This window comes from Corynebacterium sp. ACRPZ, assembly GCF_022346205.1.
GTDB classification, from domain to species: domain Bacteria; phylum Actinomycetota; class Actinomycetes; order Mycobacteriales; family Mycobacteriaceae; genus Corynebacterium; species Corynebacterium lehmanniae.
The window spans coordinates 1-55052 of record NZ_JAKRMR010000001.1; the positions used below are offsets into that span (position 1 = coordinate 1).

The 55052-nt window shown below is 66.2% G+C and carries 54 protein-coding genes and 1 tRNA gene (1 of these 55 running past the window's edge); 27 read left to right on the forward strand and 28 right to left on the reverse strand.

Features of this window, described 5'->3' with window-relative positions; genetic code table 11:
* Positions 1 to 375: 375 nt before the first annotated feature.
* Entirely contained in the window at positions 376 to 1029 is a 654-nt protein-coding gene (locus MHX64_RS00005; RefSeq protein WP_370642050.1) for a DUF3239 domain-containing protein, read from the reverse strand.
* A gap of 11 nt (positions 1030 to 1040) precedes the next feature.
* Positions 1041 to 2681, reverse strand: a complete 1641-nt coding sequence (locus MHX64_RS00010) for a DNA repair helicase XPB (RefSeq protein WP_239355707.1) — start codon at positions 2679 to 2681, stop codon at positions 1041 to 1043.
* Positions 2682 to 2726: 45 nt separating this feature from the next.
* Between MHX64_RS00010 and MHX64_RS00015 the strand changes: the two genes are divergently transcribed.
* Complete coding sequence (locus MHX64_RS00015; protein WP_181890024.1) at positions 2727 to 2981, forward strand: type II toxin-antitoxin system ParD family antitoxin; 255 nt, start codon at positions 2727 to 2729, stop codon at positions 2979 to 2981.
* Positions 2965 to 3258, forward strand: a complete 294-nt coding sequence (locus tag MHX64_RS00020) for a type II toxin-antitoxin system RelE/ParE family toxin (protein ID WP_181890025.1) — start codon at positions 2965 to 2967, stop codon at positions 3256 to 3258. Before MHX64_RS00015 ends, MHX64_RS00020 begins: the two co-directional genes overlap by 17 nt.
* On the opposite strand, the gene MHX64_RS00025 is transcribed toward MHX64_RS00020, so the two are convergent.
* Genes MHX64_RS00025 through MHX64_RS00040 form a run of 4 tightly spaced genes read right to left on the reverse strand, consistent with a single transcriptional unit; the run spans position 3255 to position 6083 of the window.
* Entirely contained in the window at positions 3255 to 4457 is a 1203-nt protein-coding gene (locus tag MHX64_RS00025) for an ABC transporter permease (RefSeq protein ID WP_181890026.1), read from the reverse strand. The two genes, MHX64_RS00020 and MHX64_RS00025, sit on opposite strands and share 4 nt — an antisense overlap.
* Positions 4457 to 5335 carry an ATP-binding cassette domain-containing protein gene (locus MHX64_RS00030; RefSeq protein WP_239355706.1) on the reverse strand — a complete coding sequence of 293 codons (879 nt, stop codon included), beginning with the start codon at positions 5333 to 5335 and terminating at the stop codon, positions 4457 to 4459. Before MHX64_RS00030 ends, MHX64_RS00025 begins: the two co-directional genes overlap by 1 nt.
* A complete protein-coding gene (locus MHX64_RS00035) occupies positions 5332 to 5829 on the reverse strand; it encodes a hypothetical protein (protein WP_239355705.1) in 498 nt (165 codons plus the stop codon). The genes MHX64_RS00030 and MHX64_RS00035 overlap by 4 nt, the downstream gene beginning before the upstream one ends.
* Complete coding sequence (locus tag MHX64_RS00040) at positions 5826 to 6083, reverse strand: helix-turn-helix transcriptional regulator (RefSeq protein ID WP_239355704.1); 258 nt, start codon at positions 6081 to 6083, stop codon at positions 5826 to 5828. Before MHX64_RS00040 ends, MHX64_RS00035 begins: the two co-directional genes overlap by 4 nt.
* Before the next feature lie 84 nt (positions 6084 to 6167).
* Here MHX64_RS00040 and MHX64_RS00045 point away from each other — a divergent pair, with 84 nt between their 5' ends.
* Complete coding sequence (locus tag MHX64_RS00045; RefSeq protein WP_239355703.1) at positions 6168 to 8984, forward strand: FAD-binding and (Fe-S)-binding domain-containing protein; 2817 nt, start codon at positions 6168 to 6170, stop codon at positions 8982 to 8984.
* Here the strand turns inward: MHX64_RS00045 and MHX64_RS00050 are convergent.
* Positions 8981 to 11029, reverse strand: a complete 2049-nt coding sequence (locus tag MHX64_RS00050) for a helicase-associated domain-containing protein (RefSeq protein WP_239355702.1) — start codon at positions 11027 to 11029, stop codon at positions 8981 to 8983. The genes MHX64_RS00045 and MHX64_RS00050 overlap by 4 nt on opposite strands.
* A gap of 53 nt (positions 11030 to 11082) precedes the next feature.
* Here MHX64_RS00050 and MHX64_RS00055 point away from each other — a divergent pair, with 53 nt between their 5' ends.
* Positions 11083 to 11277 (forward strand): hypothetical protein, encoded by a 195-nt coding sequence (locus tag MHX64_RS00055; protein WP_034999421.1) that lies wholly within the window; start codon positions 11083 to 11085, stop codon positions 11275 to 11277.
* A gap of 275 nt (positions 11278 to 11552) precedes the next feature.
* Here MHX64_RS00055 and MHX64_RS00060 read toward each other — a convergent pair whose 3' ends face one another.
* Complete coding sequence (locus MHX64_RS00060) at positions 11553 to 12266, reverse strand: resuscitation-promoting factor Rpf1 domain-containing protein (RefSeq protein ID WP_239355701.1); 714 nt, start codon at positions 12264 to 12266, stop codon at positions 11553 to 11555.
* Between the two features lie 252 nt (positions 12267 to 12518).
* Here MHX64_RS00060 and MHX64_RS00065 point away from each other — a divergent pair, with 252 nt between their 5' ends.
* Positions 12519 to 12902 (forward strand): cold-shock protein, encoded by a 384-nt coding sequence (locus MHX64_RS00065; protein WP_181890031.1) that lies wholly within the window; start codon positions 12519 to 12521, stop codon positions 12900 to 12902.
* Here MHX64_RS00065 and MHX64_RS00070 read toward each other — a convergent pair.
* Entirely contained in the window at positions 12899 to 13402 is a 504-nt protein-coding gene (locus tag MHX64_RS00070; protein ID WP_239355700.1) for a DUF2771 family protein, read from the reverse strand. The two genes, MHX64_RS00065 and MHX64_RS00070, sit on opposite strands and share 4 nt — an antisense overlap.
* A gap of 11 nt (positions 13403 to 13413) precedes the next feature.
* Complete coding sequence (locus MHX64_RS00075) at positions 13414 to 14208, reverse strand: glutaminyl-peptide cyclotransferase (RefSeq protein ID WP_239355699.1); 795 nt, start codon at positions 14206 to 14208, stop codon at positions 13414 to 13416.
* A 39-nt stretch (positions 14209 to 14247) separates the two neighbouring features.
* Here MHX64_RS00075 and MHX64_RS00080 point away from each other — a divergent pair, with 39 nt between their 5' ends.
* The 3 genes from MHX64_RS00080 to MHX64_RS00090 are packed head-to-tail and all read left to right on the forward strand — an operon-like array spanning position 14248 to position 17257.
* Positions 14248 to 14928 (forward strand): DUF3027 domain-containing protein, encoded by a 681-nt coding sequence (locus MHX64_RS00080; RefSeq protein ID WP_239355698.1) that lies wholly within the window; start codon positions 14248 to 14250, stop codon positions 14926 to 14928.
* Between the two features lie 58 nt (positions 14929 to 14986).
* Positions 14987 to 16456 carry an NCS2 family permease gene (locus tag MHX64_RS00085; RefSeq protein WP_239355697.1) on the forward strand — a complete coding sequence of 490 codons (1470 nt, stop codon included), beginning with the start codon at positions 14987 to 14989 and terminating at the stop codon, positions 16454 to 16456.
* On the forward strand, positions 16457 to 17257 hold the full coding sequence (locus tag MHX64_RS00090) for an RNA methyltransferase (RefSeq protein ID WP_239355696.1): 801 nt from the start codon (positions 16457 to 16459) through the stop codon (positions 17255 to 17257).
* Here MHX64_RS00090 and MHX64_RS00095 read toward each other — a convergent pair.
* Both MHX64_RS00095 and sepH read right to left on the reverse strand, forming a co-directional pair.
* The gene (locus MHX64_RS00095; protein WP_239355695.1) at positions 17254 to 18099 is read right to left on the reverse strand and encodes a hypothetical protein; all 846 of its coding nucleotides are present in this window, start codon (positions 18097 to 18099) and stop codon (positions 17254 to 17256) included. The two genes, MHX64_RS00090 and MHX64_RS00095, sit on opposite strands and share 4 nt — an antisense overlap.
* Positions 18100 to 18117: 18 nt before the next feature.
* On the reverse strand, positions 18118 to 19128 hold the full coding sequence (gene sepH, locus MHX64_RS00100) for a septation protein SepH (RefSeq protein ID WP_239406307.1): 1011 nt from the start codon (positions 19126 to 19128) through the stop codon (positions 18118 to 18120).
* Between the two features lie 208 nt (positions 19129 to 19336).
* On the opposite strand from sepH, the gene MHX64_RS00105 reads away from it, so the two are divergent.
* The 5 genes from MHX64_RS00105 (at position 19337) to MHX64_RS00125 (ending at position 24214) form a co-directional block, all read left to right on the forward strand.
* Positions 19337 to 20632, forward strand: coding sequence for a citrate synthase (locus MHX64_RS00105; protein ID WP_239355693.1), 1296 nt, complete (start codon positions 19337 to 19339; stop codon positions 20630 to 20632).
* 185 nt (positions 20633 to 20817) lie between these two features.
* Positions 20818 to 21177: an FKBP-type peptidyl-prolyl cis-trans isomerase FkpA gene (gene fkpA / locus MHX64_RS00110; RefSeq protein WP_181890170.1), complete on the forward strand. Its 360-nt coding sequence runs from the start codon at positions 20818 to 20820 to the stop codon at positions 21175 to 21177.
* Between the two features lie 9 nt (positions 21178 to 21186).
* Complete coding sequence (locus MHX64_RS00115) at positions 21187 to 22014, forward strand: aldo/keto reductase (RefSeq protein WP_239355692.1); 828 nt, start codon at positions 21187 to 21189, stop codon at positions 22012 to 22014.
* A gap of 208 nt (positions 22015 to 22222) precedes the next feature.
* Positions 22223 to 22561 (forward strand): DUF485 domain-containing protein, encoded by a 339-nt coding sequence (locus MHX64_RS00120; protein ID WP_181890168.1) that lies wholly within the window; start codon positions 22223 to 22225, stop codon positions 22559 to 22561.
* A 3-nt stretch (positions 22562 to 22564) separates the two neighbouring features.
* Complete coding sequence (locus MHX64_RS00125; RefSeq protein ID WP_239355691.1) at positions 22565 to 24214, forward strand: cation acetate symporter; 1650 nt, start codon at positions 22565 to 22567, stop codon at positions 24212 to 24214.
* 60 nt (positions 24215 to 24274) lie between these two features.
* Here MHX64_RS00125 and MHX64_RS00130 read toward each other — a convergent pair whose 3' ends face one another.
* Both MHX64_RS00130 and MHX64_RS00135 read right to left on the reverse strand, forming a co-directional pair.
* The gene (locus tag MHX64_RS00130; protein ID WP_239355690.1) at positions 24275 to 25108 is read right to left on the reverse strand and encodes a DUF1906 domain-containing protein; all 834 of its coding nucleotides are present in this window, start codon (positions 25106 to 25108) and stop codon (positions 24275 to 24277) included.
* A gap of 16 nt (positions 25109 to 25124) precedes the next feature.
* The gene (locus MHX64_RS00135; RefSeq protein WP_239355689.1) at positions 25125 to 25823 is read right to left on the reverse strand and encodes a hemolysin III family protein; all 699 of its coding nucleotides are present in this window, start codon (positions 25821 to 25823) and stop codon (positions 25125 to 25127) included.
* Positions 25824 to 25941: 118 nt separating this feature from the next.
* On the opposite strand from MHX64_RS00135, the gene MHX64_RS00140 reads away from it, so the two are divergent.
* Positions 25942 to 26014: transfer RNA gene (locus MHX64_RS00140), tRNA-Arg, on the forward strand.
* Between the two features lie 377 nt (positions 26015 to 26391).
* Positions 26392 to 26871 carry a class I SAM-dependent methyltransferase gene (locus tag MHX64_RS12020; RefSeq protein ID WP_370643372.1) on the forward strand — a complete coding sequence of 160 codons (480 nt, stop codon included), beginning with the start codon at positions 26392 to 26394 and terminating at the stop codon, positions 26869 to 26871.
* A 295-nt stretch (positions 26872 to 27166) separates the two neighbouring features.
* On the opposite strand, the gene MHX64_RS00145 is transcribed toward MHX64_RS12020, so the two are convergent.
* Positions 27167 to 28237 carry a GNAT family N-acetyltransferase gene (locus MHX64_RS00145; RefSeq protein WP_239355688.1) on the reverse strand — a complete coding sequence of 357 codons (1071 nt, stop codon included), beginning with the start codon at positions 28235 to 28237 and terminating at the stop codon, positions 27167 to 27169.
* A 59-nt stretch (positions 28238 to 28296) separates the two neighbouring features.
* On the opposite strand from MHX64_RS00145, the gene MHX64_RS00150 reads away from it, so the two are divergent.
* Positions 28297 to 28893 carry a TetR family transcriptional regulator gene (locus MHX64_RS00150; RefSeq protein WP_239355687.1) on the forward strand — a complete coding sequence of 199 codons (597 nt, stop codon included), beginning with the start codon at positions 28297 to 28299 and terminating at the stop codon, positions 28891 to 28893.
* Between the two features lie 316 nt (positions 28894 to 29209).
* On the opposite strand, the gene MHX64_RS00155 is transcribed toward MHX64_RS00150, so the two are convergent.
* Entirely contained in the window at positions 29210 to 30244 is a 1035-nt protein-coding gene (locus MHX64_RS00155) for a hypothetical protein (RefSeq protein WP_239355686.1), read from the reverse strand.
* Here MHX64_RS00155 and MHX64_RS00160 point away from each other — a divergent pair.
* A complete protein-coding gene (locus MHX64_RS00160) occupies positions 30243 to 31661 on the forward strand; it encodes an NAD(P)/FAD-dependent oxidoreductase (protein ID WP_239355685.1) in 1419 nt (472 codons plus the stop codon). The genes MHX64_RS00155 and MHX64_RS00160 overlap by 2 nt on opposite strands.
* On the opposite strand, the gene MHX64_RS00165 is transcribed toward MHX64_RS00160, so the two are convergent.
* Genes MHX64_RS00165 through MHX64_RS00180 form a run of 4 tightly spaced genes read right to left on the reverse strand, consistent with a single transcriptional unit; the run spans position 31662 to position 33991 of the window.
* Entirely contained in the window at positions 31662 to 31946 is a 285-nt protein-coding gene (locus tag MHX64_RS00165; protein WP_126858355.1) for a mycoredoxin, read from the reverse strand.
* A gap of 1 nt (position 31947) precedes the next feature.
* Positions 31948 to 32427 carry a dihydrofolate reductase gene (locus MHX64_RS00170; RefSeq protein WP_239355684.1) on the reverse strand — a complete coding sequence of 160 codons (480 nt, stop codon included), beginning with the start codon at positions 32425 to 32427 and terminating at the stop codon, positions 31948 to 31950.
* Positions 32424 to 33221 (reverse strand): thymidylate synthase, encoded by a 798-nt coding sequence (locus MHX64_RS00175; RefSeq protein ID WP_239355683.1) that lies wholly within the window; start codon positions 33219 to 33221, stop codon positions 32424 to 32426. The genes MHX64_RS00170 and MHX64_RS00175 overlap by 4 nt, the downstream gene beginning before the upstream one ends.
* Positions 33218 to 33991 carry a 3'(2'),5'-bisphosphate nucleotidase CysQ gene (locus MHX64_RS00180; RefSeq protein WP_239355682.1) on the reverse strand — a complete coding sequence of 258 codons (774 nt, stop codon included), beginning with the start codon at positions 33989 to 33991 and terminating at the stop codon, positions 33218 to 33220. The genes MHX64_RS00175 and MHX64_RS00180 overlap by 4 nt, the downstream gene beginning before the upstream one ends.
* Before the next feature lie 30 nt (positions 33992 to 34021).
* Here MHX64_RS00180 and MHX64_RS00185 point away from each other — a divergent pair, with 30 nt between their 5' ends.
* The gene (locus MHX64_RS00185) at positions 34022 to 38698 is read left to right on the forward strand and encodes an ATP-dependent helicase (protein ID WP_239355681.1); all 4677 of its coding nucleotides are present in this window, start codon (positions 34022 to 34024) and stop codon (positions 38696 to 38698) included.
* A 22-nt stretch (positions 38699 to 38720) separates the two neighbouring features.
* Here the strand turns inward: MHX64_RS00185 and MHX64_RS00190 are convergent, their stop codons facing one another.
* Both MHX64_RS00190 and MHX64_RS00195 read right to left on the reverse strand, forming a co-directional pair.
* Positions 38721 to 40289 carry an HNH endonuclease signature motif containing protein gene (locus tag MHX64_RS00190; RefSeq protein ID WP_239355680.1) on the reverse strand — a complete coding sequence of 523 codons (1569 nt, stop codon included), beginning with the start codon at positions 40287 to 40289 and terminating at the stop codon, positions 38721 to 38723.
* Positions 40290 to 40378: 89 nt separating this feature from the next.
* Complete coding sequence (locus tag MHX64_RS00195) at positions 40379 to 40618, reverse strand: hypothetical protein (protein ID WP_181890154.1); 240 nt, start codon at positions 40616 to 40618, stop codon at positions 40379 to 40381.
* Positions 40619 to 40628: 10 nt separating this feature from the next.
* On the opposite strand from MHX64_RS00195, the gene MHX64_RS00200 reads away from it, so the two are divergent.
* Genes MHX64_RS00200 through MHX64_RS00210 form a run of 3 tightly spaced genes read left to right on the forward strand, consistent with a single transcriptional unit; the run spans position 40629 to position 42621 of the window.
* Positions 40629 to 41465: a DNA-formamidopyrimidine glycosylase family protein gene (locus tag MHX64_RS00200; protein WP_239355679.1), complete on the forward strand. Its 837-nt coding sequence runs from the start codon at positions 40629 to 40631 to the stop codon at positions 41463 to 41465.
* Positions 41465 to 42367: a hypothetical protein gene (locus MHX64_RS00205; protein WP_239355678.1), complete on the forward strand. Its 903-nt coding sequence runs from the start codon at positions 41465 to 41467 to the stop codon at positions 42365 to 42367. The genes MHX64_RS00200 and MHX64_RS00205 overlap by 1 nt, the downstream gene beginning before the upstream one ends.
* A 5-nt stretch (positions 42368 to 42372) precedes the next feature.
* Positions 42373 to 42621 (forward strand): hypothetical protein, encoded by a 249-nt coding sequence (locus tag MHX64_RS00210; RefSeq protein WP_181890151.1) that lies wholly within the window; start codon positions 42373 to 42375, stop codon positions 42619 to 42621.
* Between the two features lie 53 nt (positions 42622 to 42674).
* Here the strand turns inward: MHX64_RS00210 and MHX64_RS00215 are convergent, their stop codons facing one another.
* From MHX64_RS00215 to pgi, 3 genes are read right to left on the reverse strand one after another with little or no spacing between them, the layout of a single operon-like run.
* Entirely contained in the window at positions 42675 to 43304 is a 630-nt protein-coding gene (locus tag MHX64_RS00215; protein ID WP_239355677.1) for a DedA family protein, read from the reverse strand.
* A 15-nt stretch (positions 43305 to 43319) separates the two neighbouring features.
* The gene (locus tag MHX64_RS00220) at positions 43320 to 44807 is read right to left on the reverse strand and encodes a glutamate-cysteine ligase family protein (protein ID WP_239355676.1); all 1488 of its coding nucleotides are present in this window, start codon (positions 44805 to 44807) and stop codon (positions 43320 to 43322) included.
* A complete protein-coding gene (gene pgi / locus MHX64_RS00225) occupies positions 44807 to 46444 on the reverse strand; it encodes a glucose-6-phosphate isomerase (RefSeq protein WP_239355675.1) in 1638 nt (545 codons plus the stop codon). Before pgi ends, MHX64_RS00220 begins: the two co-directional genes overlap by 1 nt.
* A gap of 110 nt (positions 46445 to 46554) precedes the next feature.
* Here pgi and MHX64_RS00230 point away from each other — a divergent pair, with 110 nt between their 5' ends.
* Complete coding sequence (locus MHX64_RS00230; protein ID WP_181890147.1) at positions 46555 to 46884, forward strand: antibiotic biosynthesis monooxygenase; 330 nt, start codon at positions 46555 to 46557, stop codon at positions 46882 to 46884.
* 10 nt (positions 46885 to 46894) lie between these two features.
* Here the strand turns inward: MHX64_RS00230 and MHX64_RS00235 are convergent, their stop codons facing one another.
* Positions 46895 to 47188: a chorismate mutase gene (locus tag MHX64_RS00235; protein WP_181890146.1), complete on the reverse strand. Its 294-nt coding sequence runs from the start codon at positions 47186 to 47188 to the stop codon at positions 46895 to 46897.
* Between MHX64_RS00235 and pcrA the strand changes: the two genes are divergently transcribed.
* Positions 47127 to 49568: a DNA helicase PcrA gene (gene pcrA / locus MHX64_RS00240; protein ID WP_370642052.1), complete on the forward strand. Its 2442-nt coding sequence runs from the start codon at positions 47127 to 47129 to the stop codon at positions 49566 to 49568. The genes MHX64_RS00235 and pcrA overlap by 62 nt on opposite strands.
* A 4-nt stretch (positions 49569 to 49572) precedes the next feature.
* On the opposite strand, the gene MHX64_RS00245 is transcribed toward pcrA, so the two are convergent.
* Both MHX64_RS00245 and MHX64_RS00250 read right to left on the reverse strand, forming a co-directional pair.
* Positions 49573 to 50271, reverse strand: a complete 699-nt coding sequence (locus tag MHX64_RS00245; protein WP_181890144.1) for a M23 family metallopeptidase — start codon at positions 50269 to 50271, stop codon at positions 49573 to 49575.
* Positions 50272 to 50580: 309 nt separating this feature from the next.
* Complete coding sequence (locus MHX64_RS00250; RefSeq protein ID WP_181890143.1) at positions 50581 to 51321, reverse strand: M23 family metallopeptidase; 741 nt, start codon at positions 51319 to 51321, stop codon at positions 50581 to 50583.
* A 298-nt stretch (positions 51322 to 51619) separates the two neighbouring features.
* On the opposite strand from MHX64_RS00250, the gene MHX64_RS00255 reads away from it, so the two are divergent.
* The 4 genes in view from MHX64_RS00255 to MHX64_RS00270 are tightly spaced (at most 14 nt apart) and all read left to right on the forward strand, a layout consistent with a single transcriptional unit that may run on beyond the window.
* A complete protein-coding gene (locus MHX64_RS00255) occupies positions 51620 to 52855 on the forward strand; it encodes a DUF6350 family protein (protein WP_181890142.1) in 1236 nt (411 codons plus the stop codon).
* Positions 52856 to 52865: 10 nt separating this feature from the next.
* Entirely contained in the window at positions 52866 to 53450 is a 585-nt protein-coding gene (gene purN / locus MHX64_RS00260; protein ID WP_239307342.1) for a phosphoribosylglycinamide formyltransferase, read from the forward strand.
* Positions 53443 to 54978, forward strand: coding sequence for a bifunctional phosphoribosylaminoimidazolecarboxamide formyltransferase/IMP cyclohydrolase (gene purH / locus MHX64_RS00265; RefSeq protein WP_239355673.1), 1536 nt, complete (start codon positions 53443 to 53445; stop codon positions 54976 to 54978). Before purN ends, purH begins: the two co-directional genes overlap by 8 nt.
* Before the next feature lie 14 nt (positions 54979 to 54992).
* A protein-coding gene (locus tag MHX64_RS00270) for a hypothetical protein (protein ID WP_239355672.1) crosses the window boundary here: on the forward strand, positions 54993 to 55052 show its start. Its footprint extends 810 nt past the window's final position; only the first 60 of its 870 coding nucleotides appear in the window; the start codon lies at positions 54993 to 54995; its stop codon lies beyond the right edge, outside the window.

A 55052-nucleotide genomic window follows, 5' to 3' on the forward strand; every position in this document is an offset into this window, starting at 1 on the left:
ACCGACCGGACTACCCAAAGAGGTCACCATCATCCGCACAACCACCAAAACCCGCCCACAATCACCCACACTTACCGTCGCCTGAACCAGAAACTGTTCACAACCACTTGACACAAAGCGACCACCACCTGCGCCATGCGCCGAACAGCACAAACACAGCCGGGCTGGACGACTCTTACAAAGCGCACCCGCGCGTTCGGGAGAAACGACGAGATTGGGACACACACCAACTCCGCATTGCGGACGACAGCATCGACACCGACAATTGGTGCCGGCCAACGAAGTCCCGCAGGCGGGGTTTTGCGAAAGAAGCCCGCGACTGATCCGATGCGGGAGCTGTCGCCGGTGGTAGGGCGAGTGCTTCGCTCGAGAACGTTAGAGCTCCACCAGCGAGTTCTTGGACCGATCGACGAACTCGGACTTCTTGCGGGCGCGCTCGAGCGTGGACCACTGGTCCTGGGGGATCGACTTCCTAGCGGAGGCGACCACTGCCTCGTCGGGCGTACCCCAGGCGATGGGCATTGGGGTGATGGTCTGCCAGTGCTGTTGGTCGCGAGCCGAGCGTTGCGCGCCCACGGCTGCGACCGGCACCTTTGTGCCGACCTTGTCGGAGGTGTTGGGGAGCGGCTGCATCACTCGGGAGGTGATGGCCCAACGCGGCGGCAGGGCAGGATCCACGTTGAGGTTCACCAGCGCGGTTAGGGTCACCGTCGTGCCGGCGCGCTCGGTGATGATGGCGGGGGCGAGGGGGTTGGAGTCGTAGATCTCCTGGGTCTTGCCCACGCTGCGGGGGATCAGGAGCGCCACCACCAGCATCAAAATGCCGAACAGCACCGCGCCGAAGCTGCCGAGCCAGTGCCAGGGCGAGGACGGGTCCACCAGGAACCACACGGCAACGCCGACGATCAGGGAGATGACAAAGATCGCGATGCCGGATGCGACGAGGCTGCGGGTGTCGCGCACCATTTCGTTGTGCTGCTTCGCAAACTCCTCGTCGACGTCGAACTTGAATACCTTCATGCCACTCATGGCATACAAGTCTAAAGGTCGGCGGCGTCGACCAACCGGTACGCGTAGCCCTGCTCGGCGAGGAAGCGTTGGCGGTGCATGGCGTACTCGGAGTCTAGGGTGTCGCGGGCGACGACGGTGTAGAACACCGCTTCGGCGCCGTCGGCCTTCGGGCGCAGCAACCGCCCCAGGCGCTGCGCTTCTTCTTGCCGGGAGCCGAAGGTGCCGGAGACCTGGATAGCCACGGCGGCTTCGGGCAGGTCGATGGAGAAGTTGGCCACCTTGGACACCACCAGGGTGGAGATTTCCCCGTCGCGGAAGGCTTGGAAGGCCTCTTCGCGCTTTTTGGTGGTGGTTTTGCCGTCGACCAGGGGAGCGTCGATACGCGATGCGATCTCCTCTAACTGCTCCACGTACGCGCCGATGATCAAAGTTTGCTGCCCCTTGTGCGTTGCAAGAAGCTTATCGACGACCTCCAGCTTGCCCGCCGAACAGGCCGCCAGACGGTAGCGCTCGCGGGTTTCGGCGGTGGCGTAGGTGAGGCGCTCCTCGTCGGTGAGTGTGGTGCGGACCTCGACGCATTCGGCGGTGGCGATGTGGCCGGCCATCTCGAGTTCTTTCCATGGGGCGTCGTAACGCTTTGGCCCGATGAGGGAGAAGACGTCGTCTTCGCGGCCGTCCTCGCGTACGAGGGTCGCCGTGAGCCCCAGGCGGCGGCGGGACTGGAGGTCGGCGGCCATGCGGAAGACGGGGGCGGGGAGGAGGTGGACCTCGTCGTAGATGATCAGGCCCCAGTCGCGGGAGTCGAAAAGTTCGAGCGCGCGGTATTCGCTCTTGGTCTTGCGGGTGACCACCTGGTAGGTGGCGATGGTGACGGGGCGGATTTCCTTCTTCTCGCCGGAGTACTCGCCGATCTCCTCGGGCGTGAGGGTGGTGCGGCGCAGCAGCTCGTCGCGCCACTGACGGCCAGCGACGGTGTTGGTGACCAGGATCAACGTGGTGGTCTGCGCCTGCGCCATCGATGCGGCGCCGACGATGGTTTTGCCGGCGCCGCAGGGCAGCACCACCACGCCGGAGCCGCCCTCCCAGAAGGATTCGGCGGCGTACTGCTGGTAGTCGCGCAGCTCCCAGCCGTCGTGGTTCAACGCGATCGGGTGGGACTCGCCGTCGACGTAGCCGGCCAGGTCCTCCACCGGCCAGCCGAGCTTGGTCAGCTCCTGCTTGATCTGGCCCCGGGCGGAGGGGTGGACGGGGGCGGTGGTGTCGTCGATAGGCTTCGCTATGAGCGGCTGGATTTTCTTGCTGCGGGTGACCTCGGTGAGGATCGCGGGGTCGTCCGCCTCTAGGATCAGCCCGTGGGCGGGGTGTTTGACCAGCTTGAGGCGGCCGTAGCGGGCCATGGTTTCGGCGATGTCGACGAGCAGCGCCTGCGGCACCGGGAAGCGGGAGTAGCGCTCGAGCACGTCCACGGCCTGCTCGGCGTCGAAGCCGGCGGCGCGGGCGTTCCACAGCGCCAGGGGTGTGATGCGGTAGGTGTGGATGTGCTCGGGCGCGCGCTCGAGCTCCGCGAACGGGGCGAGCGCGGCGCGGGCCTTGGGCGCGTCCGGGTGCGCGACTTCGAGCAGGACGGTCTTGTCCGATTGGACGATCAGGGGGCCGTCGCCGAGAGCCATGCGATCTACTCCTTCGTGTTAGTAGGACTTGGTAGTCTACGGTGCATGGCTGCGAAAAACACATCCGTTGTACTCGGCGAACGCTACGACAAATTCATTGCAGAGCTGCTTCACGACGGCCGCTACGCCTCCGCCAGCGAAGTCCTGCGCGAGGGCCTGCGGCTGGTGGAGGAGCGAGAGAGGAAATTCGCTCTTCTTAACGCCGCGCTTGAAAAGGGGGAAAACAGCGAAGTCGTCCAGGACTTTGACCCGGGAGCGTTTATAGAGCGAATGAAGAACGAGCATGAAATATCGGCTTAGGCGCCAGGCAGAGGTCGATCTCGAAGAAATTTGGTCCTACACGGCCACACGATGGGGGCTGGATCAAGCTGAACGATATGTTGGCGGGATTCTCCAGATGCTGGACTTCATCAGCGAAAATCCACGGCTCGGGCGATGGGCGGACGAAGTGCGCCCTGGCTACCGGAAGAAAGCGATAGGAAGCCACATCATCTTCTACCGTGAACAGGACGCTGCGATCGATGTGGTCCGTGTGCTTCACCAAAGTATGGATCTAGTGATGCACATCGACCCCTAGCCCCTGCGCAGCAGCTGCGACCACTTGGTCACGCTGCCGTTGTTCAGGATCGTGCGCTTGTAGATGCGGGCGGCGGCCCACACGGCCAGCGCCGTCGCCAAGGCCGCGAGGACAAACGAGCCGGCCAGCTGCAGCGCGGTGAAGTCTCCGGCCGCGTACGACAGCGGCGCGGCGAAGATGGAAAACGGCGGGATCCAGCTCATCACCTGCATCCACGTGGCGTCGGTGTTCATCCAGCCGAAGCCGGGGATATAGGCGGAAGCCATGATGAGCAGCAGGATCGGCATCTGGGTGGACTGCAGGTCCTCGGTGCGCTGCACCATCGCGCCGGCCGCGGCGTAGAGGGCGCCGAAGAACAGCATGGCCAGAAGCCACGCGATCAGCAGGACGGGGAGGACGGACCAGTCGAACGCGATGTCGTCCACGAGCCCGGAAACCTTCAGCCCAACGCCGCCGACGATCAGCAGCACGGCGGTGGCGAGGAAGCCCAGCACGAGCGTGCCCAGCAGCTTGCCCGCCAGGAAATCCAGCGGGCGCACGGAGGCCAGCACGAGCTCAACCACGCGGGAGGACTTCTCCTCGGTCACGCGGCTTCCCACCTGGGCGGCGAAGGTGATCACGGTGAAGATCACCACCATCAGCGCCACGAACGTGGTGAGCAGGCGGAGCAGTTGCTGCTCGAAGTCTTCGCCGCTGGCCTCGTCCACGTCCACCGGCACGATGTCGATGCTGCGGGACGCCGCCTCGTAATCCGCGGGCGAAATGCCCAGCGTGTTCAACGTTTCGGCGCGGGTGTAGCTGTCGGCGAGCGCCTCCATCCCCTCCATGAGGCCCGCCGACGGGGTGCCGTCCGAGATCACTTCCCACTGGTCGCCCTCGGCCACTAGCGCGGCCTTGACGTCGCCGTCGCGCACCAACTGCACTGCGTCGTCGCGGCTCGCAGTTTCGCGGGCGTCGTACCCGGCGCCGTCGAGCAGTTGCTTATCGACGCCTACGGTCGCCACCGCAGTCTTTGCATCGCCGCCGTCAGCGTCGTCCTTGCTCTTCTGCCAAGAGGCGAAGCCGATGAAGCCGACCATGGCGAGCAGCAGGATGACGAAGGTGATGACCACGCCCTTTTTCAGCAGCAGAATCTGAATCTCGCGCGCCGCGGTAGTGGTGATCGTGTGCATGGGGGAGTAGGCGTTTTGGGTAGCCATTACTGCACAACCTCCTTGAACAGGTCGGCCAGGTCGGGCACGACCCGGGTGAACTCGTGGACGGGGCCTGCGGCCATGGCGGCCTGCAGGATGCGCTGGTCGTCCTGGACGCTCGGGGCTTCGAGGATGACGTGGGTGGCGGAGTCGTCGATAAGCGAAATGCCCTCCGGGATCCAGCCGCGGGCCTGCGTGCCCACCTTGAAGCGGATGGGGCCGTGGGCGCGCAGCTCGTCGACGGTGCCCTCGGCGACCATGCGGCCGCGGGTGACGATGCCGATGCGGTCGCACAGGCGCTGCACCAGATCCAGCTGGTGGGAGGAGAAGATGACGGGCACGCCTGCACGGGCGCGGTCGGTGAGCATCGTGCTCATGACGTCCACGGCGACGGGGTCGAGGCCGGAAAACGGCTCGTCCAGGATGAGGATGTCGGGGTCGTGGATGAGGCTCGCGGCGAGCTGGACGCGCTGCTGGTTGCCCAGGGAGAGGTCGTCGAGCTTGTCGCCCACGCGCTCGCCCAGGCCGAGTTCCTCGAGCAGCTCGGTGCCGCGCTTTTTGGCGGTGTTGCCGTCGACACCGTGCAGCTTGGCCAAAAAGACCAGCTGCTCCAGGATCTTCTCCTTGCCGTACAGGCCGCGCTCCTCGGGCATGTAGCCGATGCGGCGGCGGGTGTCGTCGTCAAGCGGGCGCCCGTCCAGGAGCACCTCGCCCGAGTCGGCGGCGAGCACGCCGAGGGCGATGCGCATCGTGGTGGACTTGCCGGCGCCGTTGGAGCCGACGAAGCCGTACATCTCGCCGTCGTGGACGGTAAAACTCATGCCGTCGAGGGCTTGGACGTCGCCAAAGCGCTTGTTCAGGTCGCAAATTTCGATTGTGGTCACTTGTCCTCCTCCTTGCGGTTAAAGGTAATGGCGTAGCCGACCATGGGCAGTGAAGTGGCGATGAGCAGCGTTGCAAGCATGAAGTAGCCAGCGGCGATGAGGCCGAGCTTGAACTCGTCGCCAAGGAACAGGCCCGCAGCAAGGAACCCGAAACCGCCGACACCGACCAGCGTGGAAAACAACGTGAGGGAGCGCTTGCGCCATGTCGCAAGTACAACCCGTTCGTACTCGTCCAGGTGTTCTTCGGGCGCGGTGTCTTTCATCTCGTTGGCAGAACGAATCAACGTCCACGCGCACATGCTCACTGCAATGCTCACGAGACACAACCCATTCGGCCACCAGTTGAATCCGAATGCGATCTGATACGCCATGCAAGAAAAGGAAATCACCAGGCCGGCGAAGAACAGGACGATCAGCCTGCGGGTGTCGCGGGGGTTGCGGAACCGTGCGGCTTTGAGCGGGTCTTGCTTGCGAATGGTGTCGATGCGGCTCATTTGGTGTACAGCTCCTTCGACATTGGGGCGAACTCGGTACGGGAAAACACGGCCTCCACGGGCAGCCCGAAGACCTCGCAGATGCGGAAGGCTAGATCCAGGCTGGGGGAGTGGTCTCCGCGCTCGAGTGCACCGACGGTTTGCGGGTTGACGTTGATCAGTTCTGCGAGCTGGATCCGTGTCATGTCGCGCTCGGTGCGGAGTACACGAACCCGGTTATATATCGGGTCCTTCGGTAGCTTCTTCGGCGACATGCAATGAAGTGTTGTATAAACCCAACGATTTGTCAACGGTTGTGAAATGCATTCTGCGAATTCACAGGGGGCTAGCATGGATTCATGACCACAACCATTTCCTCCCCCGCAGAGCATCTGTCCCGCGAACTCGGTTCCGACCAGGCGCTTTCCACCCGCCCGATCGACCGGATCAAGTACGCCCACGACGCGTCGCACTTCCTCTACACCCCGGACGTGGTGGTGGAGACCCGCTCCGCCCACGACGTGGCGGCCGCTTTCCGCGCCTCGGCGGCATCCGGTGCCCCGGTGGTGCTGCGCGGCGGCGGCACCTCACTGTCCGGCCAGGCCGGCGGCGCGGGCATGATGGTGGACGTGCGCAAGCACTTCCGTGGCGTGGAGGTCCTCGACGGCGGCAAGCGCGTGCGCGTCCAGCCTGGCTCCACGGTGCGCCAGGTCAACGCCCACCTCGCCCCGTACGGCCGCAAGATCGGCCCGGACCCGGCGTCCGAGGGCGCGGCGACCATGGGTGGCGTGATCGCCAACAACTCCTCCGGCATGGCCTGCGGCACGCAGTACAACACCTACAACACCATCGAATCGATGACGTTCGTGCTGCCGTCCGGCACCGTCATCAACACCGCACACGCGGATGCGGAGGCGCAGTTTGCGCGGGAGGAGGCGGAGCTCGTCGCAAAGCTTGAGCGCTTGAAGCGGCGCGTGCGCGAGAACAAGGAATCCGTGGCCACCATCGAGCGCCACTTCGCGCTGAAGAACACGATGGGCTACAGCCTCAACGCGTTCCTGGATTATGACTCGCCCTTGGACATCTTCATGCACCTGCTGGTCGCGTCCGAGGGCACGCTCGCGTTCATCGCGGAGGCCGTGCTGCGCACCATCGAGGTGCCGAAGTTGAAGACCACCACCATCGCGGTGTACCCGACACTGGACGCGGCGACGCGCTCCCTGCCGGCGCTGTTCGACTCGAAGGCCGCCACGCTGGAGCTGATGGACTCGCGCTCCATCAAGGTCGGCCGCACCTTCGACTCCGTGCCGGAGCAGATCACCGGCTTCGAGCTGTCCGGCCAGGCTGCGCTGCTCATCGAGTACCACGCCAACGAGGCCGACGAGCTGCGCGAGTACGAGACCGCCGGTGCGAAGCTGCTGGAGGGCTTCGACCTGCAGACTCCGGCCGCCTTCACCACCGACGCCGCCGAGGCCGCCAAGGCCTGGGCCTTCCGCAAGGGCCTGTACGCGCAGGTCGCCGAGGCGCGCCCGTCCGGCACGACCGCGCTGCTCGAGGACATCGCCGTGCCGGTCGGCGACTTGGCCGACACCTGCGGCGGGCTGCAGCAGCTTTTCGACGCCTACCGCTACGACGACGCCGTCATCTTCGGCCACGCCAAGGACGGCAACATCCACTTCCTGATCACCGACCGCTTCGAAGGCGACGAGAACCTGGGCCGCTACGACGGCTTCAACGAAGAGATGGTCGATCTCGTGCTCGGCGCCGGCGGCAACCTGAAGGCGGAGCACGGCACCGGCCGCGTGATGGCGCCGTACGTGCGCCGCCAATACGGCGACGAACTCTACGAGGTCATGGTGGAGCTCAAGCGCGCCGCCGACCCGCGCGGGGTGATGAACCCGGGCGTGATCATCACCGACGACGAGCGCGAACACATGAAGAACTTCAAACTAAACCCGCAGGTGGAAGACGAGATCGACTCCTGCGTGGAGTGCGGCTACTGCGAGCCGGTGTGCCCCTCGCGCGACATCACCATGACCCCGCGCCAGCGCATCGTGGTGCGCCGCGCCCGTGCGAAGGCGATCCAGGAAGGCGATACCGAGCTGGTCAAGCACATCGACGAGGCGTACCAGTACGACGGCATCGACACCTGTGCGGTGGACTCCATGTGCGTCACCGCCTGCCCGGTGAAGATCGACACCGGCAAATTCATCAAATCCCTGCGCCGCGGCCAGGCGGGCGCCGCGGAGTCCGCCGGCTGGGCGGCCGCGGCGAAGGCGTGGGGCCCGGGCAACACGCTGGCCTCAGCGGCGTTGACCGGCGCCTACTACATGCCGACCAAACTGGTGCAGAAGGTCACCGACGTCGCCCGCGCCCTGGTGGGCGAGGACACGGTGCCGCAGTACCGCCCCGAGCTGTCCAAGGGCGGGGTGAAGCGCTCCAAGGCGTTCGGCACCCGCATCGGCGCGCCGGGCGCGGAGCCGGCGGGCGTGTTCGTTCCCGCCTGCGTGAACTCCATGTTCGGGCCGCAGGGCGAGGGCGTGGGCGCCTCTGAGGCGTTCGCCACCCTGGTGGAGCGCGCCGGGCTCGCGCTGACCGTCCCGGAGGGCATTGACGGGATGTGCTGCGGGACCCCGTGGGCGTCGAAAGGCATGAGCACGGGCCACGACATCATGCAGCGCCGGGTCAACGACCAGCTCATCGCCGCCACCGACGGCGGGCGCCTGCCGGTGGTCGTGGACGCGTCCAGCTGCACGCACGGCTTCCGCGACATGGCCGAGGGCATCGGCATCACCGTCATCGACGCCATCGAGTTCGTCGAGGACCAGGTGCTCGAGCGCCTCGAGGTGAAGCAGAAGGTGGACTCTGTGACGTTGCACCCGACGTGTTCGGCGACGCACCTTGGGATCGTCGATACGCTGGAGCGCGTCGCCGGTGCCGCGGCCGAAGATGTGCGCGTGCCCGCCGAGTGGAACTGCTGCGGTTACGCGGGCGACCGCGGCATGCTGCACCCGGAGCTGACCCACGCGGCGACGAAGCGCGAAGCGGCGCAGGCGGCCGAGCTGGGGTCGGCGACGCATGCGTCGTCCAACCGCACCTGCGAGCTGGGGCTGACGGCCGCGACCGGCAAGGATTACGAGCACATTCTGGAGATCCTGGAGCGCGTCAGCCGCTAGGCCAGCACCACTTTGGTGATGCGCGGCAGCGCGATGCGCACCACGCGATCGGCGGCCTCGTCGAGTGCGTCGACCTGCCCCGCGGACACGCTGAGCGGCAGGACGGTGAGGGTGCGGCCGCGCCCTTGCTTATCGACGAAACCGACGGCCACATGCCGCCTCGCCCTTGCCGCCGCCCGCAGCGTCTCAAAGATGTTGCCGGCCCCGGTGTCCGTGTCGGAGCCGGCGTCGGCGCGCAGCTTGGCCACGATCGCTTCGACCTGCTCCTCGGCCGCCTTCGAGGCGCGCGGCAGGGTGGACGGGGTGGCTGCGACCAGCGCCGGTTCGGGCGCCATGTTCAGCGTCGCGCCGGTACCGTCCTCCGCGGTGGGCTGCATCCCGGCAGCGCGCAGCTGCGACATGAGTTTGGTCAACGGCTGGTCCGACACCGCGACGGTGGGCGCGAGGACGCGTAAGTCGCAGCGCTCGGCGGCGGTGGCGATCAGCGCCGGGTCCGCGGAACGGATGTAGCTCAGCGCGCTGCCTGCGCGGATGGCGCCGTGGGTGCGGGCGGTGTCGTCGATAAGAAATGCGATCGCCTGCGGCACCTCGCCCATGACGTGCCGGCCCAGCCAGGCGTGGACCTCCTCGGCGGTAAGGCCGCCGTCGAGGCCGCGGCGCACCGACGCCTCCGTGACCCGCCACACGCTGGCCAGCCCCGGCGACTCGAGCTCGGCGATGCGCTCCAAAAACGACGCCATGTCCGGCTCGAGCGGACCCGGGGCCAGCATGGTCATGTCGCCCTGAGCAATCAGCGTGTCCACGGACGCGGGCACGAGCGCCTTGGCCGCGGCGGCGACGTCTTCGCCGTCCAGCAACGCCAGCAGGGGAGAGGACTGCGCCGGCTGCGAGGTGCCTGCGAGGGCGCCGACGAACTGGGCCTCGTCCACCACAGCCTGGATGAGCTGCGGGGAGAACCCGCTCGCCTCCAGCGGGGCGTGGAACAGCAGCTGGTCGACGTTGCCCGCGTGGCGCAGGATGGTTGTGCGGGCGTGGCGCACCGCGGGCGCGTGCATGTCCGTGGACAAAAGCTTTGCGACGGTGTCAGAGCGCCACGGGGAAGCGGCCCAGCCGACCATGAGGATCGCCCACTGGTCCGACAGCGTGGCGTCGATCCAGGTCAGCGCGTCGCGGGTAGCGGCGAGCACGTCCTCGTCGTCGACGTTGCCGCGCCCGATAAGGCCCGCCGCCTCGCCGATGGTGATCAATAGCCTCGGGTCGAAGCCGAGTTCCTTTTCCAGGTTCGCCGCGGCGCGCACGCCGACAGTGCCGTCCTTGTTCAGCGTGACCGGGCGGTCCATGAGCGCCATGACCAGCTGGCGCATTTGGCGCACGGCGTCCAAGCCCGCCGAGGTCGCGGCCTCGTCCACCGCGGACTGGTCCACCTCGTCCACTGCGGGCGGTGCCAGGGGGAACTCCCGCGGAGTGATCCCGCGCATCGCGTCGCGCACCGGCCGTGGCAGCCGAACAGTGTTCGCGTCCACCCGCACCAGCAGGCCCGCCGCAAGCAGCTTCGCCACCGGCGCTGAAGGGTCCGCGTCCGGCCCCGCCGCCGAGGTCGTGCCCACCCCACCCGAGGAGGCCAGGGTTTCCAGCACCTTGCGCTCGCGGGCGGGCAGCGCGTCCAACGCCTCGGCCGCGCCCTCCGGCAGGGTGTCGGTCACGCGCCAGCCAGGGGGCAGGGCGGTGAGCGTGCCGGGGGAGATTCGCAGCGCCTCTACCGGCCCGAAGACGAGGGCGAGCTCGCGCAGGTGCGCCACGTCGCCGAGCTCGCCCGCGTCCACCGGGTCGAGCTCCGCGCCGGCGTCGGCGAGCCGCTCCAGCACCGCCAAGTCGGCGGCAGTGAGCTGGCGCAACGCCCGCGACGCGGAGCCGGGCAGGCCTAGGCGCGTGGCCAACGACCCAGCCGAGGGAGGGGTGGGGAAGAAGGCATCCGGCCGGGTGCGGATGAGCAGGCGGAGCTGATCGTCGCTAAGCGACTGCAAGATTTCGGGGAAGGTAGACATTGCGGGGGTGAGTTTACGTGCGTTTTCTTGCCCGGCGTGAAAGAATGAGGGGCATGGCTAAAGATGTAGAGAAGATCGGTCGCGCGAACCCGGCGTGGCCCACGCACACCCCTGGTAACGGCCACCCGGTCACCGAGATTTCCTCCAAGCTCACCGGCGCCGCGAGCCCGTTCGGCGACGAGCTGATCCTGCCGCTCAAGGCGGAGGAGACCGGCTACGTCCACCCGACCACGCGCATCAACCGCTAGCTTTCGCTTAGCGACGTACCAAAGGTGGCCCCCGTGGCGGGGCCACCTTTTTCGTGTGTTTGGGGTCTGGTGTCTCCGTGCTGATCGTCTAGCAGCAGCGACGGACTGCTAGACGATCCGGCCCTAATTGGCAATGAAGTGCAATACGACCTGGGGAAACGTACCGCGCGGATCGTGATCGTATAGCAGGTTTGCCCTCCGTGCTAGACGGTCTGGCTGGGGCAAAAAGAAAACCCGCCCGGAGGCGGGGTTTCAATGTGTCAGTGCTTTAGCGCTTAGCGCGGCAGGTAGGCCTGCTGCAGGGAAGCCAGGGTGTCGTTGACCTGGTTGCTGAAGTTGGCGCCGACGAGCTGGGCGACCTTGGCGTAGTCGCCGGCCAGGGCGGCGTCCACCAGCGGCTGGTTGGCTGCGTAGAACGCGTTGTAGTCGTTGCGGTTCGCGGCGTAGTTGTCCTGGACGGAAGCCGGGACCTGGAAGCCGAGGCCGTTGATGGCGTCGCGCAGCTTCGCGTACAGCTCATCGGTCTCGGTGCGGTTGGAGGGGGTCTGCGCGGCCGGTGCCGGAGCAGCCGGTGCGGGGGCCGGTGCCGGCTTCGGGGCCGGAGCAGCCTGCGCGTCGCGGTTGGTCGGCGCGGAGTTCAGGCCGTAGCGCGCGGAGCAGGCCGGCCATGCGCCCCAACCCTGCTGTGCCAGGGTGCGCTCAGCGACGATGATCTGCTGCTCGCGGGTGGCCTGGTCTGCGGTCGGTGCGAACTCGCCGCCGCCGTACGCCTGCCAGGTGCCGTAGGAGAACTGCAGGCCACCGTAGTAGCCGTTGCCGGTGTTGATTGCCCAGTTGCCGCCGGACTCGCACTGTGCGAGCTTGTCCCAGTCGGAATCCGGTGCTGCGGTTGCCTGCGGGGCGACGATGCCTGCCAGTGCTGCAACTGCTGCGGTACCTGCCAGAGCCTTCTTGCCCGTGGAGGTGGTCTTCTTGGAGTGGCGTCCCATGATTCGTTTCCTCTCGTCGTTGACCGCCAATTCTCGGGACAGCCTAACCATTTGTAACGATTGTGTCACGCAACCGGCACGAAATGGTGCGTATGTGACTGTGGCGCTCCACGTTTGTGCAGGTCGTGCGCTGCGGATCGAATTTTGGTGTTCTGGGCCACAGTCGCGGTTTTCGGGGCGGAGGTGTAGGGTAAAGCCTTTATTTTGGCCTGCAATGGGCGGGCCATGTACCGGAACCTGAAGGAGGATGCCATGCCTATTGGAAAGGTGAAGTGGTACGACACCGAGAAGGGCTTCGGCTTCGCGTCCAACCCGGGCGACGACGACGTCTTCATCGGCAAGTCCGTGCTTCCCGATGGCGTGGACGAACTGGTCGCAGGCCAGCGCATCGAGTTTGATTTCGCCGCCGGCCGCCGCGGCCCGCAGGCGCTGCGCGTGAAGGTGCTCGATGAGCCGAAACGCCGCCCTGTGCACCGTCGCAAGCCGGAGGAGCTGGGCAGCATGCTGGCCGATGTGATGACCCTGATTGAAACGCAGGTCCAGCCCGCGCTGACCAACGGTCGCTACCCGGACCGCAAGGAGGGCCGCCAGGTGGCGGAGATCCTGCGGGCGGTGGCCAGGGAGCTGGACGCTTAGTCGAAGCCGACAGACCACGTGGCGATGACGGGAGTTTCTTCCCCGTCATCGCCTTTTTCAATGTCCAGGGTGGTGATCTCGGCGACGACGAGCTTCGCACCGGACTCGGTGACCGCCGGGGCGGTTTCCTCGCCGGACTCGCCGGAGGTGAACACGCGCTCGGTGTTGGCGGCCGGGTCGTCGTAGATGAGCAGCAGGCGCCAGCTGTTGCGCTCGATCTCGCCGGGCACGGTGATGGTCACGTCCCCCTGGTCCGGCAGACGCACGCTCGGCGGCTCGCCGCCTGGGCACTCCACGTCCAGCTCGCACACTGTATATACGGGCACCTGCTCGGTCTGCCCACCGGCGGCCACGGCGACCTCGAGGTCGCCCACCGGGGTGCCCGGCTTGTTCTGCTGGTAGCTCATAAAGGCGTAGACCGCCCCCACCAGCACCACCACGCCAACTAGGGCGATGGCCAGGACTTTCCACTGCTGAGTTGCTGCGCGTTTGCGTGACATGGCGCAAGATCCTACTTGGCGGCGCTCTCGGGCTTAAACGTCACGCGGTACATGTCCGGCCAGCGCTTGCCGGTGAGGTAGAACTCGTCGGTGCCGGGGATGCGGGCGATGCCGTTGAGCACGTGGTTCGGGTCCGGATCGGCGTTGTTTTCCAACCCGGAGGCGTCGATGATGGCGGTGACCTTCCCCGAGTCAGCGTCGATGCGCAGGATGTTGGTGGTGGTGAAGACGTTGGCGTAGACCTCGTCGCCCACGCACTCGAGCTCGTTGAGGCCCTCCACCGGTTGGCCGTCCATGGTGACGGTGAAGCGCTCGCGCTCCTCGAAGGTTTCCGGGTCCATGCGGCGTAGCTCGGCTGTGCCGTCGGAGAAGATCAGCTCGTCCTCGTCGGCGCGGGAGCACAGGCCCCACCCCTCGCCGGCGTAATTCGCCCGCCCGGTCTCTTCCAACGTCGTGGCATCCCGCTTGATCGCGGTGCCGTGAAGCCAGGTCAGTTGCCACACCGTGCCGTCGTGAAGCGTGATGCCCTCGCCGAAGAACTCCGGGTCCAAATCGGTCGACTGCAACTTGTCGCCCCCGGGGGTGCGCGTGTACAGGCGGGATTCGCCCTCCTGGCCGGTGCCGACGTAGATGGTGCCGTCCTCGGCGACCTCCAGGCCCTGGGTGAAGCTGGTGTCGTCGAACGGCAGGCGCTCCTCGACGTGCGCGGTGAGGCGCTGCGTGTCCGGCCCCGCGGTCTCTGGGGAGGAACAGCCCGACAAGACAGCGAGCGCGGAGCAGACGGCGGCAAGCGTGAATCGACCCATGGCAACCATCCTGCACCACGTGGGCAATAATGGGGAACCGTGTCACGATCCAACAACCGATCCCGCAACCCCCGAAAGCGCAGCCCCCTGCTGTCTACCGACGCAGTCGCCACTGCGCGGGAGGCGCTGGCCGAAATCGCCGACGGGGAAATCGGCGAGCACATCGGCGTGACCGGGCTGGGCCGCAACGTGGCCACCCACCGCTTCGCCGCCGACGTGCCCGGCTACGCAGGCTGGGAGTGGAACGCCGTGGTGGCCTGCGCCGACGGCGCAAACTGGGTCACCGTCAACGAGGTCGCGCTCGTGCCGTCGCAAGGCGCGCTGGAGGCGCCGGACTGGGTGCCGTACTCCGAGCGGCTGCGCCCCGGCGACCTCGGCCCCGGCGACATCATGGAGCTTTCGCCTGACGACGACCGCGTCACCGACGACTCCTTTTCCCGCGACGCCGTCACGTTCACCGGCCGTGACACCAAGCGCTACCTCACCACAACCGGCCTGGAGGACGCGAAGAAGCGCTGGCGCACCGGCGAGTTCGGCCCCAACAGCGAGTTCGCCGAAAAGGCCGCGCTGTCGTGCCGCTCCTGCGCCTTCTACATCCCGCTGGACCAGCCGGTGGGCGAGAACTTCGGCATCTGCGCCAACGAGTACTCCGCGGACGGGCACGTGGTGGCCTCCTCCTACGGTTGCGGGGCGCACTCGGACACCACCGTGGGGGAATAATCGTTGGTGAGCCCCAACGATTGGTCTTTTCGCAGGCAGGGTGCGACACTAATGCAACGTGAGTACCACCACCCGAGCAAAACTGCATAAGGACCAGCCGCAGCCGCGCGGCGCGCTGGATGCCTTCTTCCATATCAGCGAGCGCGGATCCACGGTCGGCACCGAGGTGCGCGCCGGGGTAGTGACCTTTTTCGCGATGGCCTACATCGTGCTGCTCAACCCTCTGATCATCGGTACCAGTCCGGACCGCGAAGGCGTGGTCCTAGGCATCCCGCAGGTCGCCGCCGCCACGGCGCTCGCCGCCGGCGTGATGAGCATCCTGTTCGGCGTGATTGCCAAGTACCCGTTCGGCATCGCCACCGGCCTGGGCATCAACACCCTGGTCGCGGTGACCATGGTGGGGCAGCAGGGCCTGACCTGGCCCGAGGCCATGGGGTTGGTGGTCATCGACGGCATCATCATCGTGCTGCTGGCCGTCTCCGGCTTCCGCACCGCCGTGTTCAACGCCATCCCGGACTCCATGAAGGTGGCCATGAGCGTGGGCATCGGCATGTTCATCGCCACCATCGGGCTTGTGGACGCCGGCTTTGTCCGCCGCATCCCCGACGCCGCCATGACCACCGTGCCGGTGCAGCTGGGCACCGGCGGCTCGATTGCGTCCTGGCCCACGTTCGTGTTCATCATCGGCCTGTTCGTCTGCGGATTCATGGTCGCGCGCAACATCCGCGGCGGGTTGTTCATCGGCATCTTGCTCACCACCGTCATCGCCATGGTGGTCGAGGCGCTGACTGGCACCGGCTCCTCTGCGGACAACCCGGAGGGGTGGGGCATGGCGGTGCCAGGCCTGCCGGACAGCTTCGGCGGCATCCCGGACCTGTCCATCGTGGGCAACGTGGACCTGTTCGGCGCCTTTGTGAACCTCGGCGTGATCTCCGCGTCGCTGCTCGTGTTCACCCTCGTGCTGGCCAACTTCTTCGACGCCATGGGCACCATGACCGCACTCGGCCGCCAGACCGGGCTTACCGACGAACACGCCATGCTGCCGGACATGAAGCGCGCCCTGGTCGTCGAAGGCTTCGGCGCGGTGGTCGGCGGCGCGACCTCGGCATCGTCGAATACCGTGTTCGTCGATTCCTCCGCCGGTATCGCGGACGGCGCGCGCACCGGCCTGGCCAACGTGGTCACCGGCGTTCTGTTCCTCGCCGCGATGTTTTTCACCCCGCTCTACGAGATCGTGCCCATCGAGGCCGCAGCCCCCGTGCTCGTGGTCGTCGGTGCGCTGATGATGATGCAGGTCGGGCAGATTGAGTGGTCCGAGTTCACTATCGCCCTGCCGGCGTTTCTGACCATCGTGACCATGCCGCTGACCTACTCCATCGCCAACGGCATCGGCGTCGGCTTCATCTCCTTTACCCTGATGAGCCTGTTCGCCGGGAAGGCGAAGGAGATCCACTGGATCATGTGGCTCATCTCCGCCCTGTTCGTGGTGTACTTCGCCCAGGGCCCGATCATGGCGGCGCTGAGCTAAATGCTTGTGCCTATCGACGACCCGTCGGACCCCCGCCTCGACGACATCCGCGACCTGAAGCATTCGGACAAGGAAAAAGGGCTCGTCTTCGCCGAGGGGCCGCTCGTGGCCGGCCGCTTGGTGGAATCCCGCTTCCCGGTGCGTGCCGTGTTCGGCTTCGGCGGGCGGCTGGAATCCTTCATGGCCGATTACGGCGACGAGCTCGAGCGCCGCGGCGTGCCGGTCTACCAGATCACCCGCGCCATCATGGGTGAGGTCGCCGGCTACGACATGCACCGCGGGCTGCTGGTCTCCGCCAACAAACCGGAGCCTCTGCGCGTGGCGGAGGTCATCGACGGCGCACGCACCCTGGTGATCCTCGAGGGCGTGGGCGACCACGAAAACATCGGGTCGATCTTCCGCAACGCCGCCGGCATGGGCGTCGACGGCGTGCTCTTCGGCGCCGCCACCGCCGACCCGCTGTACCGGCGGGCCGTGCGCGTGTCCATGGGGCACGTGCTGCGCACCCCGTTCGCGCACCTCGACGGCACGCCGACGACGTGGCAGCGCTCGTTGGATGAGCTGCGCGAGGCCGGCTGGTGGCTCGTCTCGCTCACCCCGGCCGACGACGCCGTCGAGCTCAAAGACGCGATCCAGGGCCACGACAAGGTGGCGTTCCTGGTCGGCGGGGAGGGGCCGGGCCTGACCCCGCACGCGATGCGCGCCACCGACGTGCGCGCCAAGATCCCCATGGCGCCGGGCACGGACTCGCTCAACGTGGCGACGTCCGCCGCGATCGCGTTTTACGAGCGCAACCGCTAGCGGTCGAAGTGGCGGATGCGCTCCGCGAGCGCCCTCCACAGCTCGGCCGCCCGCGCGCGCAGGCCCCGGCCGACGCGTTTGGCGGCGGCCACGGAGGCGTCGGCAAGCTCGGCGAACTCGTCGCCGCGCTGGTCGTCGGGTGCGTCCTCGTAGTCGTCGTACGCCTTCGACTTCTCCGCGAACTTCGCGGCCACCGCGTCCACTGACTTCACAGCGGGCGCCTTCTTTTCCTTGATCTTCGGCTCGGGGCGGCCGTCCACCGCGTAGCCGACGACGTTGATGTCGGGGCCGTCCTCGCCGATGTCCACGCCCAGCCAGTGGCGCTCAGCCGACAGGGCCAGGTCGCGCGGCTCAAACGGCAGCGAGATGCCGCCGGCCGCCTCGGCGCGCTCGCCGGCCCAGTAGGGCGCCTCGAACGGCTCGGGCAGGCCCAGGTCCTCGATGACCTGGGTGCGGGTGGCGCTGAAGCTGCGCACCACGGTCTCGCCGGTGAAATGCGCGAACCCGCCGTAGTCGCTGTCCGTGCCGGTGGCGATGACAAAAACGTCAGAGGCGGGAAGGGCCGAAAGCCACGGGGTGGTGGAGGACAGGGCCGAGCAATCGTCGACAAGCATCCGCACCACAGAAACCCCGGGAAAGCCCGCGATGTAGAACTCGTCGCGGCCCGGCACCGAGGAGCGGTTCAGCGGGAACGAGCCGATCGGGGTGATCGGCCACGCCGGGTTGACCTGGGAAAGCAGCTTACGGCCGAACCCGCGGTCGGCCTTCGGCTCGCGCTCGAGCACGCCGGCCGGATCGGCGGTGTTGACAAACCAAAGCGTAAGAACCGCTGGGAAACTCATGCACACATCCTAATGCGCTCAGCGCTTCGGGCGCTTGGTGTTCGTGCGGACCCCCAGCAGCACGTCCTCCCAGTGCGGGGTGACAGCCTTGCGGCGGCGCTTCTTCGGCTGCTCGTCCTCGTCCGGGTGGCGCAGGAAGTCGCCCTCGAGCACATCGTCTCGCGTATCGACGACCTCCGGGTTGCCCTCCACCGGCAACTCCGTGACATCTGCCTCGGGCTCGGCGGTGGGGCTGGTCGGGTCGTACACGTCGAAGTCGGCGGCCTCATCCGCGCGCACCGCGGACAGCGAGCGCACCGGCTGCGCGAAATCCGGGTCCGTCAGGTCCGCGGCCATGGCGTTGCGCGCCTCCGCCTGGGCGGCGGAGCCCATGGAACGCTTGAAGGTCCACAGCGCCTCGTTCTCCGTCAGCCCTGCCTTCCAGGTGACGTGGACGACCCAGCTGTCACCCTGCTCGCGGGTGGCGTCCCACTCCGCGTCGCTGATCGAGTGTCCGCGGGCCGCAAACGCGGTGGCCAGGATCTCGAACAGGGTTTGCTTCGCCGGGCCGTCCTCGCGCACCGGGTGGGACTGCTTCGCAGCCTCCGCGACCTGGGCGCGCTCAAGCAGCACCGGGTGGGCGTACACATCCAGGCGGCTTTCGGCCACGCCCATCTCCTCGGCCAGCTCGGTGGCGGTGGCGCCGGCGCGCAGGCGCGCCTGGATCTCGTTCGGGCGCATGGACAGGGGAGTGGCGTAGAGCGGGTCCGGCTCCGGCAGGGAGCGCTCCACCGGTGCCGGCTCGGGCGCGGCGGGTTCCTCTACGTCGGCGGCCTCGGTCCCGGGTGCATCGGCGGTGTCCTCCAGTGGGGCCGGCCCGTTGTCGTCGGGGGGGGTGGCGGGGGCAGTGACGGAATCGGTGACGGGGGCGCCGTCGAGAAGCGAGGGCTCAAGCTCGGTGCGCGCCAACTGGTAGCGCATCCCGTTATCGTCGCGGAGGACGAAAAACGTCTCCGTCGACTCTTCTTCCAAGAAGTGCAGCTCGCGCATACGTCACCTTTCCGCCGGGCAGATACGCGACCAGCTTAACGGACAGGTTCGCGCCACCGGGCGTACCCGCCGGTTGTCTGTGGTGTGTCCAGGCAGTTGCCATTGTTGTCAGACGCGTCACAAACTTTGATACAGTGCCTTACGTAAAAACAGGTTGCCGGGAGGTATCCCAAAGACAGCCGAGAAAACTACCTGGAAGGGGAAATCAGTGGCTACTGAGAACAAGGACAAGGCCGTACTCCACTACCCGGGCGGCGAGTATGAGATGGACATCATGCGCGCCACCGAAGGCAACGACGGCGTCGTGCTGGGCAAGCTTCTCGGCGAGACTGGCCTGGTCACCTTCGACCCCGGCTACGTCTCCACCGGCTCCACCGAGTCCAAGATCACCTACATCGACGGCGACGAAGGCATCCTGCGCTACCGCGGCTACGACATCGCCGACCTCGCGGAAAACGCCACCTTCAACGAGGTGTCCTACCTGCTGATCAACGGCGAGCTGCCCACCACCGACGAGCTGGAGAACTTCAACTCCGAGCTGCGCCACCACACCCTGCTGGACGAGGACTTCAAGGCCGCGTTCAACATCTTCCCGCGCAACGCCCACCCGATGGCCGTGCTCGCCTCCTCGGTGAACATTCTCTCCGCCTACTACCAGGACCAGCTCGACCCGCTGGACGAGGAGCAGCTGGACAAGGCGACCGTGCGCCTGATGGCCAAGGTGCCGATGCTGGCCGCCTACGCCTACCGCGCATCCCGTGGCAAGCCGTACATGTACCCGGACAACTCCCTGAACCCGCGCGAAAACTTCATGCGCATGATGTTCGGCTACCCGACCGAGGACTACCACGTCGACCCGGTGCTGACCAAGGCCCTGGACAAGCTGCTCATCCTGCACGCGGACCACGAGCAGAACTGCTCCACCTCCACCGTGCGCATGATCGCCTCCGCCCAGGCCAACATGTTCGTCTCCATCGCCGGCGGCATCAACGCCCTGGCCGGCCCGCTGCACGGCGGCGCAAACCAGGCCGTGCTGGAGATGCTCGAGGACATCAAGAACAACCACGACGGCGACGCCACCGACTTCATGAACCGCGTGAAGAACAAGGAAAAGGGCGTGCGCCTGATGGGCTTCGGCCACCGTGTGTACAAGAACTACGACCCGCGCGCCGCGATCGTCAAGGACACCGCGCACGAGGTGCTCGAGCACCTCGGCGGCGACGAGCTGCTGGACCTGGCCATGAAGCTCGAGGAGATCGCGCTCAATGACGAGTACTTCATCCAGCGCAAGCTCTACCCGAACGTGGACTTCTACACCGGCTTGATCTACCGCGCCATGGGCTTCCCGACGGACTTCTTCACCGTCCTGTTCGCCATCGGCCGCCTGCCGGGCTGGATCGCCCAGTACCGCGAGCAGCTCGAGATGAACACGAAGATCAACCGCCCGCGCCAGATCTACACCGGCTACCAGCAGCGCGACTTCGTGCCGCGCGACCAGCGCTAGTTTCAGGCGCTAGTTTCGGGCACTAGGCCAACCTCTAGGCCAACCGGAGGGCGTCGATAAGCTGCATGCTTCGGCGCTTCACCGCCGAGAACTGCTCTTCCCTTATACTTTCGGGAGGAAGTTCTCGGCGGTTTTGTATTGGGCCGCACAACTTGCCCACGTAATTTGCAAGGAGTTTCAACGTTATGGAGAAGCCGTTCATCGACAAGCCGGAGGGCCCGGCGCCTGCAGACCTCGTCATTGAGGACATCACTGTCGGCGAGGGCGCAGAGGCCGTGGCCGGCGGTTTTGTCAAGGTCCACTACCTTGGCGTGGACTTTGAAACGGGCGAGGAGTTCGACTCCTCCTGGGACCGCGGCGAGGCCGCAGATTTCCCGCTCACCGGCCTGATCCAGGGCTGGCAGGAAGGCATCCCCGGCATGAAGGTCGGCGGCCGCCGCCAGCTGACCATCCCGCCGGAAAAGGCGTACGGCCCCGCGGGCGGCGGGCACCCGCTGTCCGGCCGCACCCTCGTGTTCATCATTGACCTGCTCGACGCCAGCTAGGAGGCTGCCATGCGCATCCCGGTCACCACACTTAACGACGGCTACGATTTCCCCCTCCTCGGCTTGGGCACGTACAAGCTGACCGGCGACGAGGTGGAGCCCATCGTGCGCACCGCCATCGAGCTCGGCTACCGCCACATCGACACCGCGGCGCTCTACGACAACGAGGTCGAGGTGGGCAAGGCCATCAACGCCGCGATCAAAGCCGGCGACGTCACGCGCGAAGAACTGTTCGTGACCACGAAGCTGTGGAACGACGACCAGGAGCGCGTGGCCGAGGCCTACCACGAGTCGCTCAAGCGCCTCGACCTGGAGTTCATCGACCTCTACCTCGTGCACTGGCCGTGGCCGCAGCACGGCACCTACGTCAAGGCCTTCGAACAGATCGCGGAACTGCAGGGCATGGGCCGGCTGCAGTCCGCTGGCGTGGCCAACTTCTACCCGGAGGTGCTCGACGAGATCATCGCGGCCACCGGCATCACCCCGGTGCTCAACCAGGTGGAGCTGCACGCCGGGTTCACCCAGCCCGAGCTGCGCGCCTACCACGACGAGCACGACATCGTGACCGAGGCGTGGGCGCCGCTCGCGCGCGGCGGCAACTTCGACGACCCGGCCATTCAGGCAGTGGCCGACAAGCACGGAGCCACCCCGGCGCAGGTCTCGCTGGCCTACCTGATGCAGCTCGGCTGCTCGGTGGTGCCGAAGACCGCCAACCCAAAGCGCCTGGAGGAAAACCTCGGCGCGGTGGGCATCACGCTGGATAGCGAGGATGTCGCCGCCCTTGATGGGGTCGCAGGCGAGCGCCTCTCGGGCGACCCGCTGACTTTCCCGGGGTAGGGGATTTATGAAGAACCGCCCGGCCGCGTTTATTGCGACCGGGCGGTTTTGCATTGCTGCGATTTTTCCTGGGAGAAAAATTAAAGCGATTTACGGAACAACCAACATGTGACTGTGTGGTAGGTTACATTCACATTGTTGAGTCGGAGATCACATACTGCCGGCGCGGCAAAGACCTAATTCCCGTGCACTAGAAAGGATCGAGGCCATGGCCGGTTCCACCGCTGTCCCGCAACGCCGCGAGCCAACTCCTGACGAGTTCGTGGCCATGCAGCAAAGCCCCGAATTCCAGGACCTGCGAGGCACGTTCCGCGGATTCACCTTCCCGGTGATGATCGCGGCGTTCCTCTGGTACGTCTTCTACGTCGTCTTCGCCACCTTCGCCCCCGACGTGATGGCCAAGGATTTCCTGGGTCTCAACGTCGGGCTCTGGCTCGGCTTGGCGCAATTCTTCACCACGTTTTTGATCACTTGGATCTACGTGAAGTGGGCGAACAAGAACATTGAGCCGCGCGCGGCTCACATCCGCGAAGAGATGGAGGGCTAAACCATGCAGACCCACCTGCTCGCAGCCGAAACCGGGCAAGAAACCGGGAACCCGCTGCTCAACATCGCCATCTTCGGCGCCTTCATCGTGGTCACGCTCTACATCGTGACCCGCGCCAGCAAGACCACAAGCGAATCCGCGGACTTCTACACCGGCGGTGCGTCGTTTAGTGGCACGCAAAATGGCCTCGCCATCGCCGGCGACTACCTGTCCGCCGCATCCTTCCTCGGCATCGTCGGTTCAATCGCGCTCAACGGCTACGACGGCTTTTTGTACTCCATCGGCTTCTTCGTGGCGTGGCTGGTAGCGCTGCTGCTCGTGGCCGAGCCACTGCGTAACGTCGGCCGCTTCACCATGGCGGACGTGCTGTCGTTCCGCCTGCGCCAGAAGCCGGTGCGCGTCGCCGCGGCGTTCGGCACCCTGTTTGTGTCGCTGTTCTACCTGATCGCCCAGATGGCCGGCGCCGGTTCGCTGGTGTCGGTGCTGCTGAACCTGCACTCCTTTACCGCGCAGGCGATCTGCGTGGGCATCGTCGGCGTGATCATGATCATCTACGTCCTCGTTGGCGGCATGAAGGGCACCACCTACGTGCAGATGATCAAGGCCGTGCTGCTCATCGCCGGCGTGCTGATCATGTCGGTTCTGGCGTTCATTATGGCTAAGGGCGGCCTGACCGCCGTGTTCGATCAGGCCATCGACACCCACTCTGCCTCCAGCTACATCGCGGAGAAGGGCTACCAGGCCGAGGATATTATGAAGCCGGGCCTGAAATACGGCAAGACCACCACCACCAAGCTGGACTTCGTCTCCCTTGGCCTGTCGCTGGTGCTCGGCACCGCGGGTCTGCCGCACGTGCTGATGCGCTTCTACACCGTGCCCACCGCCAAGGAGGCGCGTAAGTCCGTGACCTGGGCGATCGTGCTCATCGGTTCCTTCTACCTGCTCACTCTGATCCTGGGTTACGCTGCAGCCGCCTTCGTCGGTCCGGACCGCATCCTCGCCGCCCCCGGCGGCGCGAACTCGGCGGCCCCGCTGCTCGCATTCGAGCTCGGCGGCTCCATCTTCATGGCGCTGATCTCCGCGGTCGCCTTCGCGACGGTCCTTGCGGTGGTCGCCGGCCTGGCCATCACCGCCTCCGCCTCCATCGCCCACGACGTCTACGACGCAGTGCTTCGCGACGGCCAGGCCACCGAAGAAGAGCAGGTCCGCGTCTCCCGCATCACCGTGGTGATCCTGGGTATCGTCGCCATCGTCCTGGGCATCCTGGCGATGCAGCAGAACGTGGCCTTCCTGGTCTCCCTGGCGTTCGCCATCGCGGCGTCCGCGAACCTGCCGACCATCCTGTACTCCCTGTACTGGAAGCGCTTCAACACCACCGGCGCGGTGGCGTCGATCTACACCGGCCTGATCTCCGCGCTGGTGCTGATCGCCCTGTCGCCGGCGGTCTCCGGGAGCCCGACCGCGATGTTCCCCAACGCCGACTGGTCCATCTTCCCGCTGACCAGCCCGGGCCTGGTGTCCATCCCGCTCGGCTTCCTCGCCGGCATCGTCGGCACCTACCTGGGCAAGCCGGACAACTTCGACGAGCTGCAGGCGGAGATGGAGGTCCGCTCCCTGACCGGCGTCGGCGTCGAAGCTCCCGTCGACCACTAGAGCGCCGCTTGAGTTGGCAATAGAAAATGGCCCGGTTTGTCCGGGCCATTTTTTGTTGCGCTACCTTCTGAACAGCGACGACGAGAGCTGGCTGCTGCCTTGGAGCAGGTTGGACCAGTCGTCCGGCGTCATGTTTGTCAGCGTGGAGGCCTGCCCCGGGGTCCACTGGCCCCAGTCGGAGGTGTAGACGTTGTTGATGTCCACCTGAATCCCCTGGATAGTTGCTTGCTGCCCGCGCGCCTGGTGCAGGTTCGCGCGCGGGTGGATCTTGCCCTGGGAACCCCAGTCGTGCTGCCAGAAGTAGGAGCCGATGCCGTCTTCCAGGCACCAGGCGATGGTGTAGTAGTTGCCGTACACGCCGAGCTGGTAGCCGGCCGCGTTGAACGCGGTGCCCATGGCCTTCAGGTACGGGTTGATCTGGTTGTTGAACTGGTCGAGGGTGGGGTTGTCGTCGATGGCCACGTAGATCGGGCGGCCTTGCGGGCCGCCGGCGGCGGTGTGCAGCGCCATCGCCTTCGGCGCGTGGGCGGCGGCACCGAGCGCGCCGCGCTTCCAGTCGGCGGTCTCGGCGCGGCCGAACTGGTACACCGAGGCGACGGCGAGGCCGTTGGCCTTGTAGTCGCGGGTCTCGCCGATGGTCACCGGCTTGCCGCGCATCCACTCGGCGCCGGGGCGGCGGTCGGAGACGTAGCGCACCGCGCCCATGTGGCCCGCGGCTTTCACAGCGCTTGCCGACGGCACGCCAGCCGAATAGTCCACCACCGTGCCAAGCACCCGGCGCTGCTGCGCCTGGGCGGCGGGGGAGAGGGCAGCTGAGGCGCTGCCGGCGAGCGCGGCGGTGGCGGCTGCTGCACCGGCGGACTTGAGGAATGTGCGGCGATTGAAGGTAGTCACATGCGCCACTCTAGTCTCAGTGGCCCACAACCACCATCCAAATGGCGACGAGGTGGCACACGGCGGCGACGACGGTCGCGGTGTGGAAGTGCTCGTGGTAGCCGTAGTAGCGCGCAGAGCGCCCCGGCCACTTGAAGCCGTACACCAGTGCGCCGAGCGTGTAGACCACGCCGCCGGCGAACAGTAGCCACACCACCGCGGGGCCGGCCGAGCTCCACAGTGTTGGCAAAAGCGGCACGATGATCCAGCCCAGCCCCACGTAGACCACCACGTCGAGCCACCGCGGGTGGTTGATCCACACCAGGTTGAGCACAGCCCCGCCGATGCCTCCCGCCCACGCCACCGCCAGCATGATCGCGGCGGTGTGCGGCTCGAAGACGATCAGGCACAGCGGGGTGTAGGTGGCGGCGATGAACACGGAGATGGTGGCGTGGTCGGCTCGGCGCCACCACATCACCGCCCCGGGCGAGCGCCGCGGCCACCGGTGGTACATCGCGGAGACGGCGAACAGCAGCACCACGCCGGCGCCGTAGATGGTCACGCCGAGGGCCTGTGGCCACGGCAGGGTCATCCAGCCGAACGTGATCAGCACGGCCGAGGAGATGGCCGACAGGGCGGCGGCGACGAGGTGGAACCAGCCGCGCACGGCTGGCCGGTCGCCGCGGTCCGCGACCACATACGTGCGCTGGACTTGGCCGGTTTTCAGGGCAGTCATGGGCGCCTCGCAGGGTAGGGGGCTTTTCGCTCAAACCCTACCGGACCGTAGGTTGCGGCGGAAGTGCTTGCGAGCCTGTTTTCGGCGCGGGCAACCGCTGCGGTACTCTTACGCCATTGCCCTAGTAGCTCAGTGGATAGAGCACGGCTCTCCTAAAGCCGGTGTCGGAGGTTCGATTCCTCTCTGGGGCGCAAATTTTTTGCGGGGGTTTCGGTTAACTTTTGATTCATTTCAGGAAACTCCCCGAGGACGACATTGCCTCTCTTGAAGGGGCTCCCTATCTGCCCGTCCTAAAGTGAGAGCTCCGTGTCTGCACGGATGTCGCCGTCAGAGGGTAGCTTGCTTTCATTCATCTCTTGATTCTCGATTGCGTTTACCCAGAAACGCACTGTTGGGATTGGGTTAGACTTTCCAATTGTCACGCGATTGGCATGGAGTTGACGGAGGCACGTTGTACGACGTCGTAAGGGATGCGTATGCAAAGCGCGCTCCCGAATACGTTGAGGCCTTGGGGTCCATTCAGAATATGAGTCCGCAAGACGTAGCACTCATTTCTGAATGGGGGAGAATGGTCAATGGTCCGGTGCTGGATGCGGGGTCGGGTCCCGGACACTGGACGGACCTACTGCGAACTTTGAAATGTGAAGTAGTCGGGCTAGATATGGTCCCAGAGTTCATTGAGATTGCGAAGAATAGATTTCCTTCCACCAACTTCGTTTTGGGTGACTTGTCGAATCTGCCCCTTAAGGCCTCCAGTCTCGGAGGGATTCTTGCCTGGTACTCATTGATTCATTTGCGGCCAGATGACTGGGGCTTGGTTCTGGGCGAATTTGCTAGGACTCTTAGGCCAGGTGGATCTCTTCTTCTCGGAGCGTTTTTGGGGGAACAAGGGGCTCCGTTCGAGCATGCAATTACTGAGGCTTACTACTGGTCAGAGCTAGAGCTGCTAAAACAGTTGAAGTCGGCTGGCTTTCAAGCAATCTCTGTTCACTCTCGATGCGTGGCCGGCATTAGGCCGCATGTGGATGTTCTCGCACAGCGTTGTTAGATCGGGTCACCTGGAAAATCGTGTTCCAGGTGGTGCGATCTGTGAAGCGGCAAGCGTCAAAACACTTGGGCTCTATGTGCACAGGGCATCGGTAGGGGAACGCGGTGAGCTTGTGGTTGTCCGCTGAAAGACCAACGGGCCTGCGCTTTTGGTTTTGTGGGGCTTCGTTATCCGTTGAACCGTGAGATGAGGACTCAAAAACAGTGAGAGGGGGACTAGTCAGGATGGACGCGAACTAGCTGGGTTGGGGATTGTTCGAATGGCCTCCATTGCCGGGTAGAGGCGTTCATTGGTTTTAGCTCTCTGAGGCAAGCCGCGCGTAGACGAGGGTGTCGGTCCATTCGCCCTTGCTGTACCAGTCCTGGACGTGATGCGCTTCGAGCCTGAGCCCGACGCGGCGGGCGAGTGCTGCTGAGGCGTTATTGCGCGCATCCATCTGTGCCGTGATGCGGTGGAGGCGATAGTGGTCAAACCCGAGGGCAAGGACCGCTCGGACGGCTTCGCTGGCGAAACCTTGTCCTCCAAACTTCGGGTTCAGAACCCATCCGATTTCACCCTGGCGGTGCTCCTTATCGGTGAGCCACAGTGCGACGTCTCCGATGGGGGCGCCGTCATGCTCGATGACCAGTGCGAGCGCGCCGGCCTCGTCGTCGAGACCGGTCTTGGCTAGGCGCTCGCCGAGCTTTTCTCGCGCGACTTCCGCGGTCCACGGCTCGTCCAGCAGGTAGCGGGCAACGTCAGGTTGTGCATAAAGGTTGTGGAGCCAACTGGCGTCGCCTCGTTCGTGGAGTCGGAGCTGGAGCCGTTCCGTCGCCAACGGCCACTGGTGGGCAGGCGCGAGGTCGCGCTGATAATGGAGCAACTCCTCCTGCAGCCCCGCGGGCGTGGTTCCTACGCTTCTCCCGGTCTCGCGGAATCCTGCACTGGTCAAACACCGCTGGGAAGGCTCGTTCTCTGGAAGCGTGCGTGCCGTCAAAGTCCGAAGCCCACTGTCGCGGGCGAAACGCGATGCCAATTCGAGCGCCCGGCGGGCGTGTCCATTTCCTCGCGCATTGGGATGGATCCAGAACCCGACCTCGGCGGCCTCGGGGCTGACGTCGAAAAGTACTAGGGAGCCCACGAACTGGTTCGTCGCGGCGTTGGCAAGTGCGAGGACCGCCAGCGTGCCAGACGAGAGGCCCGCCGCGATCTCTCCGCGGATCAACCGTCGCACGGATTCGGGGGTGTAGTCGGGTTCGGGTAAGTGGCCGAAGCGCAGCACGGCTTCATCTTTGGTTCCGCTTGCGTACGCGTCCGCGTCCAGCTCGGAGAGGGGCCGTAAGCGCGTGCCCTCATGGACGATCGGGAGCTTCGTGGCATCCAGCATGCTGCAAAACTAACATAGGACGGATAGTTGCTGCGGGCATGTTTGGTTAGCCTGGTGGGGTGAGCTACTGGGAACACCGAAAACCTGTGCAACGCCACCGCGCCGTGGACATTGCGGAGATTGCGAGGGTCTCGGTGAGACTGCTGGATGAAGGTGGATTGAGAGCGCTCACCCTCAGGGCTGTGGCGCAGCAGGTGGAGGTCGCTCCCGCCAGCTTGTATTCCCGCGTCGAATCAGTCGACGACTTGTTTGACCTCGCCCTCGACACAGCGCTTGCAGACGATCCCGTGATGAACGAATCGATCCGCAACGCCGACCTGTCTACCCTGATGCAAGACTTTTTCTCGCATCTCACGGCCCACCGGTGGGCAGGCCAAGTCATCGGGATGCGGGCACCCAGGGGCCCTGCGTACCTGGCGCTTTCTGAACGTATGTGCGTGCTGCTCGAGCGAGCGGGCGCTCCGGATCCGTTGGGAACTTCCTACCGGTTATCAAACCTAGTGATCGGCGCCGCCCTGACCGCTCCCATGGCGCCCGACGAAAGGCGCGTTGCCATCGACCCGGAGCAGGCCCCGACCTATGCGCGCCTCCATGCGGCGCACCACACCAGCCCACGTGAGATCCTCTCCGAGGGCATCTCGGCACTTCTGTCTTGAGGAGGTATCTGAATGGGATCCAGGTTTGAAATGGGCTTCGGCGGGGCACTTGCCGCGCGAGAGGAAAATGGAGCGCCATGGGTTCCGCCATGGTGGCAGAGTTTCGTTATCGTGCCTCTCGCTGTAATCGCCATGTACGTTGTGTTTTTCCTGTTAACGACGGTTCCGGCACTTGGCTTTCAAACATGCTCATTCCAGTCGCCTGGACTCTTGGCGTGTACTACGTCTTTATCCTGCCGATCTTTCACTTCCGCAGGTATCGATGGAATAAGAAACACGGCAAGTAGTTGGTCACGCGCCGCCTCCCCCGCCCCAATTATCGGTTGAACGGCGGGGAAACCCACGTGAACGGCCGGTCCAGCAGGGTGGTGCCCAACTTGGAGGGGGTCAGTTCGAAGGCGTCGGCGGTGCCGTCGGCAGGCGAAAGCTCGAGCGCATCCCCGTCAGCGCGCCAGGTGAACTCCAGCGTTTCCTCGATGGGGCCGCGCGGGGCGGCGTTGACGCCGTCGTCGGTCATGGGCGCGGTGAGCTGGATGATCACGCGGTCGCTGTTCACCGTGTAGAAGCCTTCGTGGAGGTCGCCGGAAGCTCGTCGCAAGGCAGCGAGCCCATGGAAATCGCCGTCCGGGGTTTCGCCCTCGACCCGGTAGAAGTTGCCGGCCTCGAAGCCGTCGAAAGAGCCGAACGCGATCTCGGACCAGCGGCGGTCATCCGCGAGCGCAGGCGCGGGTTCGATGTTTCCGCCGGCGACCGCGTACACGCCGGAAAGCTCGGTGCCCTCGCGGTCGAGCGCGCGCGGGATGCCGTTGACCATCACGAACCCGCCCGCGCCGAGCGCGACCACCGCGGCGACGGCGGGGAAGAAGCGGGTCACGCGGTGGACCTTCTCGTTGGTGATCACCCGCGGCGGCTCCACGGCCTCCGTCGCGCGTCCTGCGAGGAAGCGGAATAGCCGCGGCAGCCACGGCGCCAGCACCAGCAGGTACAACAGCGCCTGGACGGCCGAGGGGATCTTCACGGGCACGTCGAACGTCATGTTCAGAAGCCACACCACGGCCAGATCGATGAAGCCGATCAGCCCGCCGAGCCACGCGGTGCGCCGCCACAGCAGCAAGATGGCGGCGACGAATTCGGCCAGACCGGCGAGGAACTGCACGACGGGGGAGAAGCCCATGAAGGTCCACAGCAGCCCCATCGGGGATTTCTCGCCGAGGGTGATCAAAAGCTCCGGGAAGTCCGGCTTGCTCATCTGCATCAGCCCGAGTTTGAATACCGCGTACGGTATGAGCAGCCCAAACGCTGCCATGCGCACGACCCAGTGCAGTGCCCAACCAATCTGTTTCGCGTTCATGGGCAGCAGTCTAGCTAGCATTGGCACGGTGAAACCTTTGGCAGTTGTCGTCGGCGCCGGGCCCAACGGGCTCACCGCCGCTGCGCGCCTCGCGGTCAGCGGGTGGCGGGTGCGGGTGCTCGAGCGCTCGGGTGAGGTCGGGGGTGCGGCTTCGACACAAATGCTTCACGACGCCACGCTGGTCGACTTCGGCGCCGCCTGCCACCCCTTCGGGGCCGCGAGCCCGGCCTTCCGCGCGCTGCGGCTGGAGGACTACGGGGTGCGCTGGCTGCGCGCGCCGTACGAGATGGCGCACCCGCTCGACGGCGGCGCCGCGGTGCTGGCGGGCTCGCTGGAGGAGACGGCGGCGGGGCTCGGCGCGGACGGCGGGGCGTGGGAACGGCTGCACGCACCCGTTGTGAGCCACATCGACGAACTCCTCGAGGACGTGCTGGCGCCGATGCCGCGCCTGCCCCGCCACCCGGTCGCGCTGGCTCGGTTCGGCGCGCGCGGGCTGTGGCCGGCCACCGCGCTGGGGCGGGCCGCGTTTCGCACCGAGGAGGCCCGCGCCCTGTTTGCCGGCAGTGCGACGCACGCGATCACCTCGCCGGCGCGGCCGTTTACGGGGGCGTTCGGCCTGCTCTTCGGCGCGCTCGGCATGACGCGCGGGTGGCCGGTGGCTTCAGGAGGCTCTGGCGCGGTCACGGCCGCTCTGGCCAGGATCGTCGAGGAGCACGGCGGTCAGGTGCGCCGCGGCGAGGAAGTCCGTGCCCTGCCAGACGCGGACGCGGTGATCCTCAACCTCACCCCGAAGCAGGTGCTGCCTCTCGACGGCACGTCGCTGCCCGCCCGCCGCGCCCGGTCCATGCGCCGGTGGCGCTACGGGCCGGGCGTACACAAGGTGGACTTCCTGCTGGATGCCCCGGTGCCGTGGGCCGATGCCAGGGTAGGTAAGGCCGCGACGGTGCACGTCGGAGGCAGCGCAGACGAGATCGTGCGGGCCGAAAGGGAAGTGGCCAGGGGTATCATGCCCGAGCGGCCGTTCGTGATGGCGGCGCAGCAGTACGCCGCCGACCCCTCGCGCGGTCTAGTGCTGTGGACCTACGCCCACGTTCCGCACGGCTACCGGGAGCGCCACCCCGGCGAGGTGGCGGAGAAGATCACCGCGCAGATCGAGCGGTTCGCACCGGGCTTTCGCGGGGTGGTGAAGGACAAAATAGAAACGCCCCCGCACGAGCTGGAGGCGTGGAACCCCAACCTCGTCGGCGGCGACATCGCCGGCGGAGCCATGGACGGGGCGCAGCTGCTCTTGCGCCAGCCGCACCGGCTGCGCAAGGGGCTGTACCTGGCCTCGTCCTCGACGGCGCCGGGCGCCGGGGTGCACGGCATGCCCGGGTGGTGGGCCGCCGAGGCGGCGCTGAAAGACTTCAGCGGTTAATTACTCCTCGCCGGTGAGCTCGCGCAGCTTCGCGCGCACCGCGGAGGCCTCAGGGTTGGTGGCGTGGGTGCCGTCGGAGTAGAGCACGGTGGGCACGATGCGGTTGCCGTCGTTGACGGACTCGATCCAGGCGTTGACCTCGTCCATGCCGTCGGCGTCCACGTCGACCAGGTCGTAGGGGGTCTCGGTGCGGTCGAGGCGCTCGCGCAGCTTGCGGCAGAACGGGCACCACTCCGCGGCGAAGATGGTCACGTGCGAGGAGGTCTCAGGTGCGGCAACGGTCATGTCAAACCCTTTCAAAACGTTGGAACTTGTAGCGCAGACCGGTCGTGGAGGTCTGCCACTCGCCGTCGCGGACCAGCTCGAAGGCGTCGTCGATGCGGGGCGCGTGGACGGCTTTGTTTGCGGGGAGGTCCGGATGGACGTCGATAAGTGTGCGCTCGATGACATCCACCTCGTCCAGGGTGGCCTCGTAGACCTGGGCGCCGCCGAGGATCCACGCGTCCGACTCCAGGTCCGGGATGTCGCGGCACACGGACGCGCCGTCCGACCACTCGTCGGCCTCGCGCGAGGACAGCACAATGTTTTTGCGGCCCGGCAGCGGGCGCACGGGCAGCGACTCCCAGGTGCGCCGCCCCATGATGATGGGGCTGCCCAGGGTGGTCTCCTTGAAGTGCTTGAGGTCCTCGGGCAGGTGCCACGGCATGCCGGCGCCGTCGCCGATGACGCCGTCGAGGCTTTGCGCCCAGATTGCGCCCAGGGTCATACGGACACCTCCGCCTTGATGGTGGGGTGGGGGTCGTAGCCCTCAACCTCGATGTCGTCGAAGTCGTAGTCGAAGATCGACGCGGCCTTGCGCAGGCGCAGCTGCGGGTACTCGCGGGCGTCGCGGGAGAGCTGCTCGCGCACCTGGTCGAGGTGGTTGTTGTAGATGTGGCAGTCGCCGCCCGTCCAGATCAGCTCGCCGACCTCAAGGCCCGCCTGCTGGGCGAACATGTGGGTCAAAAGCGAGTAGGAGGCGATGTTGAACGGCACGCCGAGAAACATGTCGGCGCTGCGCTGGTACACCTGCATGCTCAACTTGCCGTCGGCGACGTAGAGCTGGAACAGCAGGTGGCACGGCATCAGCGCCATCTTGTCCAGCTCGGCCACGTTCCAGGCGGACACGAGGTTGCGGCGCGAATCGGGGTTCTCTTTCAGGGTGCGCAGGACCTCTTCGATCTGGTCGATGTGCCCGCCGTCGGGGGTGGGCCAGGAGCGCCACTGCACGCCGTAGACGGGGCCGAGCTCGCCGTTTTCGTCGGCCCACTCGTTCCAGATGCGCACCCCGTTGTCCTGCAGCCAGCGCACGTTGGAGTCGCCGCGCAAAAACCACAGCAGCTCGCCGACGACTCCCTTGAAGTACACCTTCTTGGTGGTCAGCAGGGGAAAGGATTCGGATAGGTCGTAGCGGATCTGGCGGCCGAACACGCTGCGGGTGCCGGTGCCGGTGCGGTCGCCCTTCTCGGCGCCGTTTTCTAAAACGTCGCGCAACAGGTCCTCGTACGGGGTGGAAATCACTTGGCTACTCCTTCAAAGGTGCCGTGCTCGTCGTGGTAGCGGGCGGCGGCCTCCAGAATGTCGTCGGCAAGTTCGGGCCGGCAGATCACAATATCGGGGATGTAGGTGTCCGCGTTGTTGTAGCGCAGCGGGGTGCCGTCGAGGCGCGAGGCGTGCAGCCCCGCCGCGAGCGCGACACCCACCGGCGCGGCCTGGTCCCACTCGTACTGGCCGCCGGCGTGGACGTATGCGTCGTAGTCGCCGAGTAGCACGTGCATCGCCTTCGCGCCCGCGGAGCCCACGGGTTGGACCGCGAAGTTCAAGGCTTGGGCAACATGCTTCGCGACGGCCGGGGGCCTGTTCCTCGACATTGCCACCTTGCCCGCGAACGGCCCGGAGACGTGGCGGACGTCGGAGGACTTGAACACGACACCCAAATCCGGCAGGCCCACCGCGGCGTGGGTGGGCACCCCGTCCTCCACGAGTGCGACGTGCACCGCCCAGTCCTGGCGGCCGGTGGCGAACTCCTTCGTGCCGTCGAGGGGGTCGACGATCCAGACCCTGTCCTTGGACAGGCGGTCCTGGTTGTCGGCGGCTTCCTCCGACAGGAAGCCGTCGTCAGGCCTGTGCTGCGAAAGCACCCTGGAGATCCAGCTTTGGGCGAGCTCGTCGCCCGCCTCGCCGAGCTCGCGGCCCCGCAACAGGCCCACGCCGCGCACGCCTTTGAGGATCTCGCCGGTGCCCTCGGCGATGAGGTTGGTCAGCCGGGAATCCGAGTACTGAGCAGTCATGCACCCGACTCTACCGCTAAGGTTGGCGTGATGAACGCGCCGATCCTCAGCCGCTTCCACCCGCAGGTGGCCCAGTGGTTCGGAGACGTATTCGCCGCGCCGACCGCGGTGCAGGAGCAGGCGTGGCGCGCGATCTCCGACGGCGAAAACGCGCTGGTGGTCGCACCCACCGGCTCCGGTAAGACGCTGGCGGCGTTTCTGTGGTCGCTGAACTCGTTGGTGGAGCGCGCCGGGCAGCAAGCCCTGCCTATCGACGGCGCTTCCGCCTCCACCCACGGCGGCGTGCGAGTCCTCTACATCTCGCCCCTGAAGGCGCTGGGCGTGGACGTGGAGAACAACCTGCGCGCGCCGCTGGCCGGCATCGCGCGGGTGGCGCAGAAGCTGGGCCGCGACATGCCCGATATCTCGGTCGGGGTGCGCTCGGGCGACACCCCGCAGTCCGAGCGCAACCGGCAGGTGCGAAAGCCGCCGGACATTTTGATCACCACGCCCGAGTCGCTGTACCTCATGCTCACCTCGAAGGCGGCGGGCATTTTGCAGACGGTGGACACGGTGATCGTGGACGAGATCCACGCCCTGGCCGGCACGAAGCGCGGCGTGCACCTTGCGCTCTCGCTGGAGCGGCTGCGGCGGCTGGCGGGGGACTTCCAGCGCATCGGCCTGTCGGCCACGGTGCGCCCAATCGAGGCGGTGGCGAACTTTCTGGGGCCCAAGACCACCATCATCAACCCACCTGCGGAGAAGTGCTGGCATCTCGACGTGAGGGTGCCGGTGGACGACATGTCCGACCTTTCCGTGCCCGAGGACGCCTCCACGATCGGGGACGCGGTCTTCGACGACGCGCTGGAAGAAGCTGAGCCTGCGCCGCCGCCGGGCGCCGTGAACTCCATCTGGCCCCACATCGAGCGCGCGGTGTACGACGAGGTGATGGCGCACCGCTCCACCATCGTGTTCGTGAACTCGCGGCGCACCGCGGAGCGGCTGACCAGCCAGCTCAACGAGTTATGGGCGAAGGAGCACGACCCGGAGGCCCTGTCGCCGCCGACCCGCCGGCCGCCGGCGCAGCTGATGAAGTCGGTGGACACCGCCGGCCACGCCGCCAACGTGATCGCCCGGGCCCACCACGGCAGCGTGAGCAAAGACGAGCGCGCCCAGACCGAAACCATGCTGAAAGAGGGCACCCTGCGCGCGGTGGTGTCCACATCCTCGCTGGAGCTGGGCATCGACATGGGCGCGGTGGACCTGGTCATCCAGGTGGAGTCGCCGCCCTCGGTGGCCTCCGGCCTGCAGCGCGTGGGCCGCGCCGGGCACACCGTCGGCGCGGTCTCGGAGGGCACCTTCTACCCGAAGCACCGCGCCGACCTCGTGCAGACCGCGGTGACGGTGCCGCGGATGCGCGAGGGCCTCATCGAGGAGCTGCACACCCCGCGCAGCCCGCTCGACGTGCTGGCGCAGCAGACCGTGGCGGCGGTCGCGGTGGAGGACCTCGACGTCGACGAGTGGTACGACACCGTGCGCCGCGCCTGGCCGTACAGGGACCTGGCGCGCGAGGTGTTCGATTCGGTGATCGACCTGGTCATCGGCGTCTACCCGTCCACGGACTTCGCGGAACTGCGGCCCCGCGCCATCCTCGAAGGCTCCACCCTCAAGGCCCGCCCGGGCGCCCAGCGCGTGGCAGTCACCAACGCCGGCACCATCCCGGACCGCGGCATGTTTGGGGTCTTCCTCGTCGGCGCCGACGACAAGGCACCCCGCCGCGTCGGCGAGCTCGACGAGGAGATGGTCTACGAGTCCCGTGTCGGCGACGTGTTCACCCTCGGTGCCTCGAGCTGGCGCATCGAGAACATCACCCGCGACCAGGTGCAGGTCAGCCCCGCGCCGGGGCACACCGGCCGGCTGCCGTTCTGGACCGGCGACGGGCTGGGCAGGCCCTATGAGCTGGGCAAGGCGCTGGGCGCGTTTCGTCGAGAAGCAAAAAGCTCCTTGGATGCGAGTCTGGATGAGCGGGCGCGGGCCAACCTGCTGCAATACCTGGAGGAGCAGGAGGAGGCCACCGGCATCCTGCCCGACGAGACGACGCTGGTGCTGGAGCGGTTCACCGACGAGCTGGGGGATTGGCGCGTGGTGCTGCACACCCCGTTCGGCAAGGGCGTCAACGCGGCGTGGGCGTTGGCGACCGGGTGGCGGGTCGCGCAGGAAACCGGCATGGACGCCCAGGCGGTGGCGGGCGACGACGGCATCGTGCTGCGACTCCCACAAGGAGAGAAGGAGCCGGACGGGGCGATTTTCCAGTTCGACGCCGACGAGATCGCCGACATCGTCACCGAACAGGTGGGCAACTCCGCCCTGTTCGCCTCCCGGTTCCGCGAGTGCGCCGCCCGCGCCCTGCTGCTGCCGCGCCGCAACCCCGGCAAGCGCGCGCCCCTGTGGCAGCAGCGCCAGAGGGCCGAGCAGCTGCTGGATGTGGCCCGCAATTATCCGAGCTTTCCTATCATTCTCGAGACAGTGCGCGAATGCCTCCAGGACGTCTACGACCTCCCCGCGTTGCAGGAGGTCATGCGGGATGTGAACACGCGCCGGGTGCGCATCGCCGAGGTGACCACGGACCAGCCCAGCCCCTTCGCTTCGTCGTTGCTGTTCAACTACACCGGCGCGTTCATGTACGAGGGCGACACTCCGCTGGCGGAGAAGCGGGCGGCGGCGCTGTCGCTGGACCCGTCGCTGCTGGCCAAGCTGCTCGGCACCGTTGAGCTGCGGGAACTGTTGGACGGGGACATCATCGCGGAGGTGGACGCGTCGCTGCGCCGGTTGGGGCGCGCTTCGACGAGCGAGCAGTTCGCCGACACGCTGCGCATCGTGGGGCCCGTGCCTATCGACGAGCTCCGCCTCCACACCGAAGTTCCCCTCGAGTCGTTGGAGCAGGCCCTGGGGGCGCGGATGATGCGGGTGCGCATCGGCGGCCGCGAGCACGTTGCCCAAGCCCTGGACGCGCCGCTGCTTCGCGACGGCCTCGGCGTGCCCGTCCCACCCGGCGTCGCCGCCCAGGTGCAGACCATCCCCGATGCTTTGGCGCAGCTGGTGGGCCGCTGGGTGCGCACCCGCGGGCCCTTCACGCTGCGTGATTTGGCCGACGCGTTCGGGCTGGCGGTCGGTGCGGCGCACGCGGCGCTGCAGCCGCTGGTGGACAAGGACAAGGTCATCCCGGGCCGCTACCGGCAGGGCGTCGAGGAAGAGGAATACGTCGCGGCCGAGGTGCTGCGCATCATCCGGTCGCGCTCGCTGGCGGCGGCGCGCGCCCAAACCAGGCCGGTGTCGCAGTCTGCTTATGGACGATTTCTGCCCGCGTGGTCGAACGTCGCCCCGGTGGGCGTGGTGCCGGCGCTGCGCGGGGCCGATGGGGTGTATTCGGTGCTGGAGCAGCTCGCCGGGGTGCGGCTGCCGGCCAGCGCGTGGGAGTCCCACATCCTGCCGGCCCGGGTGGGCGACTACTCGCCGGTGATGCTCGACGAACTGACCGCCTCGGGCGAGATCGCCATCGTCGGCGCAGGCAAGGCGGGCGCCCGCGACCCGTGGATCATGCTGCTGCCCGCGGACTACGCCGCCCAGCTCGCCCCGCAGGTGGACGAGCCGCTGCTGTCGCTCACCCAATCCCAGGTGATGGAGAAGGTGCGCCGCGGCGGCGGGTTCCTATTCACCGACCTGCTCGAGCCCACCACCACGACCGAGGAGCTGCGCGAGGCCATGTGGGACCTGGTCGAGGCCGGCTTCCTCGCCCCCGACTCGTTTGCGCCGATCCGGGCGCGGCTCGCTGGCGGCAAGGCGGCGCACAGGGCGAGGCGGAGGCCGTCGAGAAGCAGGGTGCGCTCGGGGCGGACCTCGTTCGCGGCGAGTGTGCCGCCGGACATGGTGGGCCGCTGGTCGCTGACGCCTGCGCCTGATAGCGACCCGACGCGCCGGTCGGTGGCCTTGGGGGAGTCGCTTCTGGACCGCTACGGGGTTGTCACCCGCGGCTCCGTGGTCGCCGAGGACATCCTCGGCGGGTTCGCGCTGGCCTACAAGACGCTGTCCGGGTTCGAGGCGTCCGGCAAGGCGATGCGCGGCTACCTGGTGGAGGGGCTCGGCGCCTCGCAGTTTTCCACCCCGGCGACGATCGACCGGCTGCGCGGCCACCAGGACTCCGACGACGTGGTCGGCTGGCCCTCGGGGGCCCGGGAGCCGCACGTCCACGTGCTGGCGGCGACCGACCCGGCGAACCCCTACGGGGCGGCGCTGCCGTGGCCGGCGCAGGGGCCGACCCGCTCGGCGGGCGCGATGGTGGTGTTGGTGGATGGGCTGTTGGCCGCCCACGTCACCCGCGGCGGTAGGACCATGACCACGTTCTTCGACACGTTTCCGGACGGGGTCGGCGACCCGATGTCGCTGGTTGTTGGCGCCCTTACCGCCGCGGTGCGGGCCGGCCGGATGCAGCCGCTGGCCGTGGAAAAGCTCGACGGCGGTCCGGCCTTTTCGTTGAAGGAGTACGGGGCGACGGCGACCCACAAGGGCGCGAAGATCGGCGGGCGTGCCTCGGCGCCCCCGAAGCGGCGCGGGCGCAGCGTGGCGGAGGCGCTGGGGGAGCTCGAAGACGACGAAGGCAGTGACGGCAACGGCCTAGGCACGCGCGACGGCGCGCGAGGCCCTGCCGAAGGTCTCACCTTCGACGATTAATTCAGGCTGCGGCGAATGCCTTTTAGGGCCGCATCGGCATGCGGTGACCAGGGCGATTGGGACGGTGGTTTGGCTGATTCGCATGGGCAGCATGACCCGCGCGCCCCGGCGGTGGGGAGGTGGGCCAGTGCGTTTCCACAGGTGGCGGCGCCGACGCTGAGGCTCGTTTCGCCTTGATCCGGTTGACCGCCGAGTGCATGGCGGGGTCCGTGGTGTTGGTGTGGCGGGTGCCGTCGGCTTTGACCAAAACGGCACCGCCGGTGTCGGGGTCGTAGTCCATGTAGCCCTTGTTGAACGAGCCGTCCCTGCGGTCGTTGTTGCACCTGTGGTGGGTGGGGCACAGGCCGGTGAGGTTCTCGATGTCGGTCGCCCCATACCGCAACCAAGAGATGATGTGGTGGGCCTCGCACTCGCTCATGGAGGTCGTGCAGCCGGCCCAGGAGCACACCCCCTGGACTGCGAACATGGCGATGCGCTGGCCCACCGACGCGAGCCTCCGCGACCGGCCCAGGTGCAGCGGCACCCCGGAAAGCCCGTCGACGGTGAGCAGGAAGTCGCTCGTGCCGTCCATTCCGAGCCGGACCAGGTCGAAGGCGTCGAGCTCCACCCCGACGTTGGTTTGGAACAGGGTGTTGGCGTCGGCCTCGGCGAGGTCGTCGAGCGTGACGGACACGACCACCGACGCGGCACCGCCGTTCGCGGCCTGCTGGCCCTCCTCGTACTGGCGCAGGATGGACATGTACTGGTCGTAGCGGCGCTGACCTTTCGTGCGCGGGTCCCGGTCGCCCTGCAGTTCCTCCGGGATGTTGGAGTTCGGTGACAACCCCTTGTCGGTGAGTGCCTTGTAGAGCGCGTAGTCGGCGCGGGTCATCGACAGCGTCACGTCGAAGGTGCCGTCCACGTTCTCCCTGCCCAGCGAGGCGTCGCGCTTTTCAAAGCCCGCGTTCGGGTTCGCCTTCACGTGGGGCTTGTTGGCCTCGGCGACCAGGCGCTTCACAAACAGCCGTAGGTCCTTCTCGTCGCGGTATTTCGCCTGCTCCATCGCGCGGGCGTAGATGCGCATCCGCTCGCCCTCGGCAGCCTTGAGCAGCTTGTCCAGCTCGCGGCGGATGATGTCCTGCTTGGCGGCCGGGACCTCGTCGGCACGCTTGCGCGCCTCCTCCTGGTCCTTGCGGCGGCGCTCCGCTTCCTCCTCGGCGGCCTTGCGCGCGGCCTCCTCGGCAGCAAGGCGGTCATCTTCAGTGCAGTCCTCTTCGAAGAAGAAGTCTTCAGGCTCCGGAGGCTCCGGCGGAGCATCGAAAAGCGCCTTCGCCCGTGCGATGCGGTTGTACGCCTCGCCGCGCGAGATGCCGAGCTTTTCGGTCAGGTACGCGTCCGGGTGGTTCGCGCCGACCAGCTTTCCGGCGTCCGCCAGCACGCACGCCTGCGCGAAGGCGGCGTCCAGGTAGGCCTTCTTGTCCATCGCGCGTTCGAGGCGCGCGATGTCGTGGGTGATGGTGGCGAGGGGGAGGGCCGATGGATCGTCCAGAAGCTGGCGCAACTGCGACAGGCCGTCGGCGACCTGGTCCACGAGCTCGGCGATTCCGTTCATGACACCCTCCTTTCCGCAACATTTCGCGGGTGTTGGGTGTCAATGTAACAACGCGTCCGACACGTAAAACTCAAATTCGAACAAACATTCTAAACTAGCTGCTTCACCAGGTGATTCGCCGCCGCAAGGCCAAGTCGAGGATTCGCCTCGCGCACGTCTTTCACCGCGCGCACAAACTGCTCTTTGGGGTCGGTGCCGGTCTCCGCGAGCACCCCGCGCGCCCACTCGACCGCGGCGTCCATGTCCGGGAAGAACCCCACAAGCGACTCTTCCGGCGTCGGCCCGGAGTTGAAGACAGTGTTGAAGATTTTGCGCAGAAATTGGAACATAGACCCCACTATGCCCGAAGGTGATTCCGTCTATCAGCTGTCAAAACGCCTGCAGTGGATGCAAAACCGCGAAGTCACAGCCACCAGCATCCGCGTCCCGCGCTACGCCACCGTCGACTTCACGGGCATGACCTGCGAGCGCGTCTGGCCGTACGGCAAACACCTGTTCATGCAGTTCGCCAAAGACGGCTACCAGCCGCAGATCCTGCACACCCACCTGAAAATGGAGGGCACGTGGTCCATGCACCGCGCCGGCACCAGGTGGAAAAAGCCCGCTCACGCCGCCCGCGTGGTGCTTTCGCTTAGCGACGAACCAAAGGCCGACATCGAACTCGTCGGCTTTTGGCTCGGGCTGGTCCGCGTCTTTCCAGCCAGGGAATACCAACAGGAGATGGGCTACCTCGGCCCGGACCTGCTGGACCCGGACTTCGACCTCGATGAGGCGGTCAGGCGCATCGAGGCGGAGCCCGACCGCGAGATCGGCCGCGCCCTGCTGGACCAGCGCAAGCTTGCCGGCATCGGCAACGAGTACCGCGCGGAAATCAACTTCCTGGCTGGAACGCATCCAGCGGAATTGGTGCGAGACGTGGACGTCGAAAAGCATGTGCGGCTTGCGAGGCGCTTGATGTGGGCGAATAAAGACGCCCCCGTCCGCGTGACCACGGGGATCAAGCGGGCGGGGGAGACGAGTTACGTGTTCGGCCGCAACAACAAGCCGTGCAGGCGGTGCGGCACGCTAATTACCAAGGGTTTCCTCGGTGGGGAGGGCGACCTGGAGCGGGTTATCTGGTGGTGCCCGCAGTGCCAGCCTGAGCCTTGCTATATTCCGAGGCGAAAGGGGGAGTGATGTTTGACTTTGATTTCTTCAAAGAGAAACGCCCGTGGAGCAAGCAGGAGATTAACGAACTGGGGGAGTACTTTGCGGGATGGGCGGAGATGCCCGCCGAAGCCTCAGAAATGATCTACTGGCATGATGAGATAGCCAGGCGCACAGCTGCATCATGCGCGGATTTTGCGAAGCAACTTTTCGGTGGAGAAGGCCAGCGTCCGGACATCGTCAGCGCCTACCGGGTCAAGTCACAATCAACTATCGGTGACAAAATCCGCAGATCGAAAAAGGACCCGGGTGCGAATGTTCAGTTGGGCCGGATGTGGGATTTTGCGGGAGCACGAATTACAGCCAACGTGCTTCACGATGATCTTCGCTACCTGGGGTACGAGCTCCGTCGACGGCTAGTCGCGGAAGGGCATCGCGTCACTGAGCGGGACTACATCGCGCGTGCTCAGCCCGGCGGCTACCGCGCCCTTCACTTGATTATCGACTCAGCCGCGGGAATCGTTGAGTTGCAACTACGGACTTTGCTTCAGTCTGAGTGGGCCAACGCTTTTGAAAAGCTGGCAGATAAGACTGGGCGTCGAATCCGTTATGAAAGGAATTATCGGCCAGAAAACAGGAAGCTTGCTGAAGTCGCCGCTCACCTCGGGTCTATAGCGAGTGACATTCACGACATGGAGCGGACGCGAGCTGCGAGCAACCGGCACAGTCAGACCTCAATGAGAAATCTTGCAACTATACCTCCGGGGCTTCCATTGAATCCTCGGTTGCATGAGTTGCGTTCAAGATCTTTCGAAGCGCTGTCGCGATCCGAGGCTGTCGCTGGAGATCAGGCTTCGAGTATTCTGAGCCTCATTCGATCACTACGAGACCTATCGCAAAGCCTGAGCGCTTTCGAGCTTGAAAGCGAGTGAAGCAAATGAAGCACTTTCTCATCGTGTTCAACCGGAAAACCGGCGAGCGCCACATCACGGAATACGCGGATTCTCGCGAAGCGATCAGGCAGCGTCTCGACGAGGAGCAGTCCAACGAGAACCCTGACGTCGAAATCGTGGTGATCGGGTCGCCCTCACTCGAAGATTTGAAGGTGACCCACTCCAGGTACTTCCGGGTTGATGAGCTCCCTGATTTCGTTGAATATTGGACAAGAAGTGAGAGGGTTTCCTAAAACGTAAAAGGCAGCCGCCACATCTGTGAACGGCTGCCTGGGGTTGTGTTTTCCTACGCAGATGGATCCGCGTTCTTGTCCCGCACCGCACGGCGGATGAAGAACACCAAAAAGCCGAGGATGATCAGCAGCAGCACGACATAAATCACGTTGGAGTAGGTGTCGGCGTACTCGGTGGCCTTCTCCCAGTTGTCGCCGAGGACGTAGCCCAGGTAGATCAGGATGGCGTTCCAGATGCCGGAGCCGAGGGTGGTCCACAGGCCGAAGGTGACAAGGTTCATCTTGCCCAGGCCGGCGGGGATGGAGATCAGCGAGCGCACGCCGGGGATGAGGCGGCCGATAAACACGCTGGGCTTGCCGTACTTGGTGAAGAAGTTCATCGCGGCGTCCACGTCGGAGGCGCGCACGAGCCACATCCAGTCGGCGATTTTGCGCAGCCGCTCGAGGCCGAGCCACACTCCGACGCCGTAGAGCACGTATGCGCCGATGACGGAGCCCAGCACGGACCAGATGAACACGCTGATCATGTTCAGCGACCCCTGCGCGACGGTGAAGCCGGCGAGCGGCAGCACCACCTCGGACGGGATGGGCGGGAAGAGGTTCTCCAAGAGGATCGCGATTCCGACGCCGGGGGCGCCGAGGGTCTCCATGAGACCCACAATCCAGTCGATGATGCTCTGCATTGGGCCTATCTTGCCCTACTCAACCTCGAGCGTCCAAGTATGCACCGGCGCGTCTGCCTGGGAATTTTTCATGTACTGGCGTAAAACGCGGGCGAGCCCGTCGGCGCGCTCCGTGGTCAGGGCCTTCGACCCGCCGGCCACGCGCTCGAGCGCGGCGAGCTGCCACGTCGCACCGTTTTGCCGCGCCCGTACGCGCCCCTCGATCACGCCGAGGTACTCGTCGGCGCAGGCCTCGTCCACATTCAGCGTGCGCAGCCCTTCGTGCGCGAGCTCGAGCAGATGCTTCTCGACGAGCTCCGCCACCGCCACCGTCCCCAGCGTCGGCCACTCCACCTCGGCGTTGATGCCGTCGCGGGCGCCGGCGAGGAAGTTGTCGTTGGCCGCCTCGAAGCTCAGGCGCGACCACACTGGCCGGGTCTGGTTGCCGAGCGCCTTGACCAGCCCGTAGTAGAACGCCGCGTCCGCCACAATGTCCTTCACTGTGGGGCCCGCGGGCAGCAGGCGGTTTTCCACACGGATGTGGCTGAGCTCGCCGGCCGGGTCGTAGATGGCGCGGTTCCAGCGCCAGATGGTGCCGTTGTGCAAGTTGAGGTAGTGCAGGCCGGGGTTGTCGCCGTTCATGAACGGCGCGCCGGCTGCCATGCGGCCTTCGGGCAGCAGGGGAGAGAAGTAGCGCACGTTCTCCTCGAACAGGTCGAACACGCTGGTGATCCACCGTTCGCCGAACCACACGCGCGGGCGCACGCCCTGGTTGATCAGCTCTTTGGTGCGGGTGTCGATGGACTGCTTGAACACCGGGATGCGCGACTCGTGCCACACCTTGTGACCCATGAACAGCGGCGAGTTGGCGGACAGCGCCACCTGCACGCCCGCGATCGCCTGGGAGGCGTTCCACGCGTCCGCGAACCGGTTGGGTGCCACCTGCAGGTGCAGTTGCATGGAGGTGCAGGTGGATTCCGGGGCGATGGTTTCGAAGTAGTGGGTGTACTTTTCGTCGCGGCGCAGGTCGATCTTCACCAGCTCGCCGCGCGATTCCAGGATGGAGTTGTTCAGCCCGGCGTAGCGGTTTTCCTGGGTCATCCATTCGTCGCTGTCCAAAAACTGCGAGGTCATCGTCGGCAGCGTGCCGATCATCGCCAGCTGCGAGCCCGCCTGCTCCGCGGCGTCGCGCACGGTGGCAAGCCGCTTTTCCACCCCCTCGGCCAGCCTCGCCAACCCGTCGCCCTCAATTCCCAGCGGCGGGTGGTTCATCTCCACGTTGTAGGCGCCGATCTCGGACTGGTACTCGTCGCCAAGTATCTCCAGCACCGCCTGGTTGTTGGGGTGCGGCTGCATGTCGCCGTCCACCAGGTTGAGCTCGAGCTCGAGCCCGATTGTGCCGTGGTCCACGAAGTCCGCGTCCTGCAGATGGCGGTCGAAGCGCTCCAGATCGTCTTCAAGCCGGCGCCGGTAGGTGGTGCGCTGGCGCGGAGTGTAGGACTCCGAAGAAACGGCGTCGCCCATTAGCGGTGCTTCCTGTACCACGCGATCAGGCTGTCGGTGGAGGAATCGCCCGTGTCCGGCGCCTCCTCGCCAGCGACGGCGGCGGCGAGGTCGTTCGCCTGCGCCTTGCCCAGCTCCACGCCCCACTGGTCGAAGGCGTTGATGCCCCAGATCGCGGCTTCGACGAACACGATGTGCTCGTACAGCGCGATCAGCGCGCCCAGGCTGAACGGGGAGAGCTCCTCGGCCAGAATCGTGGTGGTGGGGCGGTTGCCCGGCATCACCTTGTGCGGGGCCAGCGCGTGCGGCACGCCTTCGGCCTCGATCTCCTGCTGGGTCTTGCCGAAAGACATGACCTTCGTTTGCGCGAAGAAGTTGCCCATGAGCAGGTCGTGCATGGAGCCCTCGCCGGTGGCGGTGGGCAGGTCCGCCCGGGGCTTGGCAAAGCCGATGAAGTCCGCCGGCACGAGCGTGGTGCCCTGGTGGATCAGCTGGAAAAACGCGTGCTGGCCGTTGGTGCCCGGCTCACCGAAGTAGATTTCGCCGGTGTCGTGGTCGACGCTTGCGCCGTCGATACGCGTGTGCTTGCCGTTGGACTCCATGGTCAGCTGCTGCAGGTACGCGGGGAAGCGGGCGAGGTCCTGCGAGTACGGCAGGACCGCGTGCGTCTGCGCCTTGTGGAAGTTGCGGTACCAAACATTTAGCAGCCCCATCAGCACAGGCACGTTTTCCTCGAACGGAGCGTCACGGAAGTGCTGGTCCATGGCGTGGAAACCGTCGAGCATCCGCATGAAATCCTCCGGGCCGATGACGGCCATAAGGCTGAGCCCGATCGCGGAATCCATGGAGTAGCGCCCGCCTACCCAGTCCCAGAACGGGAACATGTTGGCGGTGTCGATGCCGAACTCGGCCACCTTCTCCGCGTTGGTGGATACGGCCACGAAGTGCTTCGCAATCGCGGATTCGTCGCCGTCGAACTGCTCGAGCAGCCAGCGCTTCGCGGCGTGCGCGTTGGCCAGCGTCTCCTGGGTGGTGAACGTCTTGGAGGCGACGATGAACAGCGTTTCTTCCGCATCCACCTCAGCCAGCACGCGCGTCATGTCCGCCGGGTCCACGTTGGAAACGAACTCCGCGGTAATGCCCGCGGTGGCGTAGGTGCGCAACGCCTGCGCGGCCATGGCCGGCCCCAGGTCAGAGCCGCCGATGCCGATGTTGACCACCTTGGAAATCGTCTTGCCGGTGTGGCCCACCCACTCGCCGCTGCGCAGCTTGGAGGCGAACTCGCGCATCTGCTTCAGCACCGCGTGCACGTCCGCGGTCACGTTCTGGCCGTCCACCTCCAGCCCAGTGTCCTCGGGCGCGCGCAGCGCAGTGTGCAGCACCGCGCGGTCCTCTGTGGTGTTGATGTGCTCGCCGGTAAACATCGCCTCGATGCGGTCTTTCAGGCCTGCCTCGTCGGCCAAGGCGAGCAATTGCTTTGCGACGTCTCCGTCCACCAGGTTTTTGGAAAGGTCGACGCGAAGCCCGGCCGCGTCGAAGGTGTAGCGCTGCGCGCGCTGCGCGTCCGCCCGGAACAGGTCCCGCAGGGTGGTGCGGGACTTTTCCGCGTGGAGTTTTTCCAGCTTGCCCCAGCTTTCGGTGGACGTGATGTCGTGCATGTCAGCCTCCCAGGTGGCGGTCCAGGTTGCGGTTAGGTTGTCCTGGATCAACGGTAGCCAAAACGCGCTGCGCGCGTCCGCGGAGCGGGGGAGTGTGGATAATGGCGACCATGTCCATTGTGAAAATCAACGCGATCACCGTCCCCGAGGGTGCCGGCGAGGAGCTGGAGCGCCGGTTTGCCGCCCGCAAGCACTCCATCGACGGCCACCCCGGCTTCCAGGGTTTCCAGCTGCTGCGTCCGGTCAAGGGCGAGGACCGCTACTTCGTGGTCACCCGCTGGGCGGACGAGGAGTCCTACAACGCGTGGTGGGAAGGCGCGGGCCGCGCCGGGCACGGCGAGTCGAAGGACGCTGATAGTGACAAGCCCCGCAAGCCGGTCTCGCAGTCCGCGGACCTGCTGGAGTTCGAGGTCGTGCTCGACTCGCTGGAGCAGGACTAGCGGTGCAGGATTAACCCAGCTTTCCTCGGCCGAGGCGCAGCAGGATCTGTGCCAGGCCGGGTCCTTCCTCGCCCAGTTCGTCGCGGAACTGGTTGATTATGGCGACCTCGCGCGTGTGCACTAGGCGGGTGCCGCCGGAGCCCATGCGGGTCTTGCCGATGGCTTTGGAGATCTCACTGCGGCGCTTCACCGCGTCGAGGATCACGCGGTCCAGCCGGTCGATCTCTTTGCGGTACGCCTGAATCTCCGCGTCCGAGAGTGGGTCGTCTGTGCCGGAAGGCATGCGGATTTCAAGCTCGCTCATGGCTGTTTATTATGCCAGTTCGAACACCCGCGCGGGTCGTGTCGGAGGCGTTAGTACAGTTACGGCCATGACTGATCTGACCCTGGGTTTGAATCCGCAGCAGCAGGCCGCCGTCGTCCATGAAGGCAGCCCGCTGCTCATCGTCGCGGGCGCGGGTTCCGGCAAGACCGCGGTGCTCACCCGCCGCATTGCCTATCTGCTGCACAACCGCGGTGTGGCGCCGTGGCAGATCTTGGCCATCACCTTCACCAACAAGGCCGCCGCGGAGATGAAGGAGCGCGTGGGCCAGCTGGTCGGCCCGGAGGCGGAGCGGATGTGGGTGGCCACCTTCCACTCAGTGTGCGTGCGCATCCTGCGCCAGCAGGCCCAGCTGGTGCCGGGGCTGAACACCAACTTCACCATCTACGACTCGGATGATTCGCGCCGCCTTTTGGGCATGATTGCCAAGGACTTCAACCTGGATTTGAAGAAGTTCACGCCCCGCACCCTGGCCAACGGGATCTCGAATCTGAAAAACGAGCTGATTGGCCCGGAGACGGCGCTGGCAAACGCCGAGCGCACCCACAACCCGTTCGAGACCACGGTGGCCAAGGTGTACGTGGAGTACCAGCGTCGCCTGCGCCAGTCCAACGCGCTGGACTTCGACGACCTGATCGGCGAGGTCGTGCGCATTTTCAAGGAACACCCGCAGGTTACCGACTACTACCGCCGCCGCTTCCGCCACGTGCTTGTGGACGAGTACCAGGACACCAACCACGCCCAGTACGAGCTCATCCACACTCTTGTCGGCGACGGCCCGGACGCGCCGGAGCTGGCGGTCGTGGGCGATTCGGACCAGTCCATTTACGCGTTCCGCGGCGCGACCATCCGCAACATCGAGGAATTCGAGCGCGACTACCCGAGCGCCACCACGATCATGCTGGAGCAGAATTACCGCTCCACGCAGAACATCCTGGGCGCGGCGAACGCGGTGATCGCGCAGAACGAGGGCCGACGCCCGAAGAAGCTGTGGACGGACCAGGGCTCCGGCGAGAAGATCGTCGGCTACGTCGCGGACAACGAGCACGACGAGGCGCGCTTCATCGCCTCCGAGATTGACACCCTGGCGGACAGGGGAGTGCCGTACTCGGACATTGCGGTGATGTACCGCACCAACAACGCCTCGCGCGCGCTCGAGGACATCTTCATCCGCTCCGGCATCCCGTACAAGGTCGTCGGCGGCACGCGCTTCTACGAGCGCCGCGAGATCCGCGACATCGTCGCCTACCTGAAGGTCCTGGAGAACCCGGACGACACGGTGAGCATGCGCCGCATCGTCAACGTGCCTAAGCGCGGCATCGGCGACAAGGCGCAGGCGATGGTGGCGCTGCACGCGGAGAACAACAACCAAAGCTTTGGGCGGTCGCTTTTCGACGCCACGTTTGGCAACGTCGACATGCTTGCCAAGGCGGCCACAAACTCGATCACGCGATTTGTGGAGATGATCCGCCAGATCCGCGACGACATGCCGGCGATGCGCAACGAGGTCACGGGCATGCCGGACCTGGGCGCGCTAATCACCCGCGTGTTGGACGACACGGGCTACCGCGCCGAACTGGAGGCATCGAACGACCCGCAGGACGGCGCGCGCCTGGATAACCTCAACGAGCTGGTGTCTGTGGCCCGCGAGTTCTCCTCGGAGGCCGCCAACCAGGTGGCGTACATGACAGACGACGAACTCAACGAGGTAATGCAGGAAGGCGAGCCCGCGCCGGGGTCCCTGCAGGCGTTTTTGGAGAAGGTCTCCCTGGTGGCGGACGCGGACCAGCTGCCGGAGCACGAGCAAGGCGTGGTCACGTTGATGACGCTGCACACGGCGAAGGGCCTGGAGTTCCCGGTGGTGTTCGTCACCGGGTGGGAGGACGGGCAGTTCCCGCACCTGCGGGCGCTGGGGGATCCGGCGGAGCTCGCCGAGGAGCGCCGCTTGGCGTACGTGGGCATCACCCGCGCCAAGGAGCAGCTCTACCTGACGCGTGCGATCCTGCGCGCTTCCTGGGGCTCTCCGGTGACCAACCCTGCCAGCCGCTTCCTCGCAGAGGTCCCGGAGGACCTCATCGACTGGCGCCGGTTGGAACCGGAGCGCTCATTCAGTTCTGACGCGTGGGGCGCGCCCACCCGCTCCCGCCCGCCGGCCCGATCCCGCCGGGGCGGGTCCGGCACGAAGGTGCACAAGAACCTCAACTTGGCGGTGGGGGACCGGGTCAATCACGCCAAGTACGGGCTCGGCACCGTGATGGCGGTAGAGGGCTCGGGCGTGCGGGAAACGGTGACGATTGACTTCGGCTCCTCGGGCACCGTCCGTCTGATGACGATCGGCGGCGTGCCCATGGAGAAGCTCTAGCCCGCTAGATCTTGATGCCTTGGGCGGCGAACCACGGCACCGGGTCCACCTGGTTCACGCCGTCCGGCTTGATCTCGAAGTGGAGGTGCGGGCCGGTGGATTGGCCCTCGCTACCGATGGAGGCGATCTTCTGCCCGGCGGTGACGCGCTGGCCCACGGAGACGTCGTAGTAGCGCATGTGGCCGTAGACGGACACCTCGCCGCCGTCGTGCTTAATTACGACCCAGTTGCCGAAGCCGCGCGCCGGGCCTGCGGAGATGACGGTGCCGTCCATGACGGAGTAGATCGGGGTGCCCAGGTCATTGGCAATGTCGATGCCCTGGTGCACGGTGCCCCAGCGCGGGCCGAAGCCTGAGGTGAAGCGGCCGGATGCCGGGGTGACCACGGTGCGGCCGTCGGCGGTGCGACCGCGCTGCGGCGCCACCCAGTCGCTGCCCTTTGCTGGAGCGAACGCGGCGGCGAGCGGAGCCTCGAGAGCGCGGGGGTCGTAGACGATCTTGTAGTCGCCTGCGGTAATCGTCGCGCCGCTTTCCTTGATGGCGCCTGCGGCTTTCGCTACTGCGCCCACAGCTTGGCCCGCGTCGGAGATGGTTGCGCCGCCCACGGTGACGGTCAGGGCAGTAGCGGGCGCGGGCGCCAGGGTGAGCGCCATTGCCGCTGCGGCCGAGACGGCTGCGATGCTCGAAGTGAGACGTCGGTTCATGTTTGGGGGATACCTTTTCTAACTCTGTAGAGGGCTAGGCGCGGTCTCGGCCACGCACACAGGCAGAGAATCTAACCGGCGAAATGAGCCCTGGCAATGCTGTGACGTGCACGTTTGTTCGAATTTCCGCGTTATCCCGGATGTCCGTCCAGCTCATCCGGCGTGTTGCTGGTGTGAAAATTGTTACGCATGGTAATGGGCTGCGGGGGTGGGTGCTTTACCCCCGTCCAGTAGAAGGGCGATCAAAAAACGGGGCCGCCCGCGCGCCACAATGGCGCGGGCGGCCCCGTGAGAGGGCGGAAAAGCGCGTTAGAGGTTAATGCCTCGGGCTGCCAGCCAGGGGGCAGGGTCCGACGGGCTGGCGCCGTCAGGCCAGATCTCAAAGTGGAGGTGGGAGCCGGTGGAGAAGCCCTCGCTGCCCATGCCGGCGATGAGCTGACCGGGCTGCACAACCTCGCCGACGGCGACGTAGAGGGACTGCATGTGGCCGTAAACGGAGATGGAGCCGTCCTCGTGGCGGATGCGGATCCAGTTGCCGAAGCCCTGCGCCGGGCCGGAGTCGATCACGGTGCCAGCGGCAACTGCGCGGATCGGGGTGCCCGGGGTGTTGGCGATGTCGACGCCGTTGTGCATCGAGCCCCAGCGCATACCAAAGCCCGAGGTGAAGGCACCCTCGGCCGGCTTAGTAAACAGCGGCGCGCGGGCGGCTTCGTCCAGGCGGGCAACCTCGTCGGAGTGCTGGATAGCCTTGTCCAGCTGCTCGGTGAGGTTCTCCACCGGCTTGTATTCGGCGATGGAGAGGATCTGCGGGGTCTCCTCGGCGGAAGCCTCGTCCACTCCCGGATCGGCGCTCTGGAGCTCGTCGGCGTCTGCGGCGAGCTTGATGTTCTGTCCCTGCTCGGCGTCCTGGTTGCTGGTGAGGGCACCGGCGACCAGGCCGGAGAAACCAGCGGTGGACACAGCGCCAGTGGCTGCTGCGACGACGGCAACGCGCCCCTTGTTGGGGGACTGCTTGCGGTGCTTGCCGCCCTGCTTCGTGGAGTTGAACATGAGCCCTCTTTGAGATCTTCCGTTGGCCGTGGGTTCCGCTGCTCACCGCGGAATCGTGACCTTCCTGTTATCTACGAGAGGCTACTGTAACGAATTGGTTTCGTCGGAGCAAGATGAAATCTGAAAATACTCTTAAATCGCGTCTATTCGGGGGAATGTTACACACCCACCGTGCGGGAGATGTGCGCCACGCCCGCGCGTTGCGGGCGGCCCAGGGCGCATTTCGGAGTGCGCCGCAGCCCGCGGCCAGGGTGTCACTGTGGTGGCCTTTGTGGCTGGGGTGGCAGAGTAGGACGCGATGAGCACCACACCCAACCAAAGGCCCCGCCAGGCGGATGCGCGCCGCCAGCGCCGCAAGGGCGCATCCCTGCGGAAGATCACGGGCATCAAGCGCCCCGCGGACAGCGGCAAAATGCCCGCCACGGCGAAAGAACGTGTGCGCCACTACCTGCCGTACGCGCTCGTGCCGAACTTGGCGCTGGTGCTCGGCATCGTCGCGTTGTGCTTCGCGGTCATCCTCATTGCAGGTTGGAGCCTGACGTACTTCCCCGGGGCTCTCGGCGAGGCATGGTTCGCGCTCCACGGGGTGCCGTTGCTTATCGACGGCGTCTCGCTGACCGCCATGCCCCTTTTGCCCGCCGTTGGCGTGGCCGCAGTGGTGGCGGTGCAGGTGCGCAAGGCCACCGCCGGCCGCGTGAGCGTTCTGGATCTGCTCACCCTCCTCGGGCTCTCGCTCGGCTTGCCGCTGCTGGTCAGCGGCATCGCGCTGTTCATGGTCTTCGACGCCTCGCACGTGTACCCGGTGGCCACCCCGCCTGTGGTTGCCGCGTTTGTGTACCCGCTGATCGTGCACCTTCTCGGCTTCGTCGTCGGCGTGCGTCGCGTTGTGTGGCACGCGCTGGCCAAGCGCAGCGGCATTCCGTCCGTGGCGGTGGACACAGGGGCACAAGCGGCGAATCTCATTCTCCGCCTGCTCGCCGCGGCCGCGGTGGTCTTCCTTATTGCGCTCGCCTTCGGCTACGGGCGCGTCGGTGAGCTTGTCTCCCAGTTCCCGCAGCTCGGCGTCGGCGGGGGCATCGCCCTGGTGGTGCTGAGTCTGCTGTATCTGCCCAACGCGGCGGTCGCCCAGCTCGCGGTGCTCCTCGGCGGCAGCTTTGAGGCCGCGGGCGCGGGCGTGAGCCTGTTCGCCACCTCCAACGTGGCATACCCGCCCCTGCCGCTGTTCGCCGCGATCCCCGCAGAAATGCCCCAGTGGGCGCCGGTGCTGCTCATCGTGCCGGCGGCGGTGCTGGCGCACGCGTTCGTCGTTAAGCCACTGAGCCTCGAAGGCGTCGCCGCGACCGCAACGTGGGCGGCGCTTATGGGGGCGGTGCTGGGCATCTTCTCTTCCGGTGGTGCCGGAGCGTACGGGCTCGTCGGCGCGGATCCGTTCGCGTTGGCGTTGTCGCTGTTTATCTGGGTTGCCCTCACGGGCGCACTGGTGCGCGGAGTCGCGCTGGTGAGGCAACGCGCGTCGGCGCGCAGCGGTAGTTAGACTTGAACCCGTGAGTGACTCTGCGAAATCGGTGGCCGTCCTCGCGTCGGGCACCGGCACCCTGTTGAAAGCGATCATCGACAACCAGGAGAACCGCTACCGCGTCGACCTCGTGGTGGCGGATCAAATTTGTCCGGCACTGCAACGCGCCAAAAATGCCGGCATTCGCACCGCCGTGGTGCCGATGGAAACCAACCGCAACGCCTGGAACGACAAAATGGTGGCCGCTGTGGCCTCCGTCGAGCCGGACTTGGTGGTTTCCGCCGGCTTCATGCGGCTGCTCGGCCCGGCCTTTGTCCGGGAGTTCGAGGGGCGCACGATCAACACTCACCCGTCGCTTCTTCCCTCGTTCCCGGGCGCGCACGCGGTGCGCGACGCGCTGGAGCACGGCGTGAAAGTCACTGGCTGCACCGTGCACTACGTGGATGCCGGCCTGGACAGCGGCGAGATCATCGCCCAGCGCCCTGTCGAGGTTGAGGCGGGGGACACAGAGTCCGAGCTCCACGAACGCATCAAGAAGGTGGAGCGCGAGCAGATCGTTCATCTGCTGCACAACGTCGAAATTGTCAATGGAAAGGCTGTCTTCAATGTCTAAGCGGGAAATTAAGCGCGCTCTGATCAGCGTCTACGACAAGACCGGGTTGGAGGAGCTCGCCCGCGCGCTTGGCCAGGCGGGCGTGGAGATCGTCTCCACCGGCTCCACCGCGAAGCGCATCGCTGACGCGGGTGTGGCGGTCACCGAGGTTGCGGACGTGACCGGCTTCCCGGAGGTGCTCGACGGCCGCGTGAAGACGCTGCACCCGCGCGTGCACTCCGGCATCCTCGCGGACCTGCGCAAGAACAGCCACGTAGACCAGCTGCAGGAGCTGGGCATCGAGCCGTTCGATCTCGTCGTGGTCAACCTCTACCCGTTCGAGGAGACTGTGGCCTCCGGCGCTACTTTCGACGAGTGCGTCGAGCAGATCGACATCGGTGGGCCGTCCATGGTCCGCGCCGCGGCGAAGAACCACCCGTCGGTCGCCGTCGTCACCTCGCCTGCGCGTTACGGCGAGGTCGTGGAGGCGGTCAAGGGCGGCGGCTTCGACCTTGAGCAGCGCAAGCAGCTCGCGCTTGAGGCATTTACGCACACTGCGCTTTACGACGCCGCGGTCTCCTCCTGGCTGTCCAACCAGCTAGGCGCGGACGCCTCCGGCGCCGGCAAGACCACCACCCTGCGTTACGGCGAGAACCCGCACCAGGCCGCACGCCTGGAAAACGAGGGCTGGGGTCTGGCCGCCGCCACCCAGCACGGCGGCAAGGAGATGAGCTACAACAACTACCAGGATGCTGACGCCGCCTGGCGCGCCGCCTGGGACCACGAGCGCCCGTGTGTGGCGATCATCAAGCACGCCAACCCTTGCGGCGTGGCCGTGTCCGACACCTCGATCGCGGACGCGCACAAGAAGGCGCATGCCTGCGACCCCGTTTCCGCCTACGGCGGCGTGATCGCCTGCAACCGCGAGGTCACCCTGGAGCTGGCGGAGCAGATCAAGCCGATCTTCACCGAGGTTGTCGTCGCACCGTCCTACGCCGCGGACGCGCTCGAGCTGCTGCAGACGAAGAAGAACCTGCGCATCCTCGAGGTTGAGCCGAAGCAGCAGGACGAGGAGCGCAAGCAGATCGCCGGCGGCTGGCTCGTGCAGGAGCGCGACCGCTTCCAGGCCGAGGGCGACACCGCCGCCAACTGGACCCTGGCTGCGGGCGAGGCGGCCGACGAGCAGACTCTTGCCGACCTCGAATTCGCCTGGCGCGCAGTGCGCTGCGTGAAGTCGAATGCAATCCTGATCGCGTCCGAGGGGGCGTCTGTCGGCATCGGCATGGGCCAGGTCAACCGAGTGGACTCCGCGAAGCTCGCCGTGGACCGCGCCAACACCCTCGACGAGGGCCGAAACCGCACCAACGGCGCCGTGGCCGCCTCCGACGCGTTCTTCCCGTTCGCGGACGGGTTCCAGCTGCTGGCGGACTCCGGTGTGAAGGCCGTGGTGCAGCCCGGCGGCTCCATCCGCGACGAGGAAGTCATCGCCGCCGCCGAGGCTGCTGGGGTGACCATGTACCTGACCGGCACCCGCCACTTCGCCCACTAGAAAGACTTGTTCCCGTGCCCTCCAAAGTTGCAGCCCTGGCCCTGACTGCGGGCCTGGCGTTCCCCATGTCGTCG

Coding starts and splice junctions, on each gene's coding strand:
- MHX64_RS00005 (WP_370642050.1), bottom strand. CDS start 1,029: ATGAGTGGCATGAAGGTATTCAAGTTCGACGTCGACGAGGAGTTTGCG.
- MHX64_RS00010 (WP_239355707.1), bottom strand. CDS start 2,681: ATGGCTCTCGGCGACGGCCCCCTGATCGTCCAATCGGACAAGACCGTC.
- MHX64_RS00015 (WP_181890024.1), top strand. CDS start 2,727: ATGGCTGCGAAAAACACATCCGTTGTACTCGGCGAACGCTACGACAAA.
- MHX64_RS00020 (WP_181890025.1), top strand. CDS start 2,965: ATGAAATATCGGCTTAGGCGCCAGGCAGAGGTCGATCTCGAAGAAATT.
- MHX64_RS00025 (WP_181890026.1), bottom strand. CDS start 4,457: ATGGCTACCCAAAACGCCTACTCCCCCATGCACACGATCACCACTACC.
- MHX64_RS00035 (WP_239355705.1), bottom strand. CDS start 5,829: ATGAGCCGCATCGACACCATTCGCAAGCAAGACCCGCTCAAAGCCGCA.
- MHX64_RS00040 (WP_239355704.1), bottom strand. CDS start 6,083: ATGTCGCCGAAGAAGCTACCGAAGGACCCGATATATAACCGGGTTCGT.
- MHX64_RS00045 (WP_239355703.1), top strand. CDS start 6,168: ATGACCACAACCATTTCCTCCCCCGCAGAGCATCTGTCCCGCGAACTC.
- MHX64_RS00050 (WP_239355702.1), bottom strand. CDS start 11,029: ATGTCTACCTTCCCCGAAATCTTGCAGTCGCTTAGCGACGATCAGCTC.
- MHX64_RS00055 (WP_034999421.1), top strand. CDS start 11,083: ATGGCTAAAGATGTAGAGAAGATCGGTCGCGCGAACCCGGCGTGGCCC.
- MHX64_RS00060 (WP_239355701.1), bottom strand. CDS start 12,266: ATGGGACGCCACTCCAAGAAGACCACCTCCACGGGCAAGAAGGCTCTG.
- MHX64_RS00065 (WP_181890031.1), top strand. CDS start 12,519: ATGCCTATTGGAAAGGTGAAGTGGTACGACACCGAGAAGGGCTTCGGC.
- MHX64_RS00070 (WP_239355700.1), bottom strand. CDS start 13,402: ATGTCACGCAAACGCGCAGCAACTCAGCAGTGGAAAGTCCTGGCCATC.
- MHX64_RS00075 (WP_239355699.1), bottom strand. CDS start 14,208: ATGGGTCGATTCACGCTTGCCGCCGTCTGCTCCGCGCTCGCTGTCTTG.
- MHX64_RS00090 (WP_239355696.1), top strand. CDS start 16,457: ATGCTTGTGCCTATCGACGACCCGTCGGACCCCCGCCTCGACGACATC.
- MHX64_RS00095 (WP_239355695.1), bottom strand. CDS start 18,099: ATGAGTTTCCCAGCGGTTCTTACGCTTTGGTTTGTCAACACCGCCGAT.
- sepH (WP_239406307.1), bottom strand. CDS start 19,128: ATGCGCGAGCTGCACTTCTTGGAAGAAGAGTCGACGGAGACGTTTTTC.
- fkpA (WP_181890170.1), top strand. CDS start 20,818: ATGGAGAAGCCGTTCATCGACAAGCCGGAGGGCCCGGCGCCTGCAGAC.
- MHX64_RS00115 (WP_239355692.1), top strand. CDS start 21,187: ATGCGCATCCCGGTCACCACACTTAACGACGGCTACGATTTCCCCCTC.
- MHX64_RS00120 (WP_181890168.1), top strand. CDS start 22,223: ATGGCCGGTTCCACCGCTGTCCCGCAACGCCGCGAGCCAACTCCTGAC.
- MHX64_RS00125 (WP_239355691.1), top strand. CDS start 22,565: ATGCAGACCCACCTGCTCGCAGCCGAAACCGGGCAAGAAACCGGGAAC.
- MHX64_RS00135 (WP_239355689.1), bottom strand. CDS start 25,823: ATGACTGCCCTGAAAACCGGCCAAGTCCAGCGCACGTATGTGGTCGCG.
- MHX64_RS12020 (WP_370643372.1), top strand. CDS start 26,392: ATGGTCAATGGTCCGGTGCTGGATGCGGGGTCGGGTCCCGGACACTGG.
- MHX64_RS00145 (WP_239355688.1), bottom strand. CDS start 28,237: ATGCTGGATGCCACGAAGCTCCCGATCGTCCATGAGGGCACGCGCTTA.
- MHX64_RS00160 (WP_239355685.1), top strand. CDS start 30,243: ATGGGCAGCAGTCTAGCTAGCATTGGCACGGTGAAACCTTTGGCAGTT.
- MHX64_RS00155 (WP_239355686.1), bottom strand. CDS start 30,244: ATGAACGCGAAACAGATTGGTTGGGCACTGCACTGGGTCGTGCGCATG.
- MHX64_RS00165 (WP_126858355.1), bottom strand. CDS start 31,946: ATGACCGTTGCCGCACCTGAGACCTCCTCGCACGTGACCATCTTCGCC.
- MHX64_RS00170 (WP_239355684.1), bottom strand. CDS start 32,427: ATGACCCTGGGCGCAATCTGGGCGCAAAGCCTCGACGGCGTCATCGGC.
- MHX64_RS00180 (WP_239355682.1), bottom strand. CDS start 33,991: ATGACTGCTCAGTACTCGGATTCCCGGCTGACCAACCTCATCGCCGAG.
- MHX64_RS00185 (WP_239355681.1), top strand. CDS start 34,022: ATGAACGCGCCGATCCTCAGCCGCTTCCACCCGCAGGTGGCCCAGTGG.
- MHX64_RS00190 (WP_239355680.1), bottom strand. CDS start 40,289: ATGAACGGAATCGCCGAGCTCGTGGACCAGGTCGCCGACGGCCTGTCG.
- MHX64_RS00195 (WP_181890154.1), bottom strand. CDS start 40,618: ATGTTCCAATTTCTGCGCAAAATCTTCAACACTGTCTTCAACTCCGGG.
- MHX64_RS00200 (WP_239355679.1), top strand. CDS start 40,629: ATGCCCGAAGGTGATTCCGTCTATCAGCTGTCAAAACGCCTGCAGTGG.
- MHX64_RS00205 (WP_239355678.1), top strand. CDS start 41,465: ATGTTTGACTTTGATTTCTTCAAAGAGAAACGCCCGTGGAGCAAGCAG.
- MHX64_RS00210 (WP_181890151.1), top strand. CDS start 42,373: ATGAAGCACTTTCTCATCGTGTTCAACCGGAAAACCGGCGAGCGCCAC.
- MHX64_RS00215 (WP_239355677.1), bottom strand. CDS start 43,304: ATGCAGAGCATCATCGACTGGATTGTGGGTCTCATGGAGACCCTCGGC.
- MHX64_RS00220 (WP_239355676.1), bottom strand. CDS start 44,807: ATGGGCGACGCCGTTTCTTCGGAGTCCTACACTCCGCGCCAGCGCACC.
- pgi (WP_239355675.1), bottom strand. CDS start 46,444: ATGCACGACATCACGTCCACCGAAAGCTGGGGCAAGCTGGAAAAACTC.
- MHX64_RS00230 (WP_181890147.1), top strand. CDS start 46,555: ATGTCCATTGTGAAAATCAACGCGATCACCGTCCCCGAGGGTGCCGGC.
- MHX64_RS00235 (WP_181890146.1), bottom strand. CDS start 47,188: ATGAGCGAGCTTGAAATCCGCATGCCTTCCGGCACAGACGACCCACTC.
- MHX64_RS00245 (WP_181890144.1), bottom strand. CDS start 50,271: ATGAACCGACGTCTCACTTCGAGCATCGCAGCCGTCTCGGCCGCAGCG.
- MHX64_RS00250 (WP_181890143.1), bottom strand. CDS start 51,321: ATGTTCAACTCCACGAAGCAGGGCGGCAAGCACCGCAAGCAGTCCCCC.
- MHX64_RS00255 (WP_181890142.1), top strand. CDS start 51,620: ATGAGCACCACACCCAACCAAAGGCCCCGCCAGGCGGATGCGCGCCGC.
- purH (WP_239355673.1), top strand. CDS start 53,443: ATGTCTAAGCGGGAAATTAAGCGCGCTCTGATCAGCGTCTACGACAAG.